A 57,671-nucleotide genomic window follows, 5' to 3' on the forward strand; every position below is an offset into this window, starting at 1 on the left:
CACGCCGCCAGCGTTCGTCCTGAGCCAGGATCAAACTCTCCGATAAAAGTTTGAATAGCTCTTTAAAAATAAATCTAGAATTTACGTTGACGTATTGTCTTGTTTTGTTCAGTTTTCAAGGTTCAATAAAAGGTAAATAAATTGGAGCGGGTGAAGGGAATCGAACCCTCATCATCAGCTTGGAAGGCTGAGGTTTTACCACTAAACTACACCCGCATATAAAATTATGATGGTCGGGAAGACAGGATTCGAACCTGCGACCCCTTGGTCCCAAACCAAGTGCTCTACCAAGCTGAGCTACTTCCCGTCAGAAAAGCATATGTATAATCCGTGCGTATAAACACTCGCTTGCAGAAACAAGGATGGCGCGCCCGAGAGGAGTCGAACCCCTAACCTTTTGATCCGTAGTCAAACGCTCTATCCAATTGAGCTACGGGCGCAATATGTTTTTTGAAACCTTTTGGTGCGGCCGAGAGGAGTCGAACCTCCACGGGGTCGCCCCCACTAGGCCCTCAACCTAGCGCGTCTGCCATTCCGCCACGACCGCGTTTTAAAGCGACAAACACTATTATATCGAGGATAATCTATTATGTCAATACTTTTTTAAAGAAGTTTTATAAGTGCGGGTGAAGGGACTTGAACCCCCACGCCTTGCGGCGCCAGATCCTAAGTCTGGTGCGTCTGCCAATTCCGCCACACCCGCATGAATCTGTTTTATTTTCGCATTTACGAAAATAATTTAGTAAGATATTTTACTAACGTAAAAATCTTTGGTGAGCCATGAAGGATTCGAACCTTCGACCCTCTGATTAAAAGTCAGATGCTCTACCAACTGAGCTAATGGCTCGCTATGGCTGGGCTAGCTGGATTCGAACCAACGCATGTCGCAGTCAAAGTGCGATGCCTTACCGCTTGGCTATAGCCCAATAATCCGTCGAAAAGTGACGAGGTTTATATAATAACATGTCCAAATCAATTAAGTCAATTACTTTTTTAAAAAATAATTTGGCGGTCCGGACGGGACTCGAACCCGCGACCTCCTGCGTGACAGGCAGGCATTCTAACCAACTGAACTACCGGACCAAAGTTTTTTCGCGACAGCGAAAATAACTATCATTACCTTGACGCTTGTCAAAATAACTTTCATTATAAACACTCGTACAATAATAGAAGTAATATGACCCGTACGGGATTCGAACCCGTGTTACCGCCGTGAAAGGGCGGTGTCTTAACCGCTTGACCAACGGGCCATGATTTGAAACATTATGGCGGAGAAGGAGGGATTTGAACCCTCGCGCCAGTTGCCCGACCTACACCCTTAGCAGGGGCGCCTCTTCAGCCACTTGAGTACTTCCCCATAAAAATGGCTCCGCAGGCAAGACTCGAACTTGCGACCGATCGGTTAACAGCCGATAGCTCTACCACTGAGCTACTGCGGAACGTGAAGTATTCTTACGCTTTACTCGTCTTATCGACTCTTTCGATTATAATGACTCATCGATTTAATGTCAACTACTTTCAGGCACTTTTCTACCAAACATATGATCTTTTTCCAGTGAGCTAATTCACTTAGGACTCCCCATCGTCAAGTACAATTTCCTTATCAAATCGAAGTTTCCCTTTGCATCGTCCACAAACATATTTCTTAGTATTAATCTTTCTTCTTCTTTTATATTGTAATCCGCACTTAGAGCACGAATAGATGACAAATCGTTTTCTTGTATTCCCGCCAGGCAATGAGGAACAATGTCTTGGTCCCCCCACTTTTTTCAGTAACTCCTTGAACTCTTGATCTCCGTGCTTGTACCCCTTGCCTTGAAGGTGTAAGTGATAATGGCACAGCTCATGTTTTATGATTCCGATTAACTCATTCATTCCATGCTCGACTAAATATCTGCGATTAATGTCGATGTCATGACTACCTAACATATATCTCCCACCGGTCGTTCTTAATCTAGGATTAAAATATGCTTTATGGAGGAAAGGCCTACGAAAGGATTGAATCGAAATTTCTTCTACTAAGAGTTGTAACTCAGCATTGGTCATCTAAATCCTTCTTTCTTTATTAGAACATGACAACCTATTATAGCATAAACTAGGTATCACCCTTACTGTTTAGACACGATTAACTACTCCAAGAAAATGCCATCTCATCGGTTTAGCTGGTACTTTCTTAGTGATAAGGAGGTTTACTCATGCCTAATTGGCTTGTGAATCAATTGAGGAAAGCTTATCTCGAGAAGGATCGGTATCAAATTAAACTACTTAATCAATGCTGGTATTTTTACCGTAAGAAGAATTGCTCGTAATAAGCATGATCTCCTCTTTCCATGACCGTATTTGATGAACAAATACTTTCACTGATCTCATTAGCAACAAAGTTAAGGAAATAATAAAAAGAGCTGACCTCTGATAGCATGAACTATCAACTGGTCAGCTCTTTTCTATTGAACCATCGTCAGCCCGACTCTTCCTTTCTGGACATCGACACTATCTACCCAAACTGTCACGACGTCACCTACTGAGACTACATCTAATGGATGTTTGACGAAACCGTTTTTCAATTTCGAGATATGGACAAGTCCATCTTGTTTCACACCAATATCGATAAAGGCACCGAAGTCCACTACATTGCGCACTGTTCCCTGTAACTCCATTCCTTGAGTTAAATCCTCCAGTTTCAGCACGTCCTTCTTAAGTAATGGTTTAGGAAACTCATCCCTCGGATCCCGTCCAGGTCGAATCAACGCATCGATAATATCTTTCAACGTCAGTTTCCCGATCTCCAACTCTTCGGAAACATCGTGTAAATTCAACTGACTCAAGGCCAGTTTTAATTCATCCGATCCAATGTCCTTCACACTCATTTCCACTTTAGAAAGAAGTTTCTTCACATCCTGATAGTTGTCAGGGTGAATGGATGTACGATCAAGGATTTCTTTTCCTTCCATTATTCTAAGGAACCCTATACACTGCTCATATGTTTTGGCTCCAAGTCTAGGTATTTTCTTCAATTGGGCCCTAGATTGAAACTTACCTTCTTCTTCTCTTTTTTTCACTATATTATTCGCCACTGTTTTAGAAAGACCTGCTACGTGTTGTAGTAATGAAGAGGAAGCTGTATTAACGTTTACACCAACTTGGTTAACAGCTGTTTCCACAACGAAAGTCAATGATTCATTGAGCTTCTTCTGTGAAACGTCATGTTGATATTGACCTACACCAACAGATTTAGGGTCTATTTTCACTAATTCAGCCAGGGGATCCTGTAATCTTCTTGCGATGGAGACGGCACTTCTCTCTTCAACCTGGAGTTCAGGAAACTCTTCCCTTGCCACCTCTGAAGCTGAATACACACTCGCTCCTGCTTCGTTAACAATTAAGTAAAAAATATTTTCATCCATATCCTTTAATACATCCACAACAAATTGCTCGGTTTCTCTCGAGGCGGTTCCATTCCCAATGGCCACGACTTCAATCGAATAGTTCGTCATGATTCCTTTTATTATTTCTTCTGCCTTCCCTCGCTGTGATTTAGGCGGATGGGGATAGATGACATTAATATCGAGAGTTTTTCCTGTTTCATCAATGACAGCCAGTTTGCACCCTGTGCGGAATGCAGGGTCTACGCCAAGAACCATCTTTCCTTTCATTGGGGGTTGTAGCAACAACTTCCTTAAGTTTTCAGAGAAGATATGGATGGCTTGGTCTTCTGCTTTCTCTGTTAGCTCATTACGGATTTCTCTTTCTACAGACGGCTGAATGAGCCTCTTATAGCTATCCTCCAGCGCTTCTTGTACCAACGGGACGGAAATGGAGTGAGCATGTTTGATTACCTGCTTTTTCAAGTATTGTAGGATACCCTCTACATCAGGCTGAATATTAACCTTCAGAATATCTTCCTTTTCCCCTCTATTCATTGCTAATATACGATGAGGTACCACCTTATGAATCGGTTCCTGGTAGGCATAATACATTTCAAAGACCTTTTTATCGTCTTCTTCTTCTTTTTTTACCTTTGATTCGATTAATCCTTTTCTGAATGTAAAGCTTCTTATGTATTCACGGTAAGAAGCTTCATCGGATATATATTCTGCAATAATATCTCTTGCTCCGTTTAAGGCTTCATCTGTTGTCATTATTTCCTTTTCTTCAGAGATATAGCGCGATGCTTCTTCTTTAAGGTCACCCGATGAAGGAAAGGTTAGCATCCATTTCGCTAATGGCTCTAGCCCTTTTTCTTTCGCAACGGTGGCTTTGGTTCGTCTCTTTTGTTTATATGGACGATATAGATCCTCTACCTTTTGCAGTTTATCTGCGTTCTTGATAGCTTTGGTCAATTCATCTGTTAACTTGCCTTGTTCTTCAATCAGTCGGATAACTTCATCTTTTCGTTGCTCTAAATTTTGCAAGTAATTCCATTTATCCATGATATTACGAATTTGAACTTCGTCTAATGCACCGGTTTGTTCTTTTCGGTACCGAGCGATGAAAGGAACGGTATTCCCTTCCTCAAGTAGTGAGATGACGTTTTTGACATTTTTTATGGAGAGGCTTAGATCTTTGGATACTTTGTTTATTAGTGGTTCTTGATTTGTTAATGTTGCTGTCATTCCTATGACCTCCATTGAAAGGATTCTTGTTTATTTTATCATATCAATGATATGTAATTGAAAGCTCGTTACCACTCTTGATATACAAGACAATTGAATAGAGCAACAAGATCCTAACTCTATTCATACAATTTCTGTAGAACAATCAATTCCTTGAAATACATAAGGAACAAAAAAACTTACCCTAAGACCATTAGAGTAAGTTTCCAATAATATATGTGGTATCATCTGCAGTTCCGTCCACTAGGGATTGAATATCTCCCAGAGCTCCATGAAGGGTAGGGTACCTTTGGAGGATATTCTTGACTCCCGAAATATTCAAGCCATCTGAGTGAATGAGGAACCTTGAGTTAGCATCATAATTGAATCGTTGCGTCTTATATTGTTGCGGCCTTCCAGATAGATATCCTGTCACCGGTAACGGGTAGGTCATCTTTCCTGCAGGAGCGTACATATAAAAACGAATGTTTCCTACACAGCTATACACAAACTCTTTCGCATGGTAATACACTTTAATGATCGCCACTGCAGCTCCACGTTTTCCTTGAAGAGCTTTGTTACAAAGGCTCATCAGGTTTTCAACGTCTTCATGATGATGTTTTTCCACTATTTCCACCACTACATGGGACGATTCATAAGCGAACTCACCACTCCCTAAACCATCGGCCAGTACACAGATAAAGTAATCATTTGTGGAAGTATAGAAATAACTGTCTCCACAAAACGGGTTTCCATTTTTAGATACTTGTTCTGCATAGAGTTCGATATCATTTTGTTGAAGATAGGCCATTAATAATGACTCTCCGAATCGTTCATCTCATCTTGAATGGCTTCCCTTAGCTTTTTAATGGCTCTTCTTTGCAGTCGGGAAACATGCATTTGTGAAATACCAAGCTTTTCTCCGGCTTCTTTTTGGCTTAGATTTTCTAAATAAGTGTGCTGTATAATAGCTTTTTCTCTATCCGAAAGAACATGAAGGACTTTCTCAAGAACTAGTCGCTGGTTTACTTTCTCATAACCTTCATCTTGATCTCCCACAATATCCAGAATGGTTACCGTGCTTCCCTCTGAATCAGCCTCTATAGAATGATCCACAGATAATGCCTGATAACTTCTGCCCATTTCCATTGCTTCTAGAACCTCTTCTTCACTCACTTCTAGATATTCCGCAATCTCATGGACTTGAGGAGAACGCTCTAATCGATTGGTTAACTCTTCAACCGTCGATTTAATTTTCGGACCAAGTTCTTTAATTCTTCGGGGAACATGTACACTCCACGTTTTATCCCTTAAGAACCTTTTGATCTCCCCGATGATGGTAGGAATCGCAAATGCTTCAAAAGACCTGCCAAACGATTCATCATACCGTCTGATTGCACCAAGCAGCCCAATCATCCCAACCTGGATTATATCCTCATGAAACGATCTTCCTTTTGAATATTTCCTTGCAATGGACTCAACAAGATTCTGATAGTGCAAGATGAGCTGGCTTTGGGCATCATCATCCTGGGTTTCCTGATAATCCTTGATCCATTGAAGTACTTTTTCTTTTTGTGCCTGCTGGTTAGGTTGAGATAGTTTTTTCATCCCTCTCCACCTGCTCCCCTGATAGGAATTTAGTCATAAAGACCGTCACTCCCTCCTTGTGATGCACTTTTACATCATCCATCAGGCTCTCAATAAGGTAAAGACCTAACCCACCTTCTCTTAAGAACTCAACGGAATGATCGGCATGATAAGGACCAACCGCACTGCGAATTTCTTTGAAATCAAAACTTGCACCGTGATCTGCAACCATCACCTCAAGGCGATCCTCATACAGTGCGAATCCAACAACAACTTCTCCATCATTGTCTTTATACGCATGCTGCACAGCATTGGTGATAGCTTCACTTGTAGCAATCTTCAAATCCTCAATTGCATCGTAATCAAACCCCATACGACTTGCAATTCCTGAAAGCGTCAAACGAATAACCCCGACGTACTCCGGCTTTGCGGGGATCTTCATCTCGATGTAGTCAAAAGCTTGCATCATTCCACGCCACCTTCTACCTTGGAATTAATATTCATAATATCCCCTAAACCTGTAATATCAAACAATCTTTGTAATCGATCAGATAATCCGATTAGATGTAATTGTCCATCCCTTGCTTTTACCGTTTTAAACAATCCGACGAACACACCTAATCCTGTACTATCCATATATGAAACGTCTGAAAGATCCACTGTAATGTCTTTATTATCAGCTTCAGCAGATGGTTGAAGCGTTTCTTTAAGCTTTGGTGCTGTATATGCGTCAATTTCACCAGCTACTTTAACAAGCAGCTCGTTCTCTTTTTCTTTCATATCTATTGATAAGTTCATAAAAAGACCACCTTTTTGGCTACATTTATAATACGTCTCTATTCATTTACCCTATTCCTGATAAAGATAAACTTCTTTTACGAATTTCTTTTTATGATAATCAAGGTGAAATCGTCCCGAAGCTCAAAGTGTTGAAGCTTCTCGAGTTTTTTATAGACATTCTGGATGATCTCTTGAGTTGAAAGATGTGTATACTGGCTAATTAATTGAACCAGGTCCTCCCTCTCAATGAAACCTTCTTCCGTTCGACATTCCGTTACTCCATCTGAGAGGAGAATAATCATGTCGCCTACTTCCACACGTCTTTCGTATTGTCTGTACTTCGCCTTCTTATCAACACCTAAAAGAAGGCCTTTAGCATCGAGATCCTCATATTCATTGGTTGCTGCTCTATAAAAAAAGCCGGGTTCATGCCCAGCTGATGAGTATGAAAACAGGTGTTCCTTCGAATTATATACACCGTAGAACATTGTAATGAACATGCTCGCGTCCACGTTTTGTTCTACCACTCTATTTAGGCTCTCCAATACAGCATTCGGTTCATTACGATACTCAGGCAAGCTGTCCATGGCATATTTAATCATGGACATGCAAAGAGCTGCTGGTATTCCCTTGCCAATTACGTCTGCAATAGCAACGCTTAAGCTGTCATTTTCATCTTGAACGAAGTGATAGTAATCTCCGTTCATTTTCTTTGCCGGAACACTCACAGCTCCAATATCCAATCCTTCCACTTCAGGAATAACGGTCCCAAGCAGCGTTTGTTGCATATTGGATGCCACATCAATCTCATTATTTAATTCTTGTTGTTTTGTTCGTAAGCTTTGATGTTCACGATAGGCAAAACCGTAGCCGATCATCACTTCTAATAATATATCGAATGAGTGCAGTACTTGATGTGGTATGTTCGGTTCCATTTCCAAAATCACACTCTTATGGAGACTGATGATTTCTTCTGGTGAAACATGGTGCTCAATCGACTTACGACTGAATTTCTGCCCTAAATAAAGAGCTTTTTCATCTTGCTCATTTAAGTAGTGTTCGATTATCTCTCTATATTTAGAATCCATTAACTCTCTGAAATTCATTTAACTCCCCCTAGCGGAGCCACTTAGTCGCCCTGATATCTGTCCCTTCACCGGGAACAGATTCGACGTTAAATTCGTCCATTAAACGTTTAACTCCAGGCAAACCAGCTCCTAATCCGCCTGATGTGGAATATCCATCTTCCATTACTTTTCTAATATCTGCAATACCAGGACCTTCGTCCAAGGCGATAATCCGTACACCCTTTTTCCCGGCATCGAATAATTTCTCTATGCAAATCTGACCATAGCCAGCATATAAATAGATGTTTCTTGCTAATTCGCTGATAGCCGTAGTGATACGAGCTTGGTCAACTGTGCCGAATCCGAGCTCTTTCGCTACATTCCTCCCTAACTGGCGGGCAGCAACGATGTCCCATTCATTCGTGATCTTCACGCAGGATTGGCTATCCATACCTAGTCCCCCAGTTCCAATTGTAATTTCTCCAGACCTTTTTCAAGATCAAGAGCGGTTAGAACGTCCTCCAACCTGATCCCAAGCTCGATCAACGTTATCGCTACTGCTGGCTGAATGCCGGTGATGACAACTTTGGCCCCCATCAATCTCGACATGTTGATCACATCTCCAAGGACTTTGGCGATAAATGAGTCTATAAAGTCAATGGAAGTAATATCAATGACTACTCCCCTTGCACTTGTTTCATGAATCTTCTGAAGGAGATCTTCTTGAAATTGAAGGGCTGTATGGTCATCCAGTTCCCATTGAATGGAAATCAACAAACAATCATGCAGCTTTAAAATTGGTATTCTCACTCTAATCCCTCCGCCGAAACTATTTTTCGATTTGTCATTTCAAGAGCTTTTTCGATTCCTTTTCGGAGCGTACTATTCGTACTGAACTGATTTAAATCAATTCCTAAATTGACTATCGTTTGCGCAATTTCAGGTCTGATTCCGACCAGCATGCACTTAGCACCCACTAAACGTACGGCTTCAGCTGCCTGAATGATGTGATGGGCGACCATGGTGTCTACTACAGGAACGCCTGTAATATCGATCAACACGACTTCCGCCCGATGCTTTACGACACCGTTCAGCAGGTTTTCCATGATTAGTCGGGCTCTCTCTGTATCAATCGTACCGACAAGCGGCATGATCGAAATCTTTTCAAATACCGGTATCAGCGGTGCAGATAATTCCTGCAAAGCGATTTTTTGTAGAGAGACTGTTCTTTCCCATGATTCTGTATAAGCACTGATTACTTTATGATTCATTGGGGTCAACCATTTATCGAACTTCTCAACCTGAGCTGCATGGTTTTGATCCGTAATGATGCCTTCTTTCATCATACCTTCGTAAACGACTTTTCCGAAAGTTCCTAAAGCCGATGTCACAAACGTAAGTGGCCATCCCAGACGGACAACCTTTTCTGCGAACTCTTCTAAGCGGCTATTGAATTCATGAGAATCCCTTAAGTTAGAAGTGATCATTTCGACAAACTCATGGCTTGTCTTAGTAAAGACCTGATCAGAAACGACTTGAAGGAACTTCTCGTCAGCTTCACTTCTCATTCGTTCCATCCAAATACTAGTGATCTCTGATTTATTATCCTGAATATAATCCGTGACTTCACTAAACATTTAGTTCTCTCCATTCTATCATATGAAATTTAACCTTAGTATTTATGCCGAATGATGTAACCAAATTTTAAAGTAGTTTACAACAAAGAACGAAAAAATGACGTAATTACTTTAATAGTAACAAATAAATATGGAAAAGAAAAAGCTTATGCCATTTCGGGTATTTTTTCACTTTCTTTTCCCATTATAAAGTGTTCACATGATTTTGTCATAAAATTGATTATATTTACACTATCCATATTTTTCTCAGAGAAAGATGGAATCAAAAAAAGGCAAACAAAAAGGCTTAATGATCAGCACATGGTTGATCAGCAAGCCTTCTGGTTTGCAGTTATATTGTCCCTATTGTTAAACGTGATAATGGTTCCACACAATGAAAAAAATCCGTTAAAATTGAATTAGACCTACACTGATTTGCAGGGCGTCATCCACCTTCTCCATCATCTCATCATCTAAGTGTGTGATTTTATCGGTCAAACGTTGTTTATCAATCGTTCTAATCTGTTCAAGCAAGATAACGGAATCACGTTCAAAGCCATAACGTTTTGCATCAATTTCAACATGAGTAGGCAGTTTTGCTTTTTGAATTTGTGCGGTAATGGCAGCTACAATAATTGTGGGACTGAACCTGTTCCCAATATCGTTTTGAATAACAAGTACCGGCCGAACTCCGCCTTGTTCTGATCCTACAACAGGAGAAAGGTCTGCAAAATATACGTCACCACGCTTTACAATCAAAGGATTAACCCCCGCTTACTAAGCGTTCGACTGTATGTTCTGCCTCATATTCTGCTTGAATCGCTTCAGAAGCGATTGCGAGATTAATCTTAGCCATTTCCATATAGCCGCGTCTCATAGATTCACGTAATTGTCTCTTCTTACGCTCTCTTAAATACATTTTAGTTGCACGATAAATAAACTCATTGCGATTCACATTTTCTTGATCTGCAAAGCCGTCTAATTCTGTAACGAGCTGTTGCGGTAGACGAATTAAGATTTCTGTTGTTGCGCTGGATTCAGACACAAACTACACCTCCACCAATCACTACATACCGTTTCGTTCATTAACATATTTATCATACCATCAAATCAAGGGAATGAAAAGTTAATTTAACAATCTCTTCTATTATCCACCAGTTTAAATACTAATTATTCATCAAATTGTCCGTTATTTCCCTTTAAGCCTTGAACTCCGGTCGATAGGAGCTTATTCGATACCTCTGTCGGTTCCCCGTTCCTTATATAGATGCGGGGCACCCTGGTGGAAATGATACAAGGGATCTCATAGTTAATGGTATCAAGCTTTCCAGCGATTTCATCCATTGTAATCACGTCTCCCCCCTGATTACCTATCAACGTTACCCGGGTACCGATTTTAAGGAATTCAGGTAGACGAATCATGGACTGATCCATGCAAACCCTTCCAACAATTGGAACCCTCTTGCCATTCACCAACACGTCTTGACCTTGTAACTTTCGAAGCCACCCATCAGCATAACCAATCGGAATCGTCCCGATCCACTCGTCTTTCTCTGTTTCATACGTAGCTCCGTAACTTATCTTCTCACCAGGTGAAAGCTCCTTTGTATGAATAAGTCTCGAATGAAGGGAAAAGACTTGCTTCAAAGGAAAAGGCAGTACCGGTTTCATCTCTTCCGATGGAGTCAGCCCGTACATGGCGATCCCCACCCGCACTGAATTGAACAAGGTGTTCGTTTTCCTCAAGGTTGCGGCACTATTGGAGGAATGAACATAAGCCGGTAAAGATTCCAATTCATCCAGCATTCGTTCGAATCTCACTAACTGTTCTCCAAGGTATTCATCGTTCAATTCATCAGCCGTGGCAAAGTGGGTAAAGATCCCTTCAAGCTGAAATGACGGGTGGGTTTGGATATACTGCTCGATTGCTTTCAGTTCTTCCAAAGACCTGACACCTATTCGTCCCATCCCAGTGTCACACTTGATATGGAGGTTCAATTGTTCTCCATCAGACAGCTGTTCTTCAGCTTCAACAAGCCACTCATGGTGGAAGACTGTCAAAGAAATATCCAATCTGGCAGCAATCTGTACGTCTTTCGGCCTCGTAGCGCCTAATACGAGAATAGGAGCAGTTATGCCTGCTCTTCTTAAGGATATCGCTTCATCTAGGAACGCAACGGCCAACCCATGCGCTCCTGCAGCGAGGGCTGTTAGAGAAGTTTGTACATCCCCATGACCATATGCATTCGCCTTTACAACTGCAAATACGTTCACTCCTGATGGAATATGTTCTTTAATATTTTTTACATTTTCAAATAAATAATCTAAATTAATTTCAGCCCATGTATCTCGAAAAAATTGCGTCTGGGTTTCCACTCTATTCACTTCCTCATATCATTACACAAAACATTGTCATTCTATTCAAGAATACCACGGATTATTCATATAATCATTCATTGTGGTATATAGAATTTTCTGGAGAAGGTGATATTTCTTATGGCAGTAAGATGTTATTGGATGGTGAAAATACCGGAGCGGTTTAGAGGAAGGGGAGTTTTCACTGCATAGTTTGGGGGATTTATGTGGTTGGAATTGGAACCTGCGACTAGTATATTATCGAGTTCGGAGTAAATATTATCGACTTACCTTTTTCCACATCATATTGAAAAGAGGCAGACCCGATAGGCCCGCCCCGATTAGACTTTATTTCACCATGGAACCTTGAACGGATTGCGCTACCATCACCATTTCGGATGGAGTCAAATCATTGGAGGCAAGCATGTAATCTACCCCGTTATTCGTCCATCTGATGGATTGTTCTGTCATGGCCGCTACCGTGAAGCCAAGATCCACTAATTCACCTTTTAATGAAGTAGACACTGTCATCGTAGGTACAACAGCTGTTTTCTCTTGTACAATCGTGAAAGATTTTTCACCATCGTACGTTAAGATGACCCGTTTCCCTGTATCGGTCGCCATTTCTTTTTCTTCTATTAATTCAGTGCCGGTGATTTCTGACATTGGGTAAAGAACCGTGAATTCATCATCTTCCACACTTGCTGTAACGGGAACCTCAAGTTGGGCACCAGTCATGTTTTTCTTCATGTCGAAATCTTTCTTGTCAAACGCAGCTTTCATGTCCATCTTAGAGAATTCCACTTTGACAAGCGGGTTTTGGTCTGAATCCAACACATTAACCGATGCCGGCGTCAAATCTTTCTTATTAAAGGCAATCTCTTGGGTCGGAAGCATTTGGCTGTTTTGATAACGGGTTTTCGTTGTAAAGACATAATGTTCTTTAGTTTCTTTGAATGTCGCTTCTTTGTCTTCTACTACATCTTTGACAAGTGATTCATACAAGTAAGCCTGACTGCTATTTTCCGGCCAGTCACTTTGGAAGCGGAAGCTTTTGTTCAATGCCGGTGTAAGAACAAACACACCTTCATCATTGCGTAAGATCATTTGGCTCTGATCTTTCGTAGCGTTCTTCAATGCCACCCGGTAATAATTAGGGTCATTATGCCACACTTCCACGTCATATGTCTGTGGTTCATCCCCCACCTGCAGGGTCATCTTCGCATCCGCTTTATACCCCTTCATATCCTCTACCTTTGCCTTCAGATCCTTGGTAACATCGTCTTTCGATTTCTCACCACAAGCTGCGAGCATCAACACCGCAAGCATCGCCATCACTAGTATCACTAGCTTTTTCTTCATGTTTTCAACCCCTTTTGTCCCAGGATAAACGTAATTGAGAGAGGACAAGGCAGGCCGTCTAAGAATGGACGATTCTTATCGAATGCCCCGTTCCTTAGCCCAATTGCAATTCACCAAAGAACCGCGATTGTTAAACAACCAGCCTTGTCTCTCCTATTGCACTACTGAATATATGAGACAACCTAAGGGATTATGCTAGTGGATATGACAAGCTTGAAATAAAATCACTCTTCGATGATGACCTGCGCTGCCGCAAATTCCCGGCTATGGGTGATGGAGAGATGGGCATTGTTTCCCTCGGGCTTTGAAAAATATGGCTTTCCAAACTCATCCTTACTGACTTCAATATCCTGAAACGAAAGAGCCGCTCCAATCCCGGTTCCATTCGCTTTGGCGTACGCCTCTTTCGCCGCAAAACGTCCCGCCGCATATTCTACCTGACGCTGTTCACTCAATGAAAAGAACACGTCTTCTTCTTTCCCTGTCAAAATCCTCTTCATAAACTTTGGCTGACGTTCTAGCATGCGCTGAATGCGACTGAGCTCCACAATGTCCAATCCTATTCCTTTAATCATATGCGATTCCCCTTCTACTCTTGTCCTATTGTGCATATTTCTATAATGACTATACTCGTGATTTTCACCGTTTTCTTATACTATAGTAGTGACTGTGTTTTTTTGAAAGTGAACGAGAGCTATCGTTCACTTGTCCGGAAATCATCCGCTACCATTTTAAAAGAAGAAACGAACCTACTTAGGAGGATACAAAATGTTTGTCAGGACCGAAAGCTTTTCACAATTTTTACGATTCTATCCCATTATCTCCTTGATTGTATTAATTCATATCATCTTGTTCTTAGTAAGCGCTCTTCCTATTTTCCCTCAACTTTGGGTGTATGAGCAACTGGCAGGTGTGAATGTCTTTATTAAAGAAGGGGAATGGTGGAGGCTGATCACCCCGATCTTTGTTCATATGGGATTCGCTCATCTATTATTCAACTCGTTTTCACTTGTACTGTTCGGACCGCCACTGGAAAAATATTTGGGAAAGGCAAAATTCATCAGTCTATATTTAGCATGCGGTGTGTTTGCTAATATCATCACGTATCTTATCAAGCCTCTCACCTATAGTCACGTGGGCGCATCAGGAGCGATTTTCGGTTTGTTCGGCTTTTACATCGCCATGATCGTGATGAAGCATCCTTTCATCACAAAGGAAAGCCGTCAAGTCATCTTACCTATCGTAATCATCGGTGTCGTCATGACCTTCATGCAATCCGGCATCAACATCACAGCCCATATCTTCGGGTTGATTGCTGGATTTGTGATCAGCTGGATAGCAGGCAGAAAGTAGAAATATTTCATCGGTATCATGAAGAAAGGACCCGTAAACAACACGGGTCCTTTCGTTCGTTCTATAAGCTATGGGAGAACCAGTAAGCAATGCTTTGGAGATCTTCTTTCTCAAGATCTTTGATTGCACTTGCATAGCCCGCCTCCCCGGATTTGATCGTAGTAGTAAGACTCCCCAACTCTTTTCTCGATTGGAACCAACTTTCTTGACCATCTAATGATTGAATTCGATTTTTCTTTAAATACATTGTATTCTTCAACAGCCCTCGGTACTGAAGCGATAATTGTCCACCATCAATCCTCCATCCACCGGCTCTGTATTGATAATATCCCAGGATGCCAAACGGGATGATCAAGAACGCAGTCCAAAGTCCATATGGCCAGAAGAAATAGCAGGCAACTGCTGTCGGAACCAACACCCAAATGGACTGCCTGAATACATATCTTTTTAAAGAACGTTTAGGTAGCCTCTTAAATTCCTCTTGAATGATGTAGTCAGGAAAGAGCCCGCTTAACAATTCTGGGATCCGTTTCTTTTTTACTATCGGGAGCAGTTTAATACTTGTACTGTCCTTTTCTAATACGGATCCTCCCGCATTTTCAATATGAACAGTACAGTACCCCATTAGTTGCCTTACAGGATTTTCCACGAGGCGGATCCCCTGAACCCGGTTTAACGGAACAGTCACCTGCTTCTTTTCAAGGAGACCACGGGTCATGACGATATGATCATCCACAATTCTTATTTTAAAATCACCATAAATGATAAATGTCCAAACAATTGACAGAAACCAGACAATAAGCAAGCCTAAAAATGCCGCCATAGCAGCGATAAACACTCCACTTTTTACAAATACCGCCACTTCTTCATACACTGCCTCATAGGGGATGAACTCATTAAATTGAGATAAGAAAAGAAGCACCCCTGAAAGAATGACCCCTACCCCTCCTGAAGTTGCCGCAAGTACCCAGATGTCCCTGGATTGAAGGGAAAAGTACGCTTCTTCTTGTGGCTGTTCTTCAGAATGGTCTTCCGCTACATTAGCGCTCTTTTTGTCGCTGTAAATCATCTTCTCCAACTGGACTGCTTCCTCTTTTAAAATGGCCGTCAATTCCGCCTCGGATTCCCGGGGGTTTGAAGATCCTGCTGTCTCGATTTTCACCTTCACCAATCCAAATGGCCTGTGTAAAATACCTTCAGAGAAATTCAAACTCTGAATCCGTTCGATGGGGATATACCGTTTCTTCTTAACGAATAGTCCGTATTCGATCCTTAGTTCACCTTCTTCTATCCGGTAGGAGAAGCGCAGCCATTTCACTATCCCCGAAACCAGAACAAACACCAGGACTGCCACCATCGATAAGAGAGGCATATAATCCCAAAAACCACTCTTATCTCCCCGGTTGTTCAGCACAACCAGAAAGACAAACGGTACAATTAATTCCTTAAGTTGTTTCACAAAACTTGCTACTGCAGAAATAGGATGAAGTCGCTTGTGTTCAGACATCATCTTCCGCCACCCTCGCCAGTTGCGATATTGAATTCCTTAATTCATCTGCTTCTTCCATGTTTAATGCGGGAATCTCATGAACCGTTGCCGCTGTTGAAATGGTAATCGTTGATAATCGGTACCTTTTCAATATTGGCCCTTGCACAGTATCTACATGCTGCACCCTCACCATCGGAACCAGAGTTCTCTTCACAATGAAGATCCCCCTTTGGAGTTCGATCTCCTGCTCTCTCACTTCATACCTCCATCGCTTCCACTTAATCGTCGGAAGGAAAAAGACAAACAAATATGTAAAAAGAATAAAAATGCCTACAGCCGCAGCAATCACCCATTGCGGCCAATCAAATATGACCGTTAAAACAATGGCCCCTGCAGAAAGCGCCGCCACTATGAACGATTCAAATACCCCATAAATCCTCCAGACCTTCAAGGCCATTGGCGATATTCTTTTATGCGGTTCTCCTATCATACCCATCCACCTCATCTCTCTTACTAAATCTTACAATACATATACGATTCGGAACAAGGATGGTTTCAGATTGTGTGGAGATTAGCTTTTTAACACAAAAGAACTCTTATCGACCCAATCAATCCCTTCGATTCCTTTCAAATCCGCTACTAACCGAAACAACGCATCATCCTTCTTCTTCGCTTCGATCATACAATCGATTTCATCCACCGATCCTTTTACTCCATGGAGAAAATCGAGAAACATGTTCGGGTCAATGAAATCGGCATGGGCTTTGTATTCCTCAAGGGATCGGGGACTAGAAATGTGCATTTTCACCGGCAGCGGGGACAGACTCCAGGTTCCAACAACTCGTTCCCAATCCAGTAACCAGTCCCTTTCGTTGTAGGCAAGATGATGATGATAATCAAATACAAGAGGAATCCCAAGCTTCTCACATAAATAAAGAGCATCTGCTGCGCTGAAAACTGTATGATCATTCTCAAGAATGATCATACGCTGAAGATCGACCGGTGTCAGACCCCAATTGTGTATAAATTGCTCGAGTGCCTTTTCTTTATCCTCATACGCCCCGCCTACATGAAGAACACATCGATGAGTCGTATCTACCCCCATCCCTTTCAATAATGCTTCATGCATCTTCAACGTTTTCAGAGAGTTTTTCAACACATCTATCTCACTGGAATTCAACAGGACGAAGTGATCAGGATGGAACCCGACCCTCATCGGATGAAGCGATAAGTACTCCTTTATGGCCTCGAGTTCCTCCATTAAGGGGGAAATGAAATCCCAACATTTCAAATCGGGATGATTCGCAAGGGGAATCAATTTCGAACTGAAGCGGAAAAAATGGATCTCGTTCAGGACATTATGCTTTAACAGCCGCAAACAATTAGTAAGATTCGATTTCGCAATCCGCTCGAGCTTATGGATAGCCGCTTCTCGATCCTTCAGTCCTGAGAACTGCTTATAGGTCATGGTTTGGGAAGGTGATGCATTTTGAAGGTTCATACTCATGGCAACATAGCCAAGTTTTACGAGTGTCATGTGGTGTGGACTCCCTTTTTGGGGTTAGTATGTGCGTTTGGTGGGGAATTATCTGTTCGTTTGGAATAGATAACAGATTTTGTACCTCCTTGAGTTTCTAGCTGAAGAGATTTCAATATTTTATAAGCTGTGTTTCTCGAGTTTAGATGGATAAAATTCCTTAGCTCACTGTTGGTTAGGTGATCACTTATTAATAAGAAATATTCCCGGACCGCCTCTATATGAGCATGCTTTGAATAGGCTCCACATTTAACACAGGACCATGAAGCACTCACTCTAATCATGGGAGTGTGATTGCATTTCTCACAACGTACCCCAGTGATAATATCCCTTTGGGAAATGGAATAGGCTCCCATGATGTCAGTATCAGATTCTTGATGTTTTTTTAAAATGTTCCTTGTCACTTTTAAAAGTTCTTTATCTGTAACTGCTGTTTTCAAATATTTCTCATTCAATTCTTTAATCTTATCTACTATATTCTGAGCGTGAATAATATTTCTATAAGGGGAGTCCCCCGGCGTGCTTTGAGTGTAATTCAGAATGGTTGATGGATTACTAAATACAACGAGGTGTTCAATGGGGGGGATGCTTCAGTTTATGGATACCAAACCATTTTTGGAGTAATAATTTTTGTCTTTGCACTTGAGAAATAGGGTCAGAAAATCCTTCTGTTACGCCTTTATAAGTTCGGGTCAGTTGTTTAATGAATGGATCAATCGTTACGTTTCCTAAAATGTTCTTTACTTCGATAAGTAAAATATAACACGGAGTGAGGAGGAGGAAATCAATCTGGAAGTAGTTAGAGAATAGAGGGAGCCTTACATCGTAAAAAATTTTGTATTTCTTGTCTTTTAAGAAGCTGAGGTGATAGTAGACTGTTGATTCTCCGTTGTATCCTGCTTTTCTTTTCTTAAAATCCTTCTCTACCATAGGAAAGTTTTGATGATGGGGAGGCAACCTCCATAATAATGCTTGATTTTTTTCAATAATAATAGGGGTCTTGAGTCCTTTACAGATCAAATGATCACACTCCTTTAAGGTTATGGTATCTTAGTTCGCCAAAGCATTGGGTAACCCTCCTTTTCAATTGAAAATTTTAACAAATAGACACGAATTGCGTCATTTTTGAAAGGGTTTGCGTCATAATCTATATAATTGCGTCATTTCTCTTCTTAATTGCGTCATATTTTTATTTATTGCGTCATTCAACTGGAGAATTGCGTATTTTTGTAAAAATTGGAAATTCACGAATCGATATCACTCGTCAAACACCAAAACCCATAAAAAAACACGACAACCCCAAGGTCATCGTGTTCCCAATCAAAATCAAGAATTGTTATAAGATTTGCGGTTGCTTGAAGATTGTGGTCTGCTACCGCCAGTACGGTTGCGATCTCCGCCACGGCTTCCGCCTCCGCGATTTCCACCGCCAGTACGTGATGATCCACCACGACTACCGCCTTTACCACTGCGTGCTCCACCTTTGTATCCACCGCCGCGATTTCCGCCGCCACGGTTTCCACCGCCACCACCTCTTGATGGTAATGGACGCTCTTCAGTAATGTCTACTGGAGTTGTATCCGGTTCTTTTGTCAATACACGGATCGCTGCAGCTACTGCTTGAACAGGATCGTGATCTCCAAGGAACTCTTCAGCTAATTGATAGTAATCTTTAATATCACTTTCTTTTGCTGCTTCGGCTAATTTTTCTAGAGCCAGGCGTTGTTGACCTTCTAGGGCTTCGTTTAAGCTAGGTGGCTTAAGGGCCGTCATTTTCTTCTTCGTTGTTTGTTCAACGATTTTCAGGTAACCCATTTCTCTTGGTGTTACAAACGTAATGGACATACCCTTCTTACCTGCACGACCTGTACGTCCGATACGGTGAACGTAGCTTTCAGGATCTTGAGGAATATCAAAGTTATAAACATGCGTTACACCAGAAATGTCTAATCCACGAGCAGCAACGTCTGTTGCAATCAGGATATCGATACGGCCTTCTTTGAACTTCTTAAGAACCGTCATACGACGAGCTTGAGAAAGATCTCCGTGGATTCCTTCAGCCAGGTAGCCGCGGATGCTAAGAGCTCTAGCAAGTTCATCTACTCTACGCTTTGTACGACCGAATACGATCGCAAGCTCAGGTGATTGAACGTCGATTAAACGAGAAAGAGTATCGAATTTTTCTTTTTCACTTACTTTTGTGAAGAATTGTTCGATGTTCGAAACCGTTACTTCTTTCGATTTAACCTTGATTACTTCTGGCTCTGACATGAAGCGGTTAGCAATGCGGCGGATTGGATCCGGCATTGTTGCAGAGAATAGAAGTGTTTGTCTTGTGCTTGGAACTGTCTCAAGAATGCTTTCGATGTCTTCGATGAAGCCCATGTTAAGCATTTCGTCTGCTTCGTCAAGTACAAGTGTCTCAACGTTTTCAAGGTTGAGTGTTTTACGTTTGATATGGTCAAGTAGACGACCTGGTGTACCCACGATGATATGAGGGTTCTTTTTCATCGCGCGGATTTGACGTTGAATGTCCTGTCCTCCATAGACAGATAACACGCGAGCACGCTTGTCGGCGCCGATACGATATAACTCTTCAGAAACTTGGATCGCAAGTTCACGAGTTGGTGCAATGATAAGAGCTTGAACGTTTGGATTTTTTACGTCGATTTTCTCGATCATCGGAATTCCGAATGCTGTTGTCTTACCTGTTCCAGTTTGTGCCTGACCGATAATATCTTTACCTTCTAAACCTACTGGGATCGTACTTGCCTGAATTGGTGTTGCTTCTTCAAAGCCCATACGTTTAATTGATTTCAACGTAGATGCGCTTAAATTTAAATCTGCAAACTTAGTCAATGTTACATTCTCCTTTAATTTACATCTTTTATAACTAATCAATATCTGATTATATTTTTAGGTCGGAACGAAATCTTACCCACCGAAAGACTTCGGTATCTAATCTAAAACCGTCTATATGAGATGTTTAGTTTTATGTTTGGTACAAAAAAATACACTCTTCAAATTAGAAGAGCTAGCACGTCCAACAAAATAAGAACTATGTTGTAGTAATGTTACCACTTCTAGAAATGAATTTCAATCTAATGTCAAATAGTCAATCTATTCACTTTGCAGGAATTGGAAGATCTTATCAAAAAGTTCGTGATTATCTTCGCTGTGACAAATCAAGTGTTTTGCTTTAGAGGAGTAAAACAAATCCTTCTCCTGAGAAGAAATAGTCTCATATATATATTTCGCTGCTTTAGGGGGGACTATTCCATCATTTTCTCCTTGGGCGATAAATGTGGGGGTGTTCACCTTTGTTAGGAGGGGACGGGCCAACCTAACCACTTTTCTAAATTCATACGTGGACAGAATAGGGGTTTGGGTCACCTTCCATTTGTATCTGTTGTACAGCTCATTTTCTATCAGGTTTCCTTGCATGCCTTCTTTGAACATATTTCCAATATCTTTCAGCAACTGTTTAATGTTTACATAGTAAGCTGCCGCACTTAATAGGACAAGCTTGTTAATATCGTATTTTACGGAAAGATAGGAAGCGATCAAGCCACCCATGGAAAAGCCGATTACATAAACCTCTTCGCAAGTATTCAATAGATCCTTCAGTGCCTCTTCGGCATGAAGAAGCCACTCCATATGTTTGACGCCCTTAAGTTCGAGGGTTTCTCCGTGTCCAGGGAGAGTCGGCACAACGATTTCCCAGTCAGTCCTGCTCCTAAGGAATTCTGCCAGCGGTGCTACTTCATAAGGGCTACCTGTAAATCCGTGGATTAGTAAACAACCAATCATGTTATCCCCACTTACGTGAAAAAGTAGGGAGCGAGCCATACTCCCCTATCTCTACAAGCTCATTCTGTGCATTTCTCTAGGAGTTTAAACCATGACGTCACCATCATTTTATTCCTTTAATCCCTCGATGACTTCTTCTAACTTTATTCCCCTTGATGCTTTAAATAAAACCAACTCATCTCCTGTAATAAAGGAAGAAAGCGTTGATGTAAGACGTTCTTTATCCATAAACGAATGGACTCGATCTTCAGGGAAATTTTCAAGTGCTCCCTTACCGATAGAGCTTCCTAATGCCCCAAGAGTAAATACCTGCTGAATTTTCTCCGGATCAATCAAGCGTCCGATCTCTTCGTGAAACTCTTCTTCCTGATCACCAAGTTCCAGCATATCACCGAGAACGAGGACCTTCGTATTAAATCCGGTGATCTCTGATACAAGTTGGATGGCAGCTTTCATGGAAGTGGGACTCGCGTTGTAAGCATCGTTGATGATGCTCTCTCCCTTTTTCCCTTCCACCATTTCCATCCTCATTTGGGTCAGCTTTAATGATTGCAAGCCCTCTTTCATTTCATCCACACTCAGGCCGAATTTACGGGCAATCAAAATCCCCGCTAAGGCGTTATGGATATTATGCTGTCCTAAGACTGGAAGGAAAAATGTTTCCCCTTCAGCAAACGAAGCCTCAAAATAACTACCTTTATTATCCATTTCAATATTGGTTGGGTAAATGGTATTGGATTCGCTTCTGCCGAACGTTTCCACATGTTTTAAATTCAGTCCTTTAACCCCATCCTGTAACAGTGGTTCATCACCATAGTATGCGAATAACCCGTCTGACTTTAAACCTTTCACGATCTCAAGCTTGGCTTTGGCTATACCTTCTCGTGAGCCAAGGTCCTGAAGATGGGACTCTCCTATGTTTGTGATGATGGCAGCATCTGGCTGGGAGATTTCAGATAGAAGCTCAATCTCGCCAAATCCGCTCATCCCCATTTCAAGCACTGCCACTTCTGAGTCCTGGGGCAGAGAAAGGATTGTTAATGGAAGACCGATGTGGTTATTATAGTTTCCCTGGGTTTTATGAACCCGATATTTCACCGATAGAAGATTAGCTACGATATCCTTCGTGGTCGTTTTTCCATTGCTTCCAGTAATGCCTACTACTTTCAAATCAAGCTCGTGACGATATTGATTCGCTAATGACTGAAGAGCAAGCAATGGATCTTCCACCACAATGACCGGCACATCTTCAGGGGGATTTGGGACACTCATATCCCATAGGGCAGCTGACGCACCATTTTCAATTGCATGTCGCACAAACTGGTGACCGTCCACGTTTTCACCTTTAAAAGGAACAAACAGGTTAGCCTCTTCAATCTTTCTTGTATCGATGGATACACCTTTCACCACAACCGAATCGAACGTGGAAAGGTCATTTTTTACGTCAAGCATGGTACAAATCTCTTTTATCGTTTTTTGGAACATTCTTTTACTCCTTTTACTCTTTTTTGATCAAAATAGAGCAGGGACTGCCTTTAGACGTTGAATCCTCTGGTCAGTCCCAAGTTGTTTACATCGTATGTTTGATGGTTTGTTTCTCTTGATAACGCTCTAAGCCAAGCTCTACCAGTTTGCCGATCAGGGTAGGGTAATCGACACCCGTATGCTTCCAAAGAAGCGGGAACATGCTGAATGGCGTGAAGCCAGGCATCGTATTCACTTCATTCATATAAATCTGTCCATCTTCCGTTAAGAAGAAGTCGGCACGTACAAGTCCTGAGCAATCGAGGGCTTTATACGAATCAATCGCAATCTTCTTCATTTCGTTGTAGATGCTTCCTTCTACTTCTGCTGGGATGATGAGGGCTGTATCGCCATCCTCATATTTTGCTTTGTAATCATAGAAGTCCTTTTTCGGTACGATTTCACCTGCCACCGAGCATTCAGGCTGATCATTCCCCATTACGCCAAGCTCGATTTCACGGGCCTTCACGCCTTCTTCAATGATGATCTTACGGTCGAACTGGAATGCTTCAGAGAAGGCGGCCTTCAGTTCTTCACGAGAAGTACATTTGCTAATCCCAACTGAGGACCCCAAGTTCGCAGGCTTTACAAAGCAAGGATAACTGATTTCTTCTTCTACTTGCTTATATGCCGCTTCCGGGTTTCCTTGCCAAGTACTGCGAATGAACCAGGTGTAATTGACTTGTGGAATACCTGCTTGTGCAAATAAATTCTTCATGATGACTTTATCCATTCCGGCAGATGAAGCAAGGACTCCATTTCCGACATACGGCAGATTCAATAGTTCAAGCATTCCCTGAACGGTTCCATCTTCCCCATTCGGTCCGTGAAGCAATGGGAAAATCATGTCATATCCCTCAGAATCTGAAGGGGCGATGGAGGTACTTAATGCATTCGGGGCCATTTCTTCCCCATCTTGGAACTGTAATGCTTTCACATCTTCAACGGGAGCATCCAATTGTGGACCCTTGATCCACCTGCCTTCCATTGAGATGAAAATAGGATGAATTTCATATTTATTTAAGTCCAGGGCACTGATTACGGCCTTGGCTGTTTGCAGGGATACATTGTGTTCAGCAGATTTTCCGCCATACAACAAGCATAACTTCGTTTTCATGAATACGTTACCTCCAATATTAACAATAGATGTTTCTATTTTATCACTTTCATCAGAAAGGGAAAGAATGATTCATATGGAAAATAAAAATTACCACATTTGTCTTAATCCAAATGGCATTTCAAGAACGCCCAATATATATGTATGCAAGTGAAAACTAGTATGCGATAGGAAGTTACCATCATTATTCTGAATACATTTAAAATTTCGCCTATTTAAAAAGCTATTAAATTATCATTCTACAAGGTGTATAATCCTCCTATTAAAAACATTTGTACTTTCAAGGAGGACACCCAGATGAGAAAGCTTGGTTTATTACCTAAAATTATTTTAGGAATCGCGTTAGGTATTATCATCGGAGCATTTGCCCCGGAATGGTTCGTGAAAATCTTCGCCACGTTCAATGGATTATTCGGCAACTTCCTCGGATTCGCGATTCCATTAATCATCATCGGATTTATTGCTCCGGGAATTGGATCCATGGGCAAAGGAGCAGGCAGACTGCTTGGATTAACTACAGCTCTCGCATATGGTTCCACGGTACTCGCCGGCCTACTTGCCTTTACGGTTGCGAAGTCTATTTACCCAACTTTACTCGCTAATCAAACTTCCCAATCATTTGAAAATCCGGAAGAAGCTCTTCTCAAAGGGTTCTTCACAGTAGACATGCCTCCTATTATGGGCGTCATGTCAGCGTTGCTGATTGCCTTCACAATCGGTCTTGGGATGGCTGCCATTAAAGGAGATACTCTTCAAAAAGGCATGAATGAATTTAGAAACATCGTTGAACTTGTGATTGAGAAGATTATCATTCCTCTCTTACCGGTTCATATCCTTGGTATTTTCGCCAACATGACACAAGGTGGACAAGTAAGTGCCATCATGTCAGTATTTGCTAAAGTATTTGTTATGATCATTCTCTTACATGTTGTCTTTTTAGCCTTACAATATACAGCGGCTGGTACATTGAGAAAACAAAATCCCATTGTTATGATAAAGGGCATGCTTCCAGCTTACTTCACAGCTTTAGGCACACAGTCTTCTGCGTCTACAATACCTGTGACGCTTGAGCGTTCTAAGAAAATCGGTGCAAGAGAACGGATTGCTGACTTCTCCGTCCCGCTACTTGCAACGATTCATTTATCTGGTAGCACCATCACCCTGGTCAGCTGTGCCATGGCGGTCATGTTCATACAGGGAGAAGCACTGCAGTTCACTCAGCTCTTCCCATTCATTCTGATGCTCGGCATCACGATGATCGCAGCGCCTGGAGTTCCGGGGGGAGCGGTTATGGCAGCACTTGGATTACTCGAAACCATGCTCGGGTTCGGACCAACGATGACCTCCCTCATGATTGCCCTGTACTTAGCACAGGACAGCTTCGGAACAGCATGTAACGTGACAGGAGACGGAGCGATCACATCAATCGTGGACAAACTGACCCAAAAAAAGAAAGTCCCCGTATCGAAAGTAAAAGCTAGCTAGTCTACAAAGGTCCGTCCCTCAAATTGAGGGACGGACCTTACTTTTGTTGAAGGGCTCTTTCTACTTCTTCTCGCGTGGGCATTCCGCCTTGCGCACCGAATTTGGTCACCGAAATGGATGCGGCACGATTTGCAAAGCGCAGGCTTTCCTTCGTGGTCTTCCCTTCCGAAAGGGCTACCGCAAAGGCTGCGTTAAATGTATCCCCCGCCCCCGTTGTATCTACTACTTGTACGGGATACGTTGAGACAACCACTTCCTGTTCACCGTCGAAGTAGCGGACACCCTTTCTCCCCTCAGTGATAAAGAGTTTATGGGGATACGCCTTGAGAGCGTCTTTCGCTTCTATTCCTGAAAATAGAATAGATGCTTCATGTTCGTTTGGCGTAAGATAAGCAACCGCGTCGATGATCTCCTTATCCACTTTACGGGCAGGTGCCGGGTTCAGCATGAGTGGTATTCCGTGATGTTGGCAAATCCTACTCACATAGGCCACGGTTTCTTCCTGAATCTCCTGCTGGATCAGGACTATGGTTGAGTCAGCAATCAAGCTTTCCGCCTTTCCCACGACTTCCGGAGTGAGATGGGCATTCGCTCCTTGTACAACAATGATACTATTGTCTTCTTCGGACAGCACAATATGTGCCGTACCACTCTCCCCTTCCACCACTTTCATAAAGCGTGTATCCACACCATTCCGTTGTAGGTTTTCCATGATCTCGGTTCCATAATGATCGGTTCCGACGCATCCGACCATACACACTTCTGCTCCGAGGCGGGCGGCGGCAACTGCCTGATTGGCCCCCTTTCCTCCTGGCACCGTTGTAAATGATTCCCCTAATACCGTTTCACCTGCTTGGGGCCGTTTTTTCGATGTGACCACCAAGTCCATTGAACTACTTCCAATTACCGTGATGCGCTTCATCCTATCAACCTCTCTGATCATTTTCCGAACGAACTCCACTCCTATTATTGTTATTTTCTGTATAATGGAAATAATAACATACTAAAGGAGTGCTCATGAATTGAAATTAACTAGTCGACGTGTAACACTAAGAAAAATAGAAGAAAGAGATCTTCCCACTCTTTGGGACTTCATTTACGGGGAGCCTTCTCCTGAATGGAAGAAATGGGACGCCCCTTATTTTGAACATAAATGGGTCACCCGACAAGAGTATATCGAATCCTCTAGAAGAAATAAGAGTCGTAACGATGAATTCCAGCGGATCATTGATGTGGACGGAACCATCATCGGTACGGTCAGTTACTATTGGGATTACGAACCCACTAGATGGCTTGAAGCGGGTATCATTATCTATGATCCAGCATACTGGAACGGCGGATACGGGACTGAAGCGTTAACGCTTTGGGTCGACCATCTCTTTGAAACAAAGGAAATCGGCCGGGTTGGCATCACGACGTGGTCTGGAAACGAACGGATGATGAAGGCCGCAGAGAAAATCGGGATGGAGCTCGAAGGTCGAATGCGCAAATGCCGTTACTACAATGGTGTCTACTACGACTCGATTCGGATGGGCATGATTCGGGAAGAATGGGAAGAAAAACGCTCTCTCTAAAAGGAGTTTCATGATGAAAACGATCATCTTAGTCGGTGGCGGACATACCCACCTATACTGCTTAAAAAAACACAAACAATATCAGGATGAAAGCGTGAAATGGATTCTCATTTCACCTTCCCGTTATCAATACTATTCCGGGATGTTTTCCGGTTACACAGAAGGAATGTATTCATTAGAAGAAACCCGCATCGATTTAGAGAACCTGTGCGAAGGGTCCGGATGTGAATTTGTCGAAAGTACTGTTCTTTCGATTGACCCTGATCAACAACATCTTCTCACGGACAAAGGGGACATCTTCACCTACGATTTCGTTTCCTTCGACATCGGATCCCGTAATGATTCATTGGATATTCAAGGCTTACACGAACACAATCTTCCCATCAAACCAAACTATCGTTTCCCTGAACAAATAGAAAAACTGCATCAGAGCCAGAAAACCGTCTTTATCGGGGGAGGTGCGGCAAGCATTGAAATGGCTCTATCGTTGAAGGCGTGGAAGATGGTACATGGGCATGAGAACCACTCCATCACAGTCGTTCATTCCTCACCCCTTTTAGAGAAAGCCGGCACGTATTCTTCTGAAAAAATGAAGGACGTTACTCTTTCAAAAGGAATCAACCTTCATCAAGGACGCGTGGAAATCGTAAAAGCTACTCAAGTACATACAGATAAAGGTGAGATCCTTGATTTCGACGAAGTGATTTTCCTCGGCGGACCCAAAGCACCTCCCCTATTCGGGAGCAGCATAATACCGACAGATGATAAGGGTTTTCTCCTGGTGAACAGCTACCTTCAATCCGTCGCATATCCCAACATCTTCGGAACCGGAGACTGTGCCACCTTGAAAGATTTCCCCGAACTCCCGAAAAACGGGGTGACAGCGGTAAGACAAGGCCCTGTTCTATGGAAGAATCTTCGCGGAGCAGTAGCCAAAGGAAAAATCATTCCCTTTGAACCACAGAAGCGCTATCTTGCGATTATGTCGATTGGGAATAAACAAGGGTTCTTAAACTTCGGATCGTTTTCATTGGTCAGTGGTTGGGCTTGGCGGTTGAAGAATTGGATTGATGTGCGTTTTGTTGGGAGATATGAGGGGTGAGGTGGTAGGACTTTTCTTTTGTTACACCTGTTGATGAGAGCTGCATGGACATAAGGATTTTATAGGCAATCTTTCTCGATTTCAGGTGGAGGAAGGTCCTTGCCTGCTTGTTGGTAATTTGGTGAGATATTAATAGGGAATAGTCCTTGAGGGCAGATATATGACCATCTTTTGATTTCCCACCACATTTCTGGCATTCCCAGTGAGCATATCTCCTGATCATAGGAAGGTGGCGGCATTCCGCACACTGTACCCCTGATAATATCTCACTTGGGGAAACCCCATATACTTCTTGAGGAAAAACTATAAGGGGTGTGTGCTTTTTCACTACTAAATTGGAGAATTTCTTTACTTGTTTCATAGGAATATGCTCGTTTCGATGTCGTGAAAGCAGAGATAGAATCCACGCTTCTACATTTTCCACCCTGATCACATTATTGTATTTCTCATGAGGAGAAGCGGTCTCTAGAACTGTGGATCGATTAGTCATGACAACTAGTGTGGCAATTGGGATGGAGGGGATCTTCATTTTTTCAAACCAACGAACCAATTGTTTCTTCTGGCGCTCAACCTGGGTAACAGGATGACCGAACGCTTCTTCTTTATCCTCAAGCTTTCGTATAGCTTGGTCGAACCTCGAATCTAATGTGAAAATTCCAGCAATGTTTTTGACCTCTAAAATGATGAAGACTTGCGGAGTTAAGATGAGGGTATCGATTTGAAAATAACGACCGTCTATTTCGAGGCGGAGGTCATGAAGGATGAGTATATTCTTATCTTCAGATATAAACTTCAGGTGATAGTCCAGTTGTAATTCTCCTCTGTAACCGGCTTTTCGTTTGGCTAAATCTGTCTTTACGATTTGCCATATGGCATGAGTTGGCAGCAGTCTTTCTACTAATGCTTCATTCATTAAGATTCTCCGTGGAATCTCCCTTTTTTTTACGTTCAATTTATCAACTCCTTTGTTTTGTTACTTAATCTATTCGACATTTGCTTGAAAAACCCTTTATTTTTCCAAATATAATGTGTCGTTTGTGTTGTTTGGTAGTTTATTGGGCCACTTTCTACGTTTATCGGGCCACTTTTAGCATTTATTGGGCCACTTCCGGGTATCATTGGGCCACTTTCACCATTCATTGGGCCACTTTCACCATTCATTGGGCCAAATTGTGAACACCATCACCAGCACCATCACACCCCCACACCAAAAAAACGCAACCGCCTCCCAGCAGTCGCGCTCCTTGCAACACCTTACCTAAACAACTCCACATACTTCTTACTAATCACAGGCAGCACACCATCGAACAGTTTTTCTCTCCAGTACAGATCTGCTGTCTGCTGGACCGCGGCTGCGTGATTCGGGTATGGGTAGACCATGTTGGAGAGGGCGCCGATTTTGCTCCCTTTTTCCATCGCGAAGATGACAGGTTGCATCCAGTCACCGGCACCGGACCCGATTGCGTGAGCGCCGAGGATCTTACCGCTTGCATCGGTGATGATTTTCACCATTCCTTCTGTACGGTGATCGGCGACGAAGCGATCGACTTCGTCTAACCTTTTCTTATAAACTTTATATTCTATTCCTTGTTCCCCTGCTTCTTCCTCGGTCAATCCAATATGAAAGATTTCTGGTGTCGTATAGGTTGTCCAAGGTAGTTTGTTGTATGACACTTTCCGCTTTAATCCAAACACGGCATTTTGGACGACGAGCTTTCCTTCCATTCCCGCTCCATGTGTAAATGGATATCGGCCATTGACGTCCCCAATGGCGAAAATATGGGGATGGTTCGTTCTCAGTTCATCATTAACTTTAATAAAGCCCCGGTCGTCCACTTCCACTCCGGCCGCTGACAGGTTTAACGATTCTGTACCAGGCTTGCGTCCGGTTGCAAGGAATAATAGGTCTCCCTCGACAGAATGCTCTTCACCTTCTTGCACATAATGAACCATTTTCTGGCCATCAGACTCTGAAACCAGCTTGATATCCGCTCCATACACGAACTGAATGTCCTTTTCCAATAAACCTGTTGCCATTTCCTGGATTTCTTTATCTTCTTTCACGAGAACCTCATCATGCTTTTCAAGGACTACGGCTTCTGATCCTAAATGAGAAAATGCTTGGGCAAGCTCTAAACCGATGGGTCCCCCTCCGATGAATACGACGCGACGTGGCAGTTCATCCACTTCAAATACTGTTTCATTCGTATGGTATTCAACGCCCTCTATGCCTTCGATTTCAGGGATGAGGGGACCTGACCCTGTGGCCACGACTATTCTCTTCCCGGAGATCCGGTCCTCTTTTTCCACTAGAATGGTGTGAGGATCCAGAAACTCTGCTCCTCCGAAGTAAATATCGACTCCTAATTGGAGGAAGCGGTCGGGGTCATCATGCTCTTGGATATGAGCGATGGCATCTTGGACTCTCTCCTTCACCTTCTTCATATCAACTGAGCCTTTTGTTTCGAAACCATAGTCCGTGCTTCTCCGAATCGTTGCCACTTCCCTAGCCGATTCGATAAAGGCTTTGGACGGTACGCAGCCAAAGTGAAGGCAGTCTCCGCCGAGTAAGCCGCTTTTTTCGATGAGTGCCACTTTTGCTCCAAGAGAAGCAGCTCCGGACGCGACGGTCAGTCCGCCGGCTCCGCCTCCTATTACAATTAAATCGTATTGGTTCATCTGTATCTCTCCTTATGAAAGTAATCGTTTCGCTTCTAAGAATCGCTGCAAGCCCGTATACAACTCCACAACAAAAAATAATAAGGTGGTCCACAGGACGATGGATGGTAGTAGCATCATGATGCTAAATAGAATGAAGCCTTCCGTCCTTTCAGCAAGTCCTGCCTGATAGAAAAAGGATTTCATTCCTTGTTTCTCTGAGACGGCGCCGACTGTTAGGAAGATCGTCATGGAAATGATGATCGAGACACTCAGTAACAGGAGAGCCCACATGATGTCGGGATGTAAAAGGGCAACTCCTAGGATGACACTGATCTCGACAATCCGGTCAAAGGTCACATCCATGACCGTCCCGAATGGAGAAGGTTTGGTGAGTCTGGCCATGGTACCATCGACCGCGTCCAAGAAGCCGGATAGCCATAATAAGAGGACAGCTATGATCGGAAACCCAAGGTAATAGACAAGACCAGTCGTCGAACCTACTAGAAATGCGCTCACCGTCACTTGATTGGCAGAAAATCCTCTTTTCAGTAACTGCCGGGCCGTTCCCTCTATACTTGGCTGCACCCACTTACGGGCATGCGTGTCTAACATGTGTTCCCCATCCTTTACTTCTCATCTTTACTCGATAATCCCAACCAGCTTTTCATCTTCTTTTTAAAAATGAACGGGAGGATAATCATACATAAGAAAAATGCGATTGCAATATATAAATTCGTCCGATCTTCTCCTACCAAGCTTGACCCCAGAAAGACATACCCAAACGTACCTGGTAAAATTCCGATGGCCGTGGCGGTAATGAACGGAATGTATCGTACTTTCCCCATTCCCGCAAGATAACTGATGAGATCGAAGTTCAAAAAAGGTACAAGTCGTAATAGGAGGACATAAATGAAGCCGTTCTCCTCCATCTTCTCACGTATCTTCAGCATGCGGGGAGATGGTTTTCTCACTAGTTTCTCTCCCAGATAACTTGCTGCATAATAGGCAACCGTTGCGCCTCCCAACGCTCCGAGAATAATATAAATGAAGCCTTCCCATGCACCGAAGGCAAGACCTGCAGCCAATGACAGGATGGAAGCAGGAAAGAGGATCAATGGACGGATGGTATAGACAACAACAAAAACAATCGGTGCCCAAATGCCAAATGATACAATCCAATCCCTGATATCAAGTGGCTTCACATGAAAGAAATTTCGGCTAAGCCACATGAGGAGCAGTAAACTAGCAATGAATAGTAAAATCTTACCGATTTCCTTCTTCTTCATCATTCTTCCCTCCTATTCCTCTTTCTGAAACGTTTGAATGTTCTCTTTCATCCCGAAAAGCCAAATCGTTTCGTTGGATGTGTTCATTTCAAGTGGTAGATTCAGCTTCTGGTTCAGTTCTTCTACCCATATTTCATAGATATTGGTCCCTGCCACGAATAATTTTTGGAGCACGGTTCCCTTCCAATTTGGAAAGGGAAGATGTTGATCGGTTGAGGACACGCTGAGATGGGATGCGTGAATGAATTGCTGCTGTTGAAGAACGAGCCCATCACTCATGAAAGAAGCGACAAATGGAGAGCGAGGGCGATAATAGATTTCTTCTGGAGGCCCGATTTGAAGGAAGCTTCCTTCATTCAAAACCCCTATCAGATCTCCCATTTCATATGCTTCATCCCGGTCGTGGGTCACAAAAAGCACTGTGGTTTCTTCTTCTTTCAGCATCGTCCGCATCCATTGTCTCAGCTCTTTCCTTCGCTTTAGGTCAAGACTGCTGAAAGGTTCATCTAAAAGCAATAGTTTAGGCTTTAAGATGAGGGAACGGATGAGTGATACCCTTTGTTCCTGTCCGCCTGAAAGCTCGGATGGATAATGATGCATGACTCCCCCAAGACCGACTCTTTCAATATAGTCCTTTGCTTTCTGCTTATTCTCACCTTTACTCTTCCCTTTCATCTCTAACCCGTACATGACATTTTCAAGGACATTCATATGAGGGAATAGCAAAGGCTGCTGAAAGACCATTCCAATCGGTCGATTCTGAGGCTTTATGGATGAAATATCCTTCCCATCGATTATCATTTTCCCTGTTGTAGCGGACTCTAGTCCAGCTAAAATGCGAAGAAAGGTGGACTTTCCAGAACCGGAGGCCCCGACCACCGAGAGAATTTCCCCTTTTTTCAGAGAGAATGTGACGTTTGTTAAAATCTCTTTATCCTTAAATGTTTTCGATATTTGATTGATGTCGATATATGAACTCAATGCAACTTCCTCCCGCCTAGGTGCTGATAAGGGAGAATGAATTTCAAACACCCTTCCAGAATGATGTATAACATGATGGGAATGAGTGCGAACACGAGGGAGAACGCGGCCATTACCGCTTCATCTGCCGTGTTGGTAAAAGGATAAAAGACCATCGCCAATGTTACGACATTCCCTCCGCCAATAATCGCTGTAAGCACATATTGACTCAAGCTGATGACAATGGTGAGAAATAATACACTGCGAATGCTTGGAAGAAGCAACGGCAATTCAATATGATAAAAGCGTTGAAACGCATTGCCCCCTAGTATGGTGGATTGTTCCATTAATTTTGTCCCAATCCGCTCATATCCTGATTTAAACATTTTGATACTATACGGTATCGTTGGTACCAAATGAACAAGGGCCACTCCCGTCCAGTGATCTGAAAGGCCATATCGAATGAACGTAATATGAAGTCCGATGGCAACAATCAGGACAGGGAGAAATAGCGGGAGCAACAAGAGGGCTTCCATCATTGATTTGCCTCTGAAAGATGTAAAGGAAAACACTTTCCCCGCTGTTAGACCAATCAGCAGATTGAAAGCCAGTACGACAATAGCAATCCATATGGATACTCCAATCGAATCCAGGAACTCCCCTTCCTTCATGAGCAGCTTCCACGCTCGCAAACTCGGTTCTACCGGAGCAGGATTTCCCCAAATCCAAACCCCGAAAAAGCTCTTATATACTAAAAATAAAAGCGGAAAAACAAAGAAGAGTAGGGATATGCTGTAGAATAACGATTTTCTCATGTAAACCACCTCTAATTCCGAATCCCTTTTGTGATGTGCATTCGTTTTTTGTTTGTAAAATATAGAATGAACCACATGACAAACCCGATCCCTAGACCCACGAGTACCAGGGAGGCAAACGCGAATGGACGGTCACTCCAATTTCCGCTGTAAAACCAGTCATACGCAAGGATCGCAAGCATCTGTGGTGACGTCACTCCCAATAACTGAGGCACTTCAAAGGCTGTAAAAATGAAGGCAAAGAGTATCGACCCTGTTTCGATCAGGACAGGGAGCAGAAATGGCCACTCCGCTACCCAGAATGCTTTATAGGAACCTGCCCCTAATAAAGAAGCGACTTCTTTATACCTTTTCGAAATCGTCGCGTACACCGGTAATAGCATCAGGGTGACGAAGGGCACTTCCTTCCAGACATAAGTCAATATAATCCCGACTCCATGGCGGTCCTGAACCAGCAAAGGAAACTGACTCCGACCTTCAATCCACCCCGCTCCTCCAAGGATGTTAGAGAGGAAGCCGCTTTGATTAAAGAGTAAATAAACGAGATAGGCCCACACGAAGTGAGGAACGACCATCGGAATCCAAACGAGAAGCTTATATTTATTTTCCTGTAGCAATGGAGCGAATGCCCTCACGATGCCTAAGCCGAGGATCAGCGCCAGAATGGTTGAGATGATCGTTACGGTAAAGCTGAATAGAACGGATGTGTTAAACCGATTCTGTTCAAACAAATCCAGATAATGCCGGAATGTTATCGTCTCCCCGTCCCTAACACTCTCAAGGACCGCAAGTATGATCCCCAGTCCCGGAATAAGAATGAAAAAGAGGATGGCTGGAAGAAGGAGAAGTGCCTTATTGACTTTCAGCCACTTCACGGATCCAACTCTCCTTTAACCATTCTACGTAGGCAGCATCAAGCTCTCCAATGAAATTTTCTTCTAGGACAGATGCCTCTAATACACTCTCACCCCGGTCGATGCTCATAAACTTCTTTTTCCATTCATCATCCAGTTTTTCATAGGAAATAGGTGAGCTTTCTCCCCAATAATCAGGCTTTACCTTCTCATACTGGGCTTCAGGGGATAGAAACTCATTGATAGCTACCATGGCTCCTTCTTTATTGGGACTATTAAATGGGATCGAAAGAAAATGAGTGTTGCCGATCGATCCGATATCCTGTAACAGAAACGATTTTGTGCTATCTGGAAACACACCATCTTTGATCAAATGTTCCGCTCTTGCTTCATTGTATCCCATTGTCATCCAAACCTCTTCTTGACTATAGAGCTTATCAAGATCGGTCAAAGTGGAAGGATACGTCTCTCCTTTTCTCCACAGATACGGCTTAAGGTCATTTAACTCTTTCCAAACGTCCTCCCCTATTTCCCCTGCTTTTTCTTTATCAAAAGGGGATTGAGCTAAATCTGAATCGGTTTTTTCATACAGGAGGTGTCTAAGAAAGGCATTCCCGGTGAAATCAGCCGGATTAGGATAAGTGAATTTACCAGGATTCTCTTTGATAAACCCTTTTAAATCTTCGAAATTTGTTGGAGGATTTTTCACTTTATCACCATTATAGAAAAATGCAAATTGAACTTTTCCCCAAGGAGCTTCATATCCTTCTGTTTCCGTACCGAAATCGTATTGAAATGCTTCACTTTCTGTATCGTAATATTTCGTATAATTGGGAAGCCTTTCAGTAAAGGAACCTGCCAACAAATCATTTTCTTTTGCGTTTTTAAAGTTTTCTCCATTGATCCAGACGATATCAATCGTTCCATTTTCTTTCCCGGCCCGCTTCTCTGTTTGAAGCTTCTGGAGAATTTCTGCAGTGTCCAGAGGGACTCGATTTAATTCAATATCGTTCTTTTCTTTCAGCATAGGAGCAACCACCTCATCGACATAACGATTGATTCCATCGTCGCCGCCCCACATAAACATGTTCACCTTAGTACCCTTCGCTTTCGAAGTGACCTGCTCCCAATCTCCATCAGGGATGCCCTCATTATCAGTTGCATTTGAAGGCCCACAAGCAGATACTACTAATAAGGAAATAATACTTATAATAGCTAACCATTTTTTCATACACATTGCTCCTTTGCTATATTTATAAAAAGTCTATTCGTATTCATTGCTGCGATTGAATGTTTAAAAAAGCTCTTTCAAATTCGTTAATCGAAGGTCGCTTACACATAAAAGGACCTGCCCTAGTAGCAAAATGGGTGCAAGCAACTATCATTAGTATAATTCAATTGTACTGAACCTAAGGATATAAAAAAGTAATCTGCCTTACATATGTAAATCTATGCCCATACCGGAAAAAAAAACTCGTTCGGCACATTGTTATAAGTCATCGTGCCCATATTCGTTAAGGCTTGTAACCTTTTTCTTTAAATTATGTCTAATAAGGTAAGGAGGTGGGATGGACATGTTGCGATTGATATTCGTGTGTGTCATTTTTATGGTGGGAATAGCGGGCTGTGGGAAGGCTAATGAAAAGGCCGAAGAACAGACCGATGTGGAGAAACAGACAGATGCGTCAGAAGAGGCTTCTGTACAGAAAGGGATTGTTGCTGGCAAAATGGAACCATCACTAACGAAACAGGACTCAAGCGGACAGAGTGTCTATGTATATACTGTGAAAAACCAGACAGAACAGGAGAAGACCTTTGTATTCTCCTCGGGACAGACCATTGATTTCGAACTTCAAAATCAAAAGGGTGAAGTCGTTTATAAGGATTCAAAGAAAAAAATGTATACCCAGGCGATACAGGAAATCACCATTAAACAGGGAGAAGAATTTTCTCAGAAAGTGGTTCTTCCAAAGGTCGAAAGCGGTACGTATACATTGACCGTCTGGTTAACAGCCAAGGGGGACGAGAACTATAAAGCAGCGACGGAAGTGCATGTGGACTAGATATAAAAAAGGATTAATCTTCACGCTCAGTGATGATTAATCCTTTTTGGTGTAAACGGGTAATGGCCCAGTTAGGGAGATACGTTCCGGTGTCACCATACAGCTTCTTCCGAAAAATCGGACACCCTTACTATCCGCATCTTCCATGACACGGGCAAAAAGGGGATCGATTTCAGGTGCCGATGTAATCCCGTGCAAATCGGTACGCTGAGCAATGAACATAACAGCCGTTTGATACCTTCCGTCCTCCTGTAAATGGGTCAATTCCTCAACATGCCTTGCTCCTCTTGCCGTTACGGAATCGGGAAATTTGCCTATTCCGTCTTCTACCATGGTGACACTTTTCACTTCGAGTAGTAATTTTTGATCATTTTGTTTATGGGTGAGTAAGAAGTCGAATCGTGAACGGCCGACCTTAAACTCGGCTCTTTCCAACTGCCATTCGTTCAGTTCCTCAAGCCTCTCCTGCTTCAAGGCTTCGTGCACTAAACGGTTAGGATAGTGAGTATTCAGTGAAACGTATATATCGGCTGAGGGATCATACGTCATGACCGCTGACCATTTGGTTTTCCGTTTGGGATCTGTGGATTCCTGTAGCCAGATCGGACCTCCTGAGACCAATAAATCTTTTAATCTGCCCGGGTCAGGCAAGTGTACCTTTTCTTTAGTTCCTGTTGGAAGTTCACACTCTAACACAAAACGATTCAATCGATTGAGAAATACAGCCTGAACGAGGGTGTCCTGAAACTGTAAATGCACCAACCCGTCACCTATCATCGAAGTAATGCACTCCAGCTTTTCGTTTTACGATCATAGGATAATAATCCGTTGGCAGGGGACTTGCAGATGCGCTTATAATCCTCTGCCATCTCGTCCATGTCGTAATAATCCCCAATCACCCATATTGGAATTTCGATTTTCCCTCGGCTTACGATGGCTTTTTCTAAAGAAATGACCATTCCTTCTTTTAATTTATCCTTAAATGAATGGATGACTTCTTTTCCGATGAGGGGATAGGCTTTCTCCTTCTTCATGCCAAATAGGCCTTTTCCGCCTTTGACCGTGTTCAACTTTGATGAAACCGTCGCTCCAAGCATATGATAGAAATCCTCAAAATCCCGGTAATAGACCTTATTGAACCAACCGTCATCATGGGAAAGATAGGCATACCGATTGTTTAACTTGGAATAAAAAGGAGGGTTTAACGGCTGTTTGATGTGACCCATATAAAGAAGCTCGGCAATTTCCTGACCGTCCAATTCATTAACTCCCACTTCTTCTTCAAAATCGACCCAGCAGAAGTCTCCGTATCCTTGCACCCGATCATTCAATATTTCCTTCATTTCATCCTGCTCCACATAATCCATATGGGTATGTATATTGAAAGAACCATGCTCATACTGATGCTTAATTAGAAGTAAGTTCTTTAGGGGTTTCCGTGCATTCAATGCAAATTCGCTGAAACTGATTCCATAGGAAACCACGTACTGACGATCCGTATTTTTGTGAACATAGATGATATCTTTAACTTGATTATTTGCCTTCAAGGCCATTCCCTCCATCTGATTAACACGATGCACATTATCTATTCTCTATTTTATCAAACAAATGAGGAACATGTTCTTTTCTATTTCATTTCAAAATGATGACAAAAGTCGCAGGTAATTGTCGAAAATAGTCATATCCCGGGACTACAGGCAGTATATTTTCAATTTACAGGTTTCCTTCCACTTAGTGGACGGTTTGCTCGAATAAATGAAATGACAAGAAACGATCACAATCATGTAATAAATGGTAAGTCACCCGAGTCCTCTCCTATGAAACCCCACTCCAATAAGCTTTCCCTTTAAACCTTTTTCAAAAAATGCTGGTTCCAGGCTAAAATTCATCGAGAGATCTTCGGTATTTTCTCTCTCATCAGTAGAAATTTCCCTTCGTTTCTATTAGACTAGGTATGTGAAATCTTTAGAAATTCAGGTGAATAGATTATGGAAACTCGCCAGCGATTTGCTGATAAGATCGATTGGGGTCTTCTCTTTTTATTGATGTTGTTCTTTATTGTAAGCGCAATGGGAATAAGCAGTGCCCAAACCTCAGGGCAATACGGGACAAATTTTGTGATCAGACAGGCGTTTTGGTATGTGGTGGGTGGAATTATTATCGGAGCCGCGCTATTCCTGGACTCGGACCAGTATAAGCGTCTTGCTTGGTACATATACGGTGCGGGAATTTTCTTGCTCGTTCTATTATTAATTTCACCAGAAAGCATCGCACCTCATAGAAATGGTGCTAAAAGCTGGTTCATGCTTGGCCCGCTAGGCTCTATACAGCCTTCAGAGTTCATGAAGACCTTTCTTATCCTTGCCTTGGCTCGGGTCATTACGAACCATAATGAACTGAATCCAAGTAAAACCATTCAATCAGACTTTCAGTTATTGATTAAGATTGGCCTTACCACCCTTGTTCCTCTAGCCTTTATTATGCAGCAACCGGACTTAGGGACATCACTCGTCATTTTAGCCATCATGACTGGAATCATCTTGGTTTCAGGTATTACGTGGAAGCTCATCGTTCCTATCTATGCTTCCATAGGAGTACTCGGAGCCGGTATCCTTTCACTGGTAATTTGGGCACCTGATTTATTGGAAAAGTACTTAAACGTTAAGCCGTATCAATTTGGTCGTATCTATGCTTGGCTGGACCCGTATAACTATGCGAAATTAGAAGGGTTCCACTTGATCAACTCCCTTAACGCCATAGGTTCAGGCCAGATTTTCGGAAAAGGGTATAGTGACCGGGAAGTATATATACCGGAAAACCATACGGACTTTATCTTCAGTGTGATCGGAGAAGAATACGGATTTATTGGAGCAAGCGTAGTCATCAGCTTGTACTTCCTGTTAATCTACCATTTGACCAAAACAGCGTTGGACACGAAAGAACCTTTTAATGCCTATGTATGTGCTGGGATTATTAGTATGATTACCTTCCATGTGTTTCAGAATATCGGCATGACGATTCAATTATTACCGATTACCGGGATTCCTCTTCCGTTCATCAGCTATGGGGGGAGCTCCCTCATGGGAAATATGCTCGCACTCGGACTTGTGTTCAGTATGAGATTTCATCATAAAACGTATATGTTTTCTTCAGAAGATTCTTAATTACTGGTTGCATTCATCACCAATATGTGTAAAATAATAGTAATTAGATATGGATGATTCAATGACGAAGAGAGTAATGCTGACGTGAATCAATAGCGAGCCGGGGGGCGGTGGAAGCCTGGTGTGAAGCTCGGGATGAAACGCACTTCTGAGAAGTTTTTCTTGAATACAGTAGGGAAAAACCGGGTTTCTCCCGTTATGCAATGAGCGCCCCCTTGGGGAATAAGAGTGGTACCGCGAGCTAAACTCGTCTCTATGTGATATAGAGGCGGGTTTTTTTGTTGTTCAAATTAATGGAGGTGTAAGGAAATGGATTTGAAATCAATACTAGCCAATGCGTTAAAGTCACATATCCTGACTGAATGGAATGAGAACGATCTCTATGAGTGGATTGAAACGCCAAAGCATACACATTTAGGGGACTTGTCCTTCCCGTGTTTCCAGTTGGCCAAAACCCTTAAAGAATCTCCTGCTGTCATCGCTAGTGAAGTTGCCGGTGAGCTTTCCTCTCCTCTCTTCACTAAAGTAGAGGCAGTTGGACCCTATGTGAATATCTATTTTGATGGAGGCAAAATCGGGAAAGAAGTTGTTTCAGATATTTTAGTACAAGGAGAAGAGTATGGTGCTAAACAGTTCGGTGAAAATAAAACCATTGTATTAGACATGTCTTCTCCTAATATTGCAAAGCCCTTCTCCATGGGACATCTCCGCTCAACGGTGATAGGAAATTCCATTGCCACCATCGCTGAAAAATGCGGCTATTCCACAGAAAAGATCAACTATATCGGGGATTGGGGTACCCAATTCGGTAAATTAATTGTCGCTTTCAAAAAGTGGGGAGATCCAGAAGTGGTCAAAGCGAACCCTATTGCAGAACTTTTCGTGCTGTATAAGAAATTTCATCAGGAGGCTGAAATCGATCCTTCACTCTAAGAAGAAGGAAGAAGAGCCTTTAAGCTTCTAGAAGATGGAGATGAAGAAGTGACGGAGCTGTGGAAATGGTTTAAAGTCGAATCCCTCGAAGCCTTTAAAACCATTTACTTTTTACTTGGAGTTGAATTCGATTCCTATAATGGGGAAGCATTTTTCAACGACAAGATGGAGGAAATCGTGACATTGCTCCAAGGCGCAGATCTCCTAGAAACCTCCCAAGGCGCTAAGGTGGTTAGAATGGAAGAAGAGAACATGCCCCCTTGCCTGATAAAAAAAACAGATGGGGCTACCCTATATGCCACCCGGGACCTGGCAGCTGCCCTGTATCGAAAGCGGCATTATGACTTTGACGCGGCCCTTTATATTGTCGGTCAGGAACAGACCATCCACTTTAAGCAAGTGATGAATGTTCTGAAAAAGCTTGGATTCGACTGGGCTGATGATATGAAACATATACCGTTCGGCCTTTATTTAAAGGATGGAAAGAAAATGTCCACGCGTAAAGGCAGAGTCATCCTCCTTCAAGAAGTGCTTCAAGAGGCAATAAAAATAGCAGAAGAAAATATTAAGCAGAAAAACCCTAGTTTAAAGAATGCAGATAAGGTTGCACAGGATGTTGGAGTTGGAGCGATCATTTTTCATGACCTGAAAAATGACCGTCTCAACGATATTGAATTCTCTTTAGACCATATGCTCACTTTCGAGGGAGAAACGGGACCTTATATTCAATATACGTATGCCAGAACACAGTCCCTCCTTAGAAAAGCAGGAGCTCTCCCTCCTTTGACGTTCGAAGGGCTGGATGATCCTGAAAGCTGGGAAGTGATAAAGCAACTGCGATTATTCCCTGAGATTATTGAAAAGTCTTGGCAGAACTATTCACCATCTGTCGTCGCCAAGTATTTAATCGATACCTCACAAAGCTTTAACCGTTATTACGGTAAAACAAAAATCATTTCCAAGGACTCAAACCAACCAACCCGCCTTGCCCTGGTTCAAGCTGTCGGGATTGTCCTTGCCGAAGGGTTACGATTACTTGGAATGAACTGCCCTGCGGAAATGTAGATTTCTGTCACTATTTCCCGAGAAATAGACTATTTTCGTTTGAGGCTTTTTTCAAGTTTTACAATAAGCTTCATTCCTATACCGATGGAGAGAATGACGATACCTAACACTCCCCACTTCTTTAAATCGGCTTCACTTTTCAATTCCTGAAGGGTGACTTGTTTAGAAGGGGGAGATCCTTCTCCAAGCTCGGCTATCGACTCCTTCGCACCATCTATATCGACTGATCCACTACATGCTTCAACTGTATACTTCCCCTTTTGTTTCTGGGCATAGAAGAGATATGTTCGATCTTCTCTAAAATTAAATCCGCAAGACGTTTTGTTTGTGTATAGGTATACGTTGCTTGCTTTCAATCCTTTCCACGTACTAATCACTTCCACAGCTGCCACTTCTTTATGCTCATCCACTTTCACTACCTCACCCACAAACACAGCATCGGCATCTGTGAAATGAACCTCATCGCTCTTCTCTACACATTTACATGCAATAACAGCAATCGGTAGAAATAGTAGAAAACAGCTCACAAAGATGAATATCCTCACCATTTTCACGAAAATCCTCCCCTTTATACATTCGACGGATTTTCCATGAAATGGTTTCACTATGACAGGATAATTCATGACTCCCATTATAAAAAGTGATATACTTTCTTATGTTCTATTAAAATCGAAATTTGACGCTTTTTGAATAAAGGAGATTGCTGAACTTATGTCTGAACTACTTCACGCTTTTGAAGCTTGGTTACTGGATTATGGTGTATGGGGGTTAATTCTTGTTTCTTTCGCCGATTCATCTTTTTTCCCCATTCCACCTGATGTACTCCTGATCCCATTAGCAATAGCCAACCCGGGTAGCGCATTGCTTTATGCCCTCTATACGACCATTGCGTCTGTTATTGGGTCTCTTTTCGGCTGGTTGATCGGTAAAAAGCTTGGACGACCGATTCTTGTACGTTTGTTCTCTGAACCACGAATACAGAAGGTAGAAGAATACTTTACTAAATATGGACCGATGGCTCTTCTCATCGCAGGACTGACGCCTGTCCCTTATAAGATTTTCACGATATTCGCCGGTGTTTCCGGTGTGAGGATCCGGGTACTAGTGATCTGGTCGATTATCGGTAGAGGAATTCGTTTCTTTCTCGAAGGGGCGATTATCCTCACTCTGGGAGCAAAGGCTAAACCATTTATTGAGGAAAACTTTACACTCCTAACTCTAGGAGCCGGTGGAGTGTTGGTTGCCGTTTACCTTGTTTACTTGGTAGTTAAAAAGAAAAAACGCACCCCTTGATATAAAAAGAGGATTGGATACGACGTATCCAATCCTCTTTTTTATTCGGAAGTCCCCACTACAAAACGCAGATGCTGCTGCAACACTTGAAGGGACTGGCTTCTTCCTTCATATAGTTCCCCATCCATATCGAGCTTTTCATTTTGACCAAGTTCAATATGTGCTTCTTTTGCTTGAAGATGCATAATATCCTCATATTGTTCGCTTATATTCCCCGTACTCCTGATGACGAGGAATTCCTTTAACAACGGAAATCCACTTTTTTTGACCACGTAGATATCCATTAAACCATCGTCCATTTCAATACTGTTCGGCAGTGGGTTGGAGCCTATTGAACGTCCATTGGCCACAAGGAGCATGACCACTTCTTCTTCCACTACCTCTTTCTCTGTGGTGACCTTCACATTCAGGATAGGTGAATCCTGAATCGATTGAAATGCACTTATATAGTAACTTAATTTACCGAGGACGCTCTTTGAGCCCACATCAATATTGTCGCTTGTCTGAGAAATCAAGCCTGTTCCCCAGAAGTTGCTGAAATACCTCTCGTCCGTTTTGACGATGTCGATTGCTTTTTCAAAAGGTCGTTCCGTTATGAGTTGAACAGCTTGTCTAATGTTCATAGGGATCTGTAATGAACGGGCAAAATCATTGCATGTCCCTCCTGGAAGAATGCCGACAAGCGGACGATTTTCAAGGGAAGATAATCCATTGATGGCTTCATGGATCGTCCCGTCACCACCCAGGATCACAACGAGCTCATATCTGTTACCTGTCTCCCTGCAAGTTCTTTCTGCATCGCCCTTTTCTTTTGTCTTATGAATGATTAAATTTGTGCATATATCCAGCAGGGGAGGCACTGCATCCTTCAATAGTACCTCTAACGTTCCCTGACCTGCCTTCCCATTACACACAAGCAATATATCCGAATACTTTGTCATGAATATCGTCACCTAACTTATTAAGTAGTAAGAACAATTTCAGAAGAAGTTATTTACAGAAGCGCTTACACGCCAAGCCTTCCCTTGATAAACGGAAAGTTCACATTATTCCATTCGAATAAAAAGAGGCTGACCCAAAACGATGAGTTGATTTCACCCTTAATGGACCAGTCCATATACGTTCAGCGCTTATTTTCTATTCCTGTTGATATCGGGATTCATCCTCCCACGAATCTTGGGTCAACCTCTTTTTCTATGCAGTAGTGGAATCTTCCTGAGGGACTTGGAGTACAGATCGATAGGCAATTCCAAGACGCCCCTTAATATAACTTTGGGGATCATAGGGAATATGCTGATTCTGCATGCGATGAAGTTCCATTTCCGCAAACATGGCAAGGGCACGACACACCTGATCTAACGCCATGCTTACACGATGAGGATCTGTGGGTTGATCGTGGCTCATACAATAGTATGAAATCTCATCTGCCTTCTTTCTGATTTCCTTTAATGCTTGTAAATCAAACATCATTCTCTCCATGTCTACCCCTCCTCTTCACTTCTAATTAGTATATCGGGAAGAAAGGGGAAATATGTCTGTCCAACGTTTCTATATGACTGAATTTTAAGAGTCTTGGGTTAACGTCTTAGGTAATGGTTGATACTGCTTTAGTGAATGAAGAATTTCACGTCTTGACTTCGTTTTAGAAATATTCACACCGACGTTCGACAATTTCGTTATCACTTTTTTAAAGCGATCGTTCTCCTTTACCACGTTATTCACCTCTTTTTATATTATCGTTACCTATTTGTACGTTTGACCTTTAAAAAGGTTTCACTAATTGTAATATGGTTTTCCTTTTCCCTAAAAATGAAACAATAATCCTATTTTTATGCATTTCCAAAGAATAATTTGTACCAAACTACACAATTTATAAACATGAAAACGAAACGAGCTCTCTATATTGTCCTGTCGTCCTTTGTCATTAGCCTTTTGGCCCTAACTGAAGCAGCTGCTGGAAATATGTATTTAGTAAAAAAAGGAGATACCCTTTGGAACATTTCCAAACGATTTCAGATTAATTTGTCTGAACTGATTGAAGCGAATACCCACTTATCAAATCCGGATGTAATCTATCCAGGTCAAAAAATCACCATTCCTTCATTCACTGAGGCATCATCTTTCGAGAACAGGATTATGGAATTAACAAATAAAGAAAGGCAAAAGAACGGTCTGCCTCCTCTCAAGCTTGATTCGGAGCTTTCAAGGGTTGCCTTCTCTAAGTCCCGTAACATGAGGGATGTCGGATACTTCTCTCACAAAAGTCCGACTTACGGGACTCCAACCGATATGATGAAAGCTTTTCATATTCAGTTCAATGAGGCTGCTGAAAATATCGCGGCCGGGCAAACAAGCCCTGAGCAGGTCGTGCGGGAATGGATGGAGAGTCCTGGCCACCGAAAACATATACTCACCGGGTCCTATACCCATATTGGCGTGGGATATGCTGAAGGTGGCGCTTACGAAACGTATTGGACTCTACTATTGGTCGAAAGATAAGATACTATTTTGAGGGACGGACCTTCCTGGGAAAGGTCCGTCCCTCCTGCCGATAATGAGCAACTTATAAAGAAGAAAATCTATAGACTTACGTTCATGTGTGCTTACTTTCATGAAAAATGGTGTTCAACAGCTTTTTTGGACGTTGTTTTCTTATATTTTCAGGTTGTATTTGGACTTTATTGGAGGGTTTTAGTCGGTTTCAGGGTTTGGAGGATCGGTTCTGGATTTTGTTAGGATCGGTTTGACTATTTATTGGACCTGTTCTGGACTTTTATGGGCCACTTTCTCCATGTATTGTGCCACTTCCAAGGTTTATTGGACCACTTCTACCATTTATTGGGCCACTTCCACCATTTATTGGGCCACTTCCACCATTTATTGGGCCAAATAGTGAACGTTCATTATCTCCCTAATGAATAGCGGCCACCACAAACTGCATCTTCAAATATGGTAATCAAACGTATGAATAGTTCAAAGAATATATCCAATAATATACGTGTACTGCCAATATGACCAAGGGGGAATTTTGCATGCAAGTACGTGATATTATGTCGACAAATGTGGAAGCAGCTTCTAATCGGGATTCACTTGAGAGCATCGCTTCAAAGATGAATTCTAAGAATGTTGGTTCCGTTCCCATTGTTGAAAACGGACAAGTTGTCGGTATGATTACAGACCGTGATATTGCTACTCGTGGACTTAGTCAGGGTGCACAAGGAAATGTCTCTCAAGTTATGTCACAGCAAGTGGTGACCATTTCTCCGGATGCATCTGTCGAAGAAGCATCTGCCAAGATGTCACAGCATCAGGTACGCCGTTTACCGGTCGTAGAAAACGGTCAGCTTGTGGGGATGCTTGCTCTAGGGGATCTGGCAGTACAACAGCAATCTGACCAAAGTGCCGGAAGCGCCCTCAGCGGAATCTCTCAAAATCACCTCCGCTAGCAAAGGATGCGTGTGCGGACTTCAAAGCTTTCTTACATCAAATAAGAGGCTATCCTTGCGATAGCCTCTTATTTGCCTTTTTACTAGTAGGTCCGTCCCTCGATTCGACTGAATGTGATAGTGTTTGGGTTATATCGTCATTTTTTTCATGTGGAGGGAGGATTTTCTTGTTGGGTGACGAATATGTGTTAATACAAATGATGTTATGAGGAGGAGCTGGTTTCTATGAGTCGTACTGCACGATCGTACCGAAAGGAAGTTCGTCATTTCAAACGCGAGAACCGCAAAAGAGTCTTCGCCGACAGCATTTTTGATTTCTTATTTATGGTATTTGGTATATCGATGATCACAGGTATTTTATTATTTTTTTTAGGATTTTGGAATTATTATTGAACAAATCTGTCATCATCCACCCGCACTTATCCCTCTATATTAATAGTGAAGATAAAGATGTTGCCATGGGACCCTGTGGCATTTTTTTGTGAACAGATTTCAATGGATCCCTATTGATTCTTTATTATTAAACTAATAATTTGTACATACCGTAGTCCCTCTTATTAATTTCCACTTGATCAGTGAACTATTTAGGTTGAATAGTTGTTATTTCAATAGAACAAAGTATATTATTTCAGAATAACTTTACAGGCCAATCCTTTAGACCTCACCCTGTAAAGAAATCCTTTATTACTATGATAAAATAGTTCGACTTTCTAAATAACAACTGGTAATAATTTAATATTCAGATAATAACTTGACTTTTATTTTAAATTTTCAGATAATGTTAACATAACCGACACAACATTCACAGGAGGTTAACATGGACATTTTAAATAATTTAGTCAGTGGAGCAAATTCAATATTATGGGGATATGTGCTGATTGGTCTCCTCATCATTTTAGGATTGTATTTCACAATTGGATCAAAGTTTGTTCAAATCCGCCATTTAGGGGAAATGTTCAGGCTTTTAGGCGACAAAGATGTGGTCGAGTCTGAAGGGGAAAAATCAATCTCTTCTTTGCAAGCTTTCTTTATCGGAGCAGGTACTCGAATTGGTACAGGTAATTTAGCGGGAGTCGCCATTGCCTTAGCAATTGGGGGACCTGGAGCGGTCTTCTGGATGTGGCTTGTAGCCATTCTTGGAGGAGCCAGTGCCTTTGTCGAAAGTACATTGGCCCAAATTTATAAAGAAAAAGATACGATAGGATTTAAAGGTGGCCCCGGCTATTATATGAAGAAACAACTGGGGAAACCATGGATGAGTTCGATTTTTGCTGTAACGATCATTCTCTCATTTGGGACAACCTTTAATGCGGTGCAAAGTAACACCATCGCAACTGCCTTTAGTAATTCATTTGGAATTAATACATTTGTAATTGGAATCGTTTTAGCTGGTTTGACTGCCCTTATTATATTTGGTGGCGTCAAACGTATCGCCAACTTTTCTTCTTTCATCGTACCAATCATGGCCGGTTTTTATATTGTATTGGCATTATATGTAGTCATTACGAATATTACTGAAATGCCAGGCGTCATCGCACTTATTTTCAAAAGTGCCTTTGGCTTTGAACAAGTGGTCGGTGGTGGGATTGGTGCCGCGATCATGAATGGAGTAAAGCGTGGACTATTCTCTAATGAAGCCGGTATGGGTAGTGCACCTAATGCTGCCGCTACCGCTTCGGTTTCCCACCCTGTTAAACAAGGGTTCATTCAAGCGCTTGGTGTATTCTTTGATACTTTACTCGTATGTTCTGCAACGGCGTTCATCATTCTGACGTCAGATGCATACGGATCAGGATTGACAGGGATTGAACTATCTCAGGCAGCCATGTCTGAACACTTCAATTCATGGGCTGGGATCTTCCTGGCAATTGCGATCTTTACATTCGCCTTTAGCTCCATCATTGGTAGTTATTATTACGGAGAAGCCAACCTCCCATTCATTAATAAGAGCAAGACCGGACTATTGGTCTACCGTTGCATTGCCTTAGGGATGGTCATCTTCGGATCGGTTGCAAGTCTGGATATTGTCTGGAGCTTAGCTGATCTCTCCATGGCACTGATGGCGTTAACGAACCTTATCGCGATTGGTATATTGGCACCGATTGCTTTCAAAGCCTTAAATAATTATATGGAGCAACGGCGTCAAGGATTGGATCCAGTATTTTTCGCAGACGACATACCTGGTCTAAAAGGAGTCGAAAGCTGGCCTATGCGTGAAAAAGAAATTCGTAAAAAAGCAGTAAATGAATAACTCATCGTATACTAGCGAGAAGTTTACGATCAATAAAAAAGAGAAGCTAACCCCCTGTCTATTTGGCGGTTAGCTTCTTTGTCATTTTTTTCAATTCGATTCTCAGGTATACTACTTATAGAAAGCTAGCTAAAGGAGTCTTACATACTTATGAGTATTCTATCCACCCTTCTAGGAGTATTGTTTATTCTTAACCTGGCCCTTGCTGCCGTGATCATATTCCTGGAACGGAAAGATGTCGGGGCAACATGGGCATGGCTCATGGTTCTTTTTTTCATACCGCTACTCGGCTTTATCCTTTATTTAGTCTTTGGTCAGAACTTAAGCAGAAAACGATTATTCGACTGGGACGATATGAAGAAGATCGGGATTGAAAATCTGATTCAAAAGCAGATACATTCCCTTAAGGAACACCGCTTCCCGTTTAAAAATGAGACGTCTTCCCGCTATCAGGACCTTATTTATATGCACCTGATGAATAATGATGCTCTATTGACCCAGGACAATGACGTCACATTGTTTACTCATGGAGAAGATAAGTTCGCTTCCTTATTAGATGACCTTGACGCAGCAACGGATCATATTCACATTCAGTACTATATTTTCAAAAAGGATCATTTGGGTAAGAAAATCCTGGAGAAACTCACCGAGAAATCCCGACAAGGTGTTAAGATACGGGTTTTATATGATGAAATGGGATCTCGCCGGACAAGAAGAGGATTCTTTAAGGAACTTCTTGCTGCCGGCGGAGAAGTGGAGGTCTTTTTCCCTTCGAAAATTCCTTTTGTCAATCTTCGCCTCAATTACCGCAACCACCGAAAGTTGGTTATTATTGATGGGAAGGTCGGTTATGTTGGTGGCTTTAACATTGGAGATGAATATTTAGGTTTGAATCCTAAGTTCGGTTATTGGCGTGATACTCATCTGAGGATCACGGGCAGCTCTTCCCTTGCCATGCAAACCCGTTTCATTCTCGATTGGAATCAGGCAAGCCGGTCTAAGAAAATCGCTTATAACTTGCGATACTTTCCCATTTCTGACTTCACTGGACAAGCCGGAGTACAAATTGTAACATGTGGTCCAGACTCTGAATGGGAGCAGATTAAAAACGGTTATATTAAAATGATTTCTTCTGCGAAAAAATCAATCTATATACAAACCCCCTATTTCATCCCGGATGTCAGCCTGCTTGATTCATTGCGGATCGCTTCCCTTACGGGGGTGGATGTACGTATTATGATTCCAAATAAGCCTGATCATCTATTTGTTTATTGGGCGACGTATTCCTATATTGGGGAGTTGCTGAAAGCAGGTGTGAAGATCTATATTTATGAGAATGGATTTATTCATGCGAAAACCATTGTCGTAGATGAAGCGATTTCTTCTGTCGGCACAGCCAATATTGATGTGAGAAGCTTTCGTCTGAACTTTGAGGTCAACGCCTTCTTATATGATCAGGCGCTTTCTATGGACCTGAGCTCGGCGTTTACAGATGACATGAAGAAGAGTAGGGAATTAACGCTGGACGATTATCTGGAAAGACCTGTGATGATTAAAGTGAAGGAATCGATTTCAAGGCTGCTGTCTCCGATCTTATAGAAGTGATCATTGGACATTGCCATAGGGTATAGAGAAAGGCATAATAGAAGAATATTGGGTCAAAGATAGAGAGGAATGAAATCATGAGTGTTCATAAAGAAATTTCCAAGCATTCAAACAAACAAAATCAGCTTGTTCAGCAGTTTATGGCATTGGATGAGCAAAGAGAAAAAGCGATCGATGAAGCGGTTCAGCTTTGTTCAGCTGGGAAGCCGTTTACAACGGATCTCATTAACCACGTCACAAACGATATCAATGCTCTTGCCCGCCAAGGGGTCGTTCCACAAAGAAAGTTGGTCACTCCTGAAATGGTCAAGGAATATGTAGAGAAATCAATCTAAACAAACCATGCGCTGCAAAAAAGCACCTTTTTCAAAATTCCATACATTAATAAGGACCCTGAGACATCTCTCCATTTGCATGGTGGGTGTCTCAGGGTCCTATTCTTTGAAGTCGAATTATCAGGCTTTTAATGCGCTATTCCACCCATCATATACGAATACAGGTTGTATATCATTTTCAGCTCGTTCAATCACGACATAATTTTTGTGAGCAACTACGGTTTGATCATCCGGAAGATCCAACTTCTTCGCAAACTCATTATCCATCTTCACGATGACGGTATTCTCCCTAAGGGTCGTGACCACACCGTTGATGACATGTTTTTTTCTCTTAAACTGGATAGTATCTCCCAGGTTGGCATTTTCCTTTGAATACACGAATGTATTTTCCATTTTAAAGTCCCCTTTTTTAATAATGTAAGTGTTTTTATTTTTTATAATTGAAAGAATTTTCTAATAATATTATTTTAACTTGTTTTAACAAAAATTTCAATAAGTGACTTACTTTTTTGTACCACAATTTCAGATTGTTAAAACCTATTTTAGATACTTTTTTTGTCGAAGGATGTTCTCAACTTCTTTTGGTGTCTTTATTCAGATGTTCGATTGGTTACCATGACTTTAAACACAAACGCTTTGTCCGCCTGCAGGATGCCCCCTGACGGCTTACCTTCCTCGTCAAGAGTTACGCCTGAAATTCCACCCTTATTCGTTCCGGCAATCGCGTAAAGGTATACGGGCTTATTGTGTTCAAACATGACTTTTTCTGTCTGAAGGCTTCCGAATGTATAGCCGCTAGCTTCAAAGTCTTCCAGCATGGTAAATGTTCCACCTTCACTGCCATGAATAAACCTGATCTCTCCTTTATCTGAATCAAACCCAAAGGATAAGAGAGAATCCTTGAAATGATCCTGGATTTGATTGGATGAAAAAGGCTCGTCGCTCACTTTTTTACCATGTTCATATACTTCTATTGTTTTTAGAAGATCATCAGCCTTTCCAACCTCTCCATTAAGCTCAAAATACTGAATTCCCTCAATCCCTGTAAACACAATCAACTCTTTTTCGTGTTTATTTACCTCATATGGTTCTATCGTAAGTTCTGTTGTTTTCAGTTGTTCAGATGTACAACCAGTCGATAGAAGAAAGATTCCAATTATGAAAAGCCAAGTATACTTCACCCTGTCATCACCTGCTAATCATTTCCTTTAATTAACATTATACACCATACTAGCAAAACTCTGTTAAATTTTCAAAATATTTAAACATCATCTCTCCTATAAAATAAAAAAACGCCTAAGAGAGTATCTTCTCTTTAGACGCTTTGTACTATTTTCCTAATAGGCAAGTGCATTCTTCTTTTCTTCCTTCATAAGAACAAAGCAGAGGAAAATCCCTAATAGGGATAGGATTGCGAAGAATAAGTACACCGTGTAGATGGAGTACGTTTCATAGATAAATCCGCCTACAAAGGTACTGAACCAATTCCCCAACCCGTTTCCGATTGCTGAATAGACGGTAACCGCGGTTGCCGTAATATGGGACGGTGTAATTTCTTTAATATAACGCAAGCCTGCAGGAATGAATAATCCGATGGCAAGACCTTGCATCACCGCTGACGAGTAAACTAGCCATAGACTTGGTTCGGTAAAGTAAAAGAGCCAGCGAAGCATAGAAGCCGCTCCTGCTAACGCTGCCACCGACAAGAGACCAAATTTATCAATCCATCCCCCAGCTACCCTCATGAAAGGAACTTCCGATAGAACAGCGATTAAGAACGCAAGGCCGATTCCTGCATACGTTCCACCTGAATCTTCAACAAACAGCCCAAAATATACATTGTTTGCTAAATTGGGACCGAATACTAAAAATGTGACGGCCAAAAAGATCAGGAACTTCTTCATTGTGAATAATTCCTTCATCCCGGCTTTTAAATCAAGCTTTGCTGCCGCTCGTTCTTTAGGAAAACGAAATGAGAGGAATCCGGATAACACTAAACAAATAAAGAAAGAGTAAAAAATGATCGTTGGACCGATGAAACCTTCTGAGAGCCTACCCATGATAAATACAGCGATACCAAATCCCAATGATCCGAATAGGCGGATATTTCCGTAGTTATACCGTACTTTGCTTGTATACTTCAGACTAATACTATCTGAAACAGGGATGATCGCACTTTGGAAAATGGCGACCAAAACAGCTACGATAAGTAGACCAAGATAAAAGTCCATAAACAAATAACCAAGTGCAAAGATCCCAGCTATTAAAGAGGTTAAACCTAGGACCAATGTGGGACGGTTGGTCGTGTCGCTCACCATTCCCCATATGGGCTGGAAGAAGATCATCATAATCGGACCAACAGACATGATCGTTCCAATCTGATAGCCATTCAACCCAACACTTTCACTTAAATACACACTAAGTAAAGGATATAAACTACCAACCCCGAAGAAGGTTAATAAATAAAAACCTTGTAACGTAAAAATTTGATTTCGCACATTTCTTTCCACTACCGTATCCCCCATGATGTTTTTGTCTATCTTATAGTAGACCTTGAAACTGCAATTGTCTATGAGTATTTGCCTGATTATGGATAAAGACCTACTCCGTCATAGTGGGTATTGTCTGAGAATTATCAGAAAATTTTTCCGTTTGACTTTTTCAATTAAACCCTTTAAAGTATGGAAGTATATTTTAAATCAACTAAATACGATATTCTTCTTATCCAGAGAGACGGAGGGACTGGCCCTACGATGTCTCGGCAGCGGACTCCACTTGAGTGCTGTGCCACATCCAGCAAGCATCATGCTTGAAAGATAAGAGGAGTGTTTCTTTCGATTGAAACCTCTTCTTATGTTGGAAGAGGTTTTTTGTTTGGTTTATTCGAATGCTATTCATAAGAATGATTACAAAGGAGTGTTAAATATGAATCAAGAAAAAGGAAATTTATTGGCATTACTGCCCTTAATCATATTTGTTTCTCTGTTCCTAGGAGCAGGCATTATTTCAGGAGACTTTTATGCATTTCCAGTACTCGTATCGATTATTATTGCAGCAGTTGTAGCTTTAGTGATGAACCGCAAAGAAACGTTAACCGCCAAAATTGAGCGATTCGCTAAAGGAGCCGGGCACCCTGATATTATGATCATGGTTTTCATCTTCTTATTAGCAGGCGCCTTTTCAGGGGTCGCTGAAAAGATGGGAGCCGTTGACGCCACCGTCAATTTTGCTCTTTCGGTGCTTCCTGGTAATCTCCTCATCGTTGGATTATTCATGATCGCCGCGTTCATTTCGTTATCCATGGGAACATCGATGGGGACAATTGCTGCCCTTGCGCCAATCGGTGTCGGAATTAGTTCAGGAACAGATATTTCAATGCCCCTTGCCATGGCGACCGTCATTGGAGGAGCGATGTTCGGGGATAACTTATCATTCATCTCAGATACGACAATTGCAGCCGTTCGTACACAGAAAACGGAGATGAAGGATAAATTCAAAGTCAATTTCTTTATTGTCTTACCTGCCGCCATCGTCACAATGGTGATTCTGTTCGTCCTTACAATGGGAAATCAATCATCTGTCGGGGCGGAAGGCTTCAATTGGATTAAAATCCTGCCTTACCTTGGCGTCATTATTGCCGCTCTTGCAGGGTTAAACGTGTTCGCTGTTCTGTTTGGAGGAATCCTGTTAGCTGGTATCATCGGATTCCTTGATGGAAGCTTTACACCATCCAGTTATTTCGGGAGTGTAGCCGAGGGAATGACAGGCATGGCAGAGATCGTGATTCTTTCAATTCTCATCGGGGGTGTGGTTGAACTGATTCGTCATAACGGTGGAATTCAGGCTATCCTATATCATGCCACACGCAGGATCAAGTCTCCTCAGGGAGCACAGCTTGCTACCGCAGGGCTAGTCAGTTCCACTAATCTTTGTACAGCCAATAATACCATTTCGATTATTATTGCAGGACCACTTGCCAAAACACTTAGTAACCAGTATGGAGTGGATGCACGTAAATCTGCAAGTATCCTTGATATTTTCTCTTGCGCCGTTCAAGGGCTGATCCCATACGGAGCACAGGCACTGTTAGTGGCTGAAGTTGCAGGCATATCACCTGTCAGCATTATTCCATATGCCTTCTACCCTGTATTGATAGCGATTTGCGGCTTGATTGCGATTCAGTTTGCCTTGCCGAAATTCACTCGAAAATCCGCAGCTAAGATTGATCCCGTTCAATCTTAATCATTAATGTTAGAGAGACTCTTCCTTTGTGGAGTGTCTCTCTTTTTTTTGATGTGGATGATGTGTGAATGATGAAAAATCACCATTTTTCCTATGCTCTTTTTTATAATTTGGAACGATTTCAATCGTGGTGGGGCACTTTCGCCCTTTGTTGTGCCGAATATTGATATCAATCATCCTGATGGTTAATCAAACGGTGTTGCTCACTAAAAAAAGCAGATTCCTCAGAAAGGAACCTGCTCTCGTCTTATAATAGATCATTCACATGATATAGCTTTCCGCTTTCGATGTCGCTTTCAGTTATGAGCTTCAATAGGGCATCGGCGACAGTATCCGTACTACGAAGCATCCCCTCTTCTTTGTAACGCTGGAAGGATTCAACGTCAGCGAAGGCCTCCTTGGATGACGATCGGATTTCACCCTGCATATCCGTATCCATCACCCCTGGACTGAAGGCAATGACCTGATGGCGGCTATGCTTTTTGGAAAGCTCTAAACTAACCGTCTCTGTCAGCATATTCACTCCCGCCTTTGTCGCGCAATAAGTGCTCCATCCATAAACGGGACGGCTGCCTGCACCGGAACTGATGTTGATCATAATCATTTTCGTTTCTGAGCCCTGTGCTGCTTTTAACATCTCATTCGTCGCAATCATCGGAGATAGCAGATTCACATTCACACTCGTTTCAAGTGCATGATTTTCCACCTGACCTGATGGATTGATTGGCGTCACCACACCTGCATTTTGAACAACATATAAGATATCAGGTTTATGTGCAAAGGTCTTTTCCCCCACCTCACGGAAAACTTCTTCTGTTTGTCCGGATTGAGAAAGGTCGCACGGAAAGAATTCATACGGCAGGTCTTTTTCCTCGGCTAGTTTAATTAACCGTTCATTATCGGAACGGGATATATTCATAACCCCTATGCCCTTTTCTAGATAGAGTTTGGCAATCGATTCGCCTAAACCTCTTGTTGCTCCTGTCACAATTGCATAATCCATATCGAATCATCTCCTTCTTACCTACTGATTATAATGGAGAGTTATCTTTTTACAAAAAATTAAGCATTAGTTTAACAGAAGATTTACAAATAAAGAGTCTACTTTGTTCAATTAAGGCATACTCTCATCAATCAGATGATATTCGGGAATAAGATCAGACAGCGGGACAATAGAGGCTTTTTTCTCATAGAGAGGCAGAAACTCTTTTAACATAGTCGCCACCTTGATTCCTGTAACTCCTACATGGCCGATGGCGATTGTCGCGTTATCACTGTCTAATTCTCTTGAAAGAAGTCTTGCTTGCTTCCCTATATGCTGAATGGTGTATACGTCATCAAAGAATAATTCGTTTTCAAGATAGGGAACGCCTAATTCTTTCGATAGCCTTGGGATCACACTCTTCCCCGTTGTCTTACTATCCAGGTAAAATAATCCTTTCTCTTTGCAGGTGTCGAGGACAATCCTCATGACCCGCTCATCTGCCGTAGCCTTTGATCCCATATGATGATTGACTCCTACTGCATAGGGTACTTCCTCGATCGCCTGCTCTACCCTCTTTCTGATTTCGCCATTTGACAGAGAGGTGGTAATCGCCCCGGGTCCAAGCCAGCTCGCTTTCCCAGATATCGGTTCCATTGGAAGATGAACGATGACCTCATGACCCTTTTGATGGGCTTTTTCAGCATCTTCACGGGTAGTTGGCAGAAAAGGCATGACTGCTATCGTCAACGTGACAGGAAGGTTCAGAATTTCTGCTGTTCCTTTCATATCATTTCCTAAATCATCGATCACAATGGCGAGCTCATGATGATGGGCGGGGAGAGGAAGGATATTTCTAGCTGATACTGATGACACAAACGAACAAGCCATCACGATACAAATGAACAGGATTCTCATCTTTCAACACTCCTTTTTTCTTTAGGATGTCCATTTCGGGGAGGATATACGAATGAGGTCCGTCCCTAATGATCCCATGCTTTGGTGGGACGGTCGCTTGGGTAGCCGTGGGTTTGGCGGTGGGTTTTGCGTTGTGCGGTGAAGTCCCACCAATTTTTGGTGCTTGTTGGGTGGTTTGCGTGGTGGACGACGCATCTGAGTGAGTCTTCTACGCAGGGATCCATCCATACGCCGTATTTCTTTTCTAAGAGGATAATGAGTTCCTCTCCCTTTTCATCTTTTATGTCTTCATAGGTGTAGTACCCAAGATCTGCTACGACATTATGCGCCATATTCGGCCCGATAGATGGGATTTGTTGAAAGATGGACATACCGACTAAGTAACGTGCTCTTTCTATTGAAACACCCAGTTTATCACTTAGATGTTTCGGTGGGAGTTCATGGATAT

At 42.3% G+C, this 57,671-nt stretch carries 59 protein-coding genes, 11 tRNA genes, 1 pseudogene, 1 riboswitch and 1 other annotated feature (1 of these 73 running past the window's edge); of the genes and pseudogenes, 16 read left to right on the forward strand and 55 right to left on the reverse strand.

The genetic code is table 11. The features are described 5' to 3' along the window. Positions 1-142: 142 nt before the first annotated feature. The 12 genes from FGG79_RS18540 to FGG79_RS18595 form a co-directional block, all read right to left on the reverse strand. Positions 143-216, reverse strand: a tRNA-Gly gene (locus tag FGG79_RS18540). A gap of 14 nt (positions 217-230) precedes the next feature. After that, positions 231-307, reverse strand: a tRNA-Pro gene (locus FGG79_RS18545). 56 nt (positions 308-363) lie between these two features. After that, positions 364-440: transfer RNA gene (locus tag FGG79_RS18550), tRNA-Arg, on the reverse strand. 21 nt (positions 441-461) lie between these two features. Further along, positions 462-547 (reverse strand) — tRNA-Leu (locus tag FGG79_RS18555). A gap of 74 nt (positions 548-621) precedes the next feature. Next, a tRNA-Leu gene (locus tag FGG79_RS18560) sits at positions 622-703 on the reverse strand. Positions 704-771: 68 nt separating this feature from the next. Then, a tRNA-Lys gene (locus FGG79_RS18565) sits at positions 772-847 on the reverse strand. A 4-nt stretch (positions 848-851) separates the two neighbouring features. Then, positions 852-926: transfer RNA gene (locus FGG79_RS18570), tRNA-Gln, on the reverse strand. A gap of 80 nt (positions 927-1,006) precedes the next feature. After that, positions 1,007-1,083, reverse strand: a tRNA-Asp gene (locus FGG79_RS18575). Positions 1,084-1,178: 95 nt separating this feature from the next. After that, positions 1,179-1,250 (reverse strand) — tRNA-Glu (locus FGG79_RS18580). A gap of 16 nt (positions 1,251-1,266) precedes the next feature. Then, positions 1,267-1,357, reverse strand: a tRNA-Ser gene (locus FGG79_RS18585). A gap of 7 nt (positions 1,358-1,364) precedes the next feature. After that, positions 1,365-1,439: transfer RNA gene (locus FGG79_RS18590), tRNA-Asn, on the reverse strand. A gap of 130 nt (positions 1,440-1,569) precedes the next feature. Further along, entirely contained in the window at positions 1,570-2,046 is a 477-nt protein-coding gene (locus FGG79_RS18595; RefSeq protein WP_138781116.1) for a SprT family protein, read from the reverse strand. Positions 2,047-2,195: 149 nt separating this feature from the next. Here FGG79_RS18595 and cmpA point away from each other — a divergent pair, with 149 nt between their 5' ends. Beyond that, complete coding sequence (gene cmpA / locus FGG79_RS18600; RefSeq protein WP_098351062.1) at positions 2,196-2,309, forward strand: cortex morphogenetic protein CmpA; 114 nt, start codon at positions 2,196-2,198, stop codon at positions 2,307-2,309. Positions 2,310-2,444: 135 nt separating this feature from the next. Here cmpA and FGG79_RS18605 read toward each other — a convergent pair whose 3' ends face one another. The 14 genes from FGG79_RS18605 to acpS all read right to left on the reverse strand — a co-directional run bounded on the left by FGG79_RS18605 (position 2,445) and on the right by acpS (position 13,934). Beyond that, positions 2,445-4,613 (reverse strand): Tex family protein, encoded by a 2,169-nt coding sequence (locus tag FGG79_RS18605; RefSeq protein WP_138781118.1) that lies wholly within the window; start codon positions 4,611-4,613, stop codon positions 2,445-2,447. Between the two features lie 193 nt (positions 4,614-4,806). Next, entirely contained in the window at positions 4,807-5,403 is a 597-nt protein-coding gene (locus FGG79_RS18610) for a PP2C family serine/threonine-protein phosphatase (RefSeq protein WP_138781120.1), read from the reverse strand. After that, positions 5,403-6,200, reverse strand: coding sequence for an RNA polymerase sigma factor SigB (gene sigB, locus FGG79_RS18615; RefSeq protein WP_138781122.1), 798 nt, complete (start codon positions 6,198-6,200; stop codon positions 5,403-5,405). Before sigB ends, FGG79_RS18610 begins: the two co-directional genes overlap by 1 nt. Continuing rightward, positions 6,178-6,645: an anti-sigma B factor RsbW gene (gene rsbW / locus FGG79_RS18620; protein WP_276607984.1), complete on the reverse strand. Its 468-nt coding sequence runs from the start codon at positions 6,643-6,645 to the stop codon at positions 6,178-6,180. The genes sigB and rsbW overlap by 23 nt, the downstream gene beginning before the upstream one ends. After that, positions 6,645-6,977, reverse strand: a complete 333-nt coding sequence (locus FGG79_RS18625; RefSeq protein ID WP_138781124.1) for an anti-sigma factor antagonist — start codon at positions 6,975-6,977, stop codon at positions 6,645-6,647. Before FGG79_RS18625 ends, rsbW begins: the two co-directional genes overlap by 1 nt. A gap of 77 nt (positions 6,978-7,054) precedes the next feature. Then, the gene (locus FGG79_RS18630) at positions 7,055-8,065 is read right to left on the reverse strand and encodes a PP2C family protein-serine/threonine phosphatase (RefSeq protein WP_138781126.1); all 1,011 of its coding nucleotides are present in this window, start codon (positions 8,063-8,065) and stop codon (positions 7,055-7,057) included. A 10-nt stretch (positions 8,066-8,075) separates the two neighbouring features. Continuing rightward, complete coding sequence (locus FGG79_RS18635; protein WP_034763056.1) at positions 8,076-8,477, reverse strand: anti-sigma regulatory factor; 402 nt, start codon at positions 8,475-8,477, stop codon at positions 8,076-8,078. A gap of 2 nt (positions 8,478-8,479) precedes the next feature. Continuing rightward, positions 8,480-8,842 carry an STAS domain-containing protein gene (locus FGG79_RS18640; protein ID WP_171051006.1) on the reverse strand — a complete coding sequence of 121 codons (363 nt, stop codon included), beginning with the start codon at positions 8,840-8,842 and terminating at the stop codon, positions 8,480-8,482. Further along, positions 8,833-9,663 (reverse strand): RsbT co-antagonist protein RsbRA, encoded by an 831-nt coding sequence (locus FGG79_RS18645; protein ID WP_138781131.1) that lies wholly within the window; start codon positions 9,661-9,663, stop codon positions 8,833-8,835. The genes FGG79_RS18640 and FGG79_RS18645 overlap by 10 nt, the downstream gene beginning before the upstream one ends. A 387-nt stretch (positions 9,664-10,050) precedes the next feature. Next, positions 10,051-10,401, reverse strand: coding sequence for a type II toxin-antitoxin system endoribonuclease NdoA (gene ndoA / locus FGG79_RS18650; RefSeq protein ID WP_034763063.1), 351 nt, complete (start codon positions 10,399-10,401; stop codon positions 10,051-10,053). 4 nt (positions 10,402-10,405) lie between these two features. Further along, positions 10,406-10,687, reverse strand: a complete 282-nt coding sequence (locus tag FGG79_RS18655; protein ID WP_032085355.1) for a CopG family ribbon-helix-helix protein — start codon at positions 10,685-10,687, stop codon at positions 10,406-10,408. Positions 10,688-10,812: 125 nt separating this feature from the next. Continuing rightward, on the reverse strand, positions 10,813-12,018 hold the full coding sequence (gene alr / locus FGG79_RS18660) for an alanine racemase (RefSeq protein ID WP_138781133.1): 1,206 nt from the start codon (positions 12,016-12,018) through the stop codon (positions 10,813-10,815). Positions 12,019-12,345: 327 nt separating this feature from the next. Continuing rightward, on the reverse strand, positions 12,346-13,359 hold the full coding sequence (locus FGG79_RS18665; RefSeq protein WP_138781135.1) for a LolA family protein: 1,014 nt from the start codon (positions 13,357-13,359) through the stop codon (positions 12,346-12,348). Positions 13,360-13,583: 224 nt separating this feature from the next. Next, positions 13,584-13,934: a holo-ACP synthase gene (gene acpS, locus FGG79_RS18670; protein WP_138781138.1), complete on the reverse strand. Its 351-nt coding sequence runs from the start codon at positions 13,932-13,934 to the stop codon at positions 13,584-13,586. Positions 13,935-14,127: 193 nt separating this feature from the next. Here acpS and FGG79_RS18675 point away from each other — a divergent pair, with 193 nt between their 5' ends. After that, entirely contained in the window at positions 14,128-14,712 is a 585-nt protein-coding gene (locus FGG79_RS18675) for a rhomboid family intramembrane serine protease (protein WP_138781140.1), read from the forward strand. 61 nt (positions 14,713-14,773) lie between these two features. On the opposite strand, the gene FGG79_RS18680 is transcribed toward FGG79_RS18675, so the two are convergent. The 8 genes from FGG79_RS18680 to FGG79_RS18715 form a co-directional block, all read right to left on the reverse strand. Further along, complete coding sequence (locus FGG79_RS18680; RefSeq protein WP_138781142.1) at positions 14,774-16,219, reverse strand: PH domain-containing protein; 1,446 nt, start codon at positions 16,217-16,219, stop codon at positions 14,774-14,776. Beyond that, a complete protein-coding gene (locus tag FGG79_RS18685) occupies positions 16,212-16,691 on the reverse strand; it encodes a PH domain-containing protein (RefSeq protein WP_138781144.1) in 480 nt (159 codons plus the stop codon). Before FGG79_RS18685 ends, FGG79_RS18680 begins: the two co-directional genes overlap by 8 nt. Positions 16,692-16,772: 81 nt before the next feature. Next, complete coding sequence (gene uvsE / locus FGG79_RS18690; protein WP_138781146.1) at positions 16,773-17,738, reverse strand: UV DNA damage repair endonuclease UvsE; 966 nt, start codon at positions 17,736-17,738, stop codon at positions 16,773-16,775. A 573-nt stretch (positions 17,739-18,311) separates the two neighbouring features. Further along, positions 18,312-18,758, reverse strand: coding sequence for a nuclease-related domain-containing protein (locus FGG79_RS18695; RefSeq protein ID WP_138781149.1), 447 nt, complete (start codon positions 18,756-18,758; stop codon positions 18,312-18,314). 306 nt (positions 18,759-19,064) lie between these two features. Next, positions 19,065-20,597: a degradosome RNA helicase CshA gene (gene cshA, locus FGG79_RS18700; RefSeq protein WP_138781151.1), complete on the reverse strand. Its 1,533-nt coding sequence runs from the start codon at positions 20,595-20,597 to the stop codon at positions 19,065-19,067. A 261-nt stretch (positions 20,598-20,858) separates the two neighbouring features. Further along, the gene (locus tag FGG79_RS18705) at positions 20,859-21,548 is read right to left on the reverse strand and encodes an alpha/beta hydrolase (protein WP_138781153.1); all 690 of its coding nucleotides are present in this window, start codon (positions 21,546-21,548) and stop codon (positions 20,859-20,861) included. Between the two features lie 108 nt (positions 21,549-21,656). After that, positions 21,657-23,033 (reverse strand): UDP-N-acetylmuramoyl-tripeptide--D-alanyl-D-alanine ligase, encoded by a 1,377-nt coding sequence (locus tag FGG79_RS18710; RefSeq protein ID WP_138781155.1) that lies wholly within the window; start codon positions 23,031-23,033, stop codon positions 21,657-21,659. Positions 23,034-23,118: 85 nt separating this feature from the next. Continuing rightward, positions 23,119-24,189, reverse strand: a complete 1,071-nt coding sequence (locus FGG79_RS18715; protein WP_138781157.1) for a D-alanine--D-alanine ligase — start codon at positions 24,187-24,189, stop codon at positions 23,119-23,121. A 297-nt stretch (positions 24,190-24,486) separates the two neighbouring features. Between FGG79_RS18715 and FGG79_RS18720 the strand changes: the two genes are divergently transcribed. Continuing rightward, the gene (locus FGG79_RS18720) at positions 24,487-25,674 is read left to right on the forward strand and encodes a dicarboxylate/amino acid:cation symporter (RefSeq protein WP_138781159.1); all 1,188 of its coding nucleotides are present in this window, start codon (positions 24,487-24,489) and stop codon (positions 25,672-25,674) included. Between the two features lie 37 nt (positions 25,675-25,711). On the opposite strand, the gene rbsK is transcribed toward FGG79_RS18720, so the two are convergent. Next, entirely contained in the window at positions 25,712-26,596 is an 885-nt protein-coding gene (gene rbsK, locus FGG79_RS18725; protein WP_138781160.1) for a ribokinase, read from the reverse strand. 100 nt (positions 26,597-26,696) lie between these two features. Here rbsK and FGG79_RS18730 point away from each other — a divergent pair, with 100 nt between their 5' ends. Together FGG79_RS18730 and FGG79_RS18735 are read left to right on the forward strand one after the other, a co-directional pair. Next, positions 26,697-27,248 (forward strand): GNAT family N-acetyltransferase, encoded by a 552-nt coding sequence (locus tag FGG79_RS18730; RefSeq protein WP_138781162.1) that lies wholly within the window; start codon positions 26,697-26,699, stop codon positions 27,246-27,248. Between the two features lie 13 nt (positions 27,249-27,261). Then, positions 27,262-28,350, forward strand: a complete 1,089-nt coding sequence (locus FGG79_RS18735; RefSeq protein ID WP_171050999.1) for an FAD-dependent oxidoreductase — start codon at positions 27,262-27,264, stop codon at positions 28,348-28,350. On the opposite strand, the gene FGG79_RS18740 is transcribed toward FGG79_RS18735, so the two are convergent. The 8 genes from FGG79_RS18740 to FGG79_RS18775 form a co-directional block, all read right to left on the reverse strand. Then, positions 28,283-29,302: a nuclease-related domain-containing protein gene (locus FGG79_RS18740; protein ID WP_138781166.1), complete on the reverse strand. Its 1,020-nt coding sequence runs from the start codon at positions 29,300-29,302 to the stop codon at positions 28,283-28,285. The two genes, FGG79_RS18735 and FGG79_RS18740, sit on opposite strands and share 68 nt — an antisense overlap. Before the next feature lie 302 nt (positions 29,303-29,604). Continuing rightward, the gene (locus tag FGG79_RS18745) at positions 29,605-31,029 is read right to left on the reverse strand and encodes a dihydrolipoyl dehydrogenase family protein (RefSeq protein ID WP_138781168.1); all 1,425 of its coding nucleotides are present in this window, start codon (positions 31,027-31,029) and stop codon (positions 29,605-29,607) included. Positions 31,030-31,041: 12 nt separating this feature from the next. Next, positions 31,042-31,623, reverse strand: a complete 582-nt coding sequence (locus FGG79_RS18750) for a CDP-alcohol phosphatidyltransferase family protein (RefSeq protein ID WP_138781170.1) — start codon at positions 31,621-31,623, stop codon at positions 31,042-31,044. A 14-nt stretch (positions 31,624-31,637) separates the two neighbouring features. Then, entirely contained in the window at positions 31,638-32,297 is a 660-nt protein-coding gene (locus FGG79_RS18755; protein WP_138781172.1) for a TVP38/TMEM64 family protein, read from the reverse strand. 12 nt (positions 32,298-32,309) lie between these two features. Continuing rightward, positions 32,310-33,278 carry an ABC transporter ATP-binding protein gene (locus FGG79_RS18760; RefSeq protein WP_171051000.1) on the reverse strand — a complete coding sequence of 323 codons (969 nt, stop codon included), beginning with the start codon at positions 33,276-33,278 and terminating at the stop codon, positions 32,310-32,312. Continuing rightward, the gene (locus tag FGG79_RS18765) at positions 33,275-34,072 is read right to left on the reverse strand and encodes an ABC transporter permease (protein ID WP_138781176.1); all 798 of its coding nucleotides are present in this window, start codon (positions 34,070-34,072) and stop codon (positions 33,275-33,277) included. The genes FGG79_RS18760 and FGG79_RS18765 overlap by 4 nt, the downstream gene beginning before the upstream one ends. An 11-nt stretch (positions 34,073-34,083) precedes the next feature. Further along, positions 34,084-34,947 (reverse strand): ABC transporter permease, encoded by an 864-nt coding sequence (locus tag FGG79_RS18770; RefSeq protein WP_138781178.1) that lies wholly within the window; start codon positions 34,945-34,947, stop codon positions 34,084-34,086. After that, positions 34,925-36,157: an ABC transporter substrate-binding protein gene (locus FGG79_RS18775; RefSeq protein ID WP_138781180.1), complete on the reverse strand. Its 1,233-nt coding sequence runs from the start codon at positions 36,155-36,157 to the stop codon at positions 34,925-34,927. Before FGG79_RS18775 ends, FGG79_RS18770 begins: the two co-directional genes overlap by 23 nt. Positions 36,158-36,500: 343 nt before the next feature. Here FGG79_RS18775 and FGG79_RS18780 point away from each other — a divergent pair, with 343 nt between their 5' ends. Further along, the gene (locus FGG79_RS18780) at positions 36,501-36,989 is read left to right on the forward strand and encodes a BsuPI-related putative proteinase inhibitor (protein ID WP_171051001.1); all 489 of its coding nucleotides are present in this window, start codon (positions 36,501-36,503) and stop codon (positions 36,987-36,989) included. Between the two features lie 36 nt (positions 36,990-37,025). Here the strand turns inward: FGG79_RS18780 and sfsA are convergent, their stop codons facing one another. Both sfsA and FGG79_RS18790 read right to left on the reverse strand, forming a co-directional pair. Continuing rightward, on the reverse strand, positions 37,026-37,748 hold the full coding sequence (gene sfsA, locus FGG79_RS18785; RefSeq protein ID WP_171051002.1) for a DNA/RNA nuclease SfsA: 723 nt from the start codon (positions 37,746-37,748) through the stop codon (positions 37,026-37,028). A 14-nt stretch (positions 37,749-37,762) separates the two neighbouring features. Then, the gene (locus FGG79_RS18790; RefSeq protein ID WP_240794330.1) at positions 37,763-38,536 is read right to left on the reverse strand and encodes a hypothetical protein; all 774 of its coding nucleotides are present in this window, start codon (positions 38,534-38,536) and stop codon (positions 37,763-37,765) included. Between the two features lie 441 nt (positions 38,537-38,977). On the opposite strand from FGG79_RS18790, the gene FGG79_RS18795 reads away from it, so the two are divergent. Further along, positions 38,978-40,153 (forward strand): FtsW/RodA/SpoVE family cell cycle protein, encoded by a 1,176-nt coding sequence (locus FGG79_RS18795; protein ID WP_138781186.1) that lies wholly within the window; start codon positions 38,978-38,980, stop codon positions 40,151-40,153. 52 nt (positions 40,154-40,205) lie between these two features. Beyond that, positions 40,206-40,411: a binding site (T-box leader), on the forward strand. A gap of 51 nt (positions 40,412-40,462) precedes the next feature. Then, a pseudogene (argS, locus tag FGG79_RS18800) lies at positions 40,463-42,151 on the forward strand (arginine--tRNA ligase). Positions 42,152-42,180: 29 nt separating this feature from the next. Here the strand turns inward: argS and FGG79_RS18805 are convergent. Continuing rightward, complete coding sequence (locus FGG79_RS18805; protein ID WP_138781188.1) at positions 42,181-42,705, reverse strand: hypothetical protein; 525 nt, start codon at positions 42,703-42,705, stop codon at positions 42,181-42,183. A 157-nt stretch (positions 42,706-42,862) separates the two neighbouring features. On the opposite strand from FGG79_RS18805, the gene FGG79_RS18810 reads away from it, so the two are divergent. Next, a complete protein-coding gene (locus tag FGG79_RS18810) occupies positions 42,863-43,444 on the forward strand; it encodes a YqaA family protein (protein ID WP_138781190.1) in 582 nt (193 codons plus the stop codon). Between the two features lie 41 nt (positions 43,445-43,485). Here FGG79_RS18810 and FGG79_RS18815 read toward each other — a convergent pair whose 3' ends face one another. The 3 genes from FGG79_RS18815 to FGG79_RS21925 form a co-directional block, all read right to left on the reverse strand. Then, a complete protein-coding gene (locus tag FGG79_RS18815; protein WP_138781192.1) occupies positions 43,486-44,385 on the reverse strand; it encodes a diacylglycerol/lipid kinase family protein in 900 nt (299 codons plus the stop codon). A 253-nt stretch (positions 44,386-44,638) separates the two neighbouring features. Then, a complete protein-coding gene (locus FGG79_RS18820; protein WP_240794331.1) occupies positions 44,639-44,923 on the reverse strand; it encodes a hypothetical protein in 285 nt (94 codons plus the stop codon). A gap of 84 nt (positions 44,924-45,007) precedes the next feature. Continuing rightward, on the reverse strand, positions 45,008-45,157 hold the full coding sequence (locus FGG79_RS21925) for an Lmo0850 family protein (RefSeq protein WP_098351100.1): 150 nt from the start codon (positions 45,155-45,157) through the stop codon (positions 45,008-45,010). Positions 45,158-45,322: 165 nt separating this feature from the next. Here FGG79_RS21925 and safA point away from each other — a divergent pair, with 165 nt between their 5' ends. From safA to FGG79_RS18845, 6 genes are all read left to right on the forward strand, one after another. Then, positions 45,323-45,943 (forward strand): SafA/ExsA family spore coat assembly protein, encoded by a 621-nt coding sequence (gene safA / locus FGG79_RS18825; RefSeq protein WP_138781194.1) that lies wholly within the window; start codon positions 45,323-45,325, stop codon positions 45,941-45,943. 533 nt (positions 45,944-46,476) lie between these two features. Beyond that, the gene (locus tag FGG79_RS18830; RefSeq protein ID WP_138781196.1) at positions 46,477-46,890 is read left to right on the forward strand and encodes a CBS domain-containing protein; all 414 of its coding nucleotides are present in this window, start codon (positions 46,477-46,479) and stop codon (positions 46,888-46,890) included. A 225-nt stretch (positions 46,891-47,115) separates the two neighbouring features. Further along, on the forward strand, positions 47,116-47,283 hold the full coding sequence (locus FGG79_RS21930) for a hypothetical protein (RefSeq protein ID WP_171051003.1): 168 nt from the start codon (positions 47,116-47,118) through the stop codon (positions 47,281-47,283). 424 nt (positions 47,284-47,707) lie between these two features. Next, entirely contained in the window at positions 47,708-49,141 is a 1,434-nt protein-coding gene (locus tag FGG79_RS18835; RefSeq protein ID WP_138781198.1) for an alanine/glycine:cation symporter family protein, read from the forward strand. Positions 49,142-49,291: 150 nt separating this feature from the next. After that, positions 49,292-50,740, forward strand: coding sequence for a cardiolipin synthase (gene cls / locus FGG79_RS18840; protein ID WP_138781200.1), 1,449 nt, complete (start codon positions 49,292-49,294; stop codon positions 50,738-50,740). An 83-nt stretch (positions 50,741-50,823) separates the two neighbouring features. Then, positions 50,824-51,081: a YpbS family protein gene (locus tag FGG79_RS18845; protein ID WP_138781202.1), complete on the forward strand. Its 258-nt coding sequence runs from the start codon at positions 50,824-50,826 to the stop codon at positions 51,079-51,081. Positions 51,082-51,201: 120 nt separating this feature from the next. Here the strand turns inward: FGG79_RS18845 and FGG79_RS18850 are convergent, their stop codons facing one another. From FGG79_RS18850 to FGG79_RS18860, 3 genes are all read right to left on the reverse strand, one after another. Next, positions 51,202-51,474 carry a DUF2187 family protein gene (locus FGG79_RS18850; protein WP_138781205.1) on the reverse strand — a complete coding sequence of 91 codons (273 nt, stop codon included), beginning with the start codon at positions 51,472-51,474 and terminating at the stop codon, positions 51,202-51,204. Positions 51,475-51,671: 197 nt separating this feature from the next. After that, positions 51,672-52,262, reverse strand: coding sequence for a hypothetical protein (locus tag FGG79_RS18855; protein ID WP_138781207.1), 591 nt, complete (start codon positions 52,260-52,262; stop codon positions 51,672-51,674). A 156-nt stretch (positions 52,263-52,418) separates the two neighbouring features. Then, positions 52,419-53,591, reverse strand: coding sequence for an MFS transporter (locus FGG79_RS18860; protein WP_481747294.1), 1,173 nt, complete (start codon positions 53,589-53,591; stop codon positions 52,419-52,421). Between the two features lie 208 nt (positions 53,592-53,799). Further along, a riboswitch (SAM riboswitch) is annotated at positions 53,800-53,904 on the forward strand. Positions 53,905-54,006: 102 nt separating this feature from the next. Here FGG79_RS18860 and FGG79_RS18865 point away from each other — a divergent pair. Further along, positions 54,007-55,323, forward strand: coding sequence for a Na+/H+ antiporter NhaC family protein (locus FGG79_RS18865; protein WP_138781211.1), 1,317 nt, complete (start codon positions 54,007-54,009; stop codon positions 55,321-55,323). Positions 55,324-55,570: 247 nt separating this feature from the next. Here FGG79_RS18865 and FGG79_RS18870 read toward each other — a convergent pair whose 3' ends face one another. The 3 genes from FGG79_RS18870 to FGG79_RS18880 all read right to left on the reverse strand — a co-directional run. Next, positions 55,571-56,326, reverse strand: coding sequence for a (S)-benzoin forming benzil reductase (locus FGG79_RS18870; protein WP_138781213.1), 756 nt, complete (start codon positions 56,324-56,326; stop codon positions 55,571-55,573). Between the two features lie 111 nt (positions 56,327-56,437). After that, complete coding sequence (locus tag FGG79_RS18875; RefSeq protein WP_138781215.1) at positions 56,438-57,223, reverse strand: divergent polysaccharide deacetylase family protein; 786 nt, start codon at positions 57,221-57,223, stop codon at positions 56,438-56,440. 65 nt (positions 57,224-57,288) lie between these two features. Next, positions 57,289-57,671: the 3' portion of a helix-hairpin-helix domain-containing protein gene (locus tag FGG79_RS18880; RefSeq protein ID WP_138781217.1), read on the reverse strand. Its footprint extends 79 nt past the window's final position; the window shows 383 of its 462 coding nt (coding positions 80-462); its start codon lies beyond the right edge, outside the window; it ends in the stop codon at positions 57,289-57,291.

The sequence above is a fragment of the Bacillus sp. BHET2 genome (assembly GCF_005938125.1).
GTDB lineage: Bacteria > Bacillota > Bacilli > Bacillales > Bacillaceae_B > Rossellomorea.

Excerpts from the sequence above, each read along its gene's own strand:
- FGG79_RS18665 (WP_138781135.1), bottom strand. The coding sequence starts at position 13,359 with ATGAAGAAAAAGCTAGTGATACTAGTGATGGCGATGCTTGCGGTGTTG.
- FGG79_RS18820 (WP_240794331.1), bottom strand. The coding sequence starts at position 44,923 with ATGGAGAGAATGATGTTTGATTTACAAGCATTAAAGGAAATCAGAAAG.
- FGG79_RS18630 (WP_138781126.1), bottom strand. The coding sequence starts at position 8,065 with ATGAATTTCAGAGAGTTAATGGATTCTAAATATAGAGAGATAATCGAA.
- FGG79_RS21930 (WP_171051003.1), top strand. The coding sequence starts at position 47,116 with ATGAGTCGTACTGCACGATCGTACCGAAAGGAAGTTCGTCATTTCAAA.
- FGG79_RS18645 (WP_138781131.1), bottom strand. The coding sequence starts at position 9,663 with ATGTTTAGTGAAGTCACGGATTATATTCAGGATAATAAATCAGAGATC.
- FGG79_RS18850 (WP_138781205.1), bottom strand. The coding sequence starts at position 51,474 with ATGGAAAATACATTCGTGTATTCAAAGGAAAATGCCAACCTGGGAGAT.
- safA (WP_138781194.1), top strand. The coding sequence starts at position 45,323 with ATGAAAACGAAACGAGCTCTCTATATTGTCCTGTCGTCCTTTGTCATT.
- FGG79_RS18625 (WP_138781124.1), bottom strand. The coding sequence starts at position 6,977 with ATGAACTTATCAATAGATATGAAAGAAAAAGAGAACGAGCTGCTTGTT.
- FGG79_RS18680 (WP_138781142.1), bottom strand. The coding sequence starts at position 16,219 with ATGTCTGAACACAAGCGACTTCATCCTATTTCTGCAGTAGCAAGTTTT.
- FGG79_RS18775 (WP_138781180.1), bottom strand. The coding sequence starts at position 36,157 with ATGAAAAAATGGTTAGCTATTATAAGTATTATTTCCTTATTAGTAGTA.
- FGG79_RS18780 (WP_171051001.1), top strand. The coding sequence starts at position 36,501 with ATGTTGCGATTGATATTCGTGTGTGTCATTTTTATGGTGGGAATAGCG.
- FGG79_RS18755 (WP_138781172.1), bottom strand. The coding sequence starts at position 32,297 with ATGAAGAAGAAGGAAATCGGTAAGATTTTACTATTCATTGCTAGTTTA.
- FGG79_RS18835 (WP_138781198.1), top strand. The coding sequence starts at position 47,708 with ATGGACATTTTAAATAATTTAGTCAGTGGAGCAAATTCAATATTATGG.
- cmpA (WP_098351062.1), top strand. The coding sequence starts at position 2,196 with ATGCCTAATTGGCTTGTGAATCAATTGAGGAAAGCTTATCTCGAGAAG.
- FGG79_RS18845 (WP_138781202.1), top strand. The coding sequence starts at position 50,824 with ATGAGTGTTCATAAAGAAATTTCCAAGCATTCAAACAAACAAAATCAG.
- FGG79_RS18720 (WP_138781159.1), top strand. The coding sequence starts at position 24,487 with ATGAGAAAGCTTGGTTTATTACCTAAAATTATTTTAGGAATCGCGTTA.
- FGG79_RS18710 (WP_138781155.1), bottom strand. The coding sequence starts at position 23,033 with ATGTTCCAAAAAACGATAAAAGAGATTTGTACCATGCTTGACGTAAAA.
- FGG79_RS18735 (WP_171050999.1), top strand. The coding sequence starts at position 27,262 with ATGAAAACGATCATCTTAGTCGGTGGCGGACATACCCACCTATACTGC.
- rsbW (WP_276607984.1), bottom strand. The coding sequence starts at position 6,645 with ATGCAAGCTTTTGACTACATCGAGATGAAGATCCCCGCAAAGCCGGAG.
- FGG79_RS18685 (WP_138781144.1), bottom strand. The coding sequence starts at position 16,691 with ATGATAGGAGAACCGCATAAAAGAATATCGCCAATGGCCTTGAAGGTC.
- FGG79_RS18865 (WP_138781211.1), top strand. The coding sequence starts at position 54,007 with ATGAATCAAGAAAAAGGAAATTTATTGGCATTACTGCCCTTAATCATA.
- FGG79_RS18830 (WP_138781196.1), top strand. The coding sequence starts at position 46,477 with ATGCAAGTACGTGATATTATGTCGACAAATGTGGAAGCAGCTTCTAAT.
- sigB (WP_138781122.1), bottom strand. The coding sequence starts at position 6,200 with ATGAAAAAACTATCTCAACCTAACCAGCAGGCACAAAAAGAAAAAGTA.
- FGG79_RS18610 (WP_138781120.1), bottom strand. The coding sequence starts at position 5,403 with ATGGCCTATCTTCAACAAAATGATATCGAACTCTATGCAGAACAAGTA.
- acpS (WP_138781138.1), bottom strand. The coding sequence starts at position 13,934 with ATGATTAAAGGAATAGGATTGGACATTGTGGAGCTCAGTCGCATTCAG.
- rbsK (WP_138781160.1), bottom strand. The coding sequence starts at position 26,596 with ATGAAGCGCATCACGGTAATTGGAAGTAGTTCAATGGACTTGGTGGTC.
- FGG79_RS18635 (WP_034763056.1), bottom strand. The coding sequence starts at position 8,477 with ATGGATAGCCAATCCTGCGTGAAGATCACGAATGAATGGGACATCGTT.
- uvsE (WP_138781146.1), bottom strand. The coding sequence starts at position 17,738 with ATGACACTCGTAAAACTTGGCTATGTTGCCATGAGTATGAACCTTCAA.
- FGG79_RS18675 (WP_138781140.1), top strand. The coding sequence starts at position 14,128 with ATGTTTGTCAGGACCGAAAGCTTTTCACAATTTTTACGATTCTATCCC.
- FGG79_RS18745 (WP_138781168.1), bottom strand. The coding sequence starts at position 31,029 with ATGAACCAATACGATTTAATTGTAATAGGAGGCGGAGCCGGCGGACTG.
- FGG79_RS18750 (WP_138781170.1), bottom strand. The coding sequence starts at position 31,623 with ATGTTAGACACGCATGCCCGTAAGTGGGTGCAGCCAAGTATAGAGGGA.
- FGG79_RS18765 (WP_138781176.1), bottom strand. The coding sequence starts at position 34,072 with ATGAGAAAATCGTTATTCTACAGCATATCCCTACTCTTCTTTGTTTTT.
- FGG79_RS18605 (WP_138781118.1), bottom strand. The coding sequence starts at position 4,613 with ATGACAGCAACATTAACAAATCAAGAACCACTAATAAACAAAGTATCC.
- FGG79_RS18815 (WP_138781192.1), bottom strand. The coding sequence starts at position 44,385 with ATGACAAAGTATTCGGATATATTGCTTGTGTGTAATGGGAAGGCAGGT.
- FGG79_RS18715 (WP_138781157.1), bottom strand. The coding sequence starts at position 24,189 with ATGAAAACGAAGTTATGCTTGTTGTATGGCGGAAAATCTGCTGAACAC.
- FGG79_RS18870 (WP_138781213.1), bottom strand. The coding sequence starts at position 56,326 with ATGGATTATGCAATTGTGACAGGAGCAACAAGAGGTTTAGGCGAATCG.
- FGG79_RS18795 (WP_138781186.1), top strand. The coding sequence starts at position 38,978 with ATGGAAACTCGCCAGCGATTTGCTGATAAGATCGATTGGGGTCTTCTC.
- FGG79_RS18875 (WP_138781215.1), bottom strand. The coding sequence starts at position 57,223 with ATGAGAATCCTGTTCATTTGTATCGTGATGGCTTGTTCGTTTGTGTCA.
- FGG79_RS18705 (WP_138781153.1), bottom strand. The coding sequence starts at position 21,548 with ATGATTGGTTGTTTACTAATCCACGGATTTACAGGTAGCCCTTATGAA.
- FGG79_RS18810 (WP_138781190.1), top strand. The coding sequence starts at position 42,863 with ATGTCTGAACTACTTCACGCTTTTGAAGCTTGGTTACTGGATTATGGT.
- cls (WP_138781200.1), top strand. The coding sequence starts at position 49,292 with ATGAGTATTCTATCCACCCTTCTAGGAGTATTGTTTATTCTTAACCTG.
- FGG79_RS18595 (WP_138781116.1), bottom strand. The coding sequence starts at position 2,046 with ATGACCAATGCTGAGTTACAACTCTTAGTAGAAGAAATTTCGATTCAA.